Origin of the sequence: Winogradskyella flava (assembly GCF_014243395.1) — a bacterium.
In the GTDB taxonomy this organism is placed as follows: Bacteria; Bacteroidota; Bacteroidia; order Flavobacteriales; family Flavobacteriaceae; genus Winogradskyella; species Winogradskyella flava.
Window position 1 is genome coordinate 230,687 of record NZ_JACLCP010000004.1, and the last position, 57,671, is coordinate 288,357.

Here is a 57,671-nt window from a genome sequence, read left to right on the forward strand (position 1 = left end):
AATTAGTCGGGATTATGAATGCAGATAATTTATTGAACTTTCCTGATTTTAGAGCACATGAGCGCAGTTATCAATTGATGGCTCAGGTATCAGGTCGAGCAGGACGAACCGATATAAGAGGAAAGGTTTTGATCCAGACCTATAATCCGCATCATAATATTTTGCAGCAAGTGTCTACAAATTCCTTTAAAGAGATGTATTCCGAGCAGATGAATGATCGTTACAACTATAAATATCCACCAATTTACAGATTAATTAAAATCACATTCAAGCATAAGGATTACAATAGAGTTAATTTGGCAGCAGACTGGTACGCCAAATCATTACGGCAGGTTTTTAAGGCGAATGTGTTAGGTCCAGAATTTCCGGCAATTTCGAGAATTCGTAATTTATATAACAAAAATATCTTAGTAAAAATTCCACAGAAGCAATCTTTAGCAAAAACAAAAGAAGCTATAAAAAAGATTGATAATAGCTTTAATGCAGTTAAAGACTTCAGGTCTGTGAGAGTGATAATCAATGTAGATAATTACTAGCAACGCATAAATTTAGTCAGATGTCAGTTCGAGTGGTTTTCGAAGAAAATTGTATCGAGAACTTTTTTTGAGTTTTAGTCTGACTTCTCTGAACAAAATTTTATTCTTTAATTACGAAAAAAATCACTCAAAGTGACTAATACTTAGAACAAAAAAAATCCCGAGCATTTCTGCTCAGGATTCTAATGATCTATAATGTAATGCTTTAAATGAAAAACTAATATTTTACATATTATTCAAAGCATCAACCAATTGTGTCTTTTTATTTCGACTCAATGGAATTTCGTAAGCGCCAACTTCAACATTTTTACTATTAAAGCGATCAATTTTATCTAAATTCACAATATAAGATTTATGAATTCTCAAAAATTTTCCTTCTGGCAATTCCTTTTCAAAAGCTTTCATAGTAGATAATACTACTAGGCTGTTTTCTTCTGTTACGACTTTCACATAATCGCCTAAAGCTTCAATCCACTTAATATCCTTAATATATACTTTACGTTTTTTAAGGTTACTCTTCACAAAAATGTGTTCACCATCCGTTTCGTTGAAATCTAGTTTCAATTTATGCTGCTCAATAGCTTTTTCTACGGCAGTATTAAAACGTTCTTTTGTGATTGGTTTTTGAAGATAGTCGGTAGCATCGTAATTAAATGCTTTAAAAGCATATTCGGTTTTACCGGTAACAAAAATAATTTGGGGTTTGTTGTTGAGTACATCTAAGAGTTCAAAACCGTTTAATACAGGCATCTCTATATCTAAGAAGATAAGATCTACTTTATGTGTATTAAGACCGTTTTTTGTTTCTAACGCACTGCTATACTCCGCAATAAGGTTAAGTGAAGAATGATTCTCAATTAACTTTACAATGGAGAGGCGCTGAATCGCAGAATCATCAACAACTACACAGTTTAAAGTCATAACATTAATATTTTATTAGGTTAAGATATCGACAATAGTACAATAATTTCGGTTAAAAAACAAATTTTACCGACAAAGTGTAATAGCAAACCTGATTTTTAAAGACTAATTTCTTTGCAATTTTAGGCTATAAAACGTTGCCAGAATTAGAAATAATGCTTATTTTTGCAGCCGTTTTAACAATAAACAAATAAATTTTTATGAATCGTTACGAAACTGTTTTCATCTTAAATCCCGTTTTATCTGAAGATCAGATAAAGGAGACAGTAAAGAAATATGAGGATTACCTCGTTTCTAAAGGAGCAAAGATGATCGCCAAAGAAGATTGGGGCTTAAAGAAGTTAGCTTATCCGATCCAAAACAAAAAAAGTGGTTTTTATCACTTATTTGATTACAATGTTGCTGGAGAAGCCATTGAACAATTAGAAGTAGAGTTTAGACGTGATGAACGTTTTATGCGTTACTTAACTGTAAAATTAGACAAGCACGCTGCTGCCTGGGCTGATAAGAGAAGAGATAGAAACAAACAAAAAGCGTAATTATGTCATCTATAGAACAACAAGCAAAAGGAAAAAAGGACGGAGAAATTAGATATCTAACGCCTTTAAACATAGAGACTACTAAGCAAAAGAAATATTGTCGCTTTAAAAAGTCTGGTATAAAGTATGTGGATTATAAAGATTCAGATTTCTTAATGAGTTTCGTAAACGAACAAGGTAAATTATTGCCAAGACGTTTAACAGGAACATCTTTAAAGTACCAAAGAAAAGTATCTGTAGCGGTAAAAAGAGCTAGACACTTAGCTTTAATGCCATATGTCGCAGATTTATTAAAATAAAATATCATAACAATGGAACTTATATTAAAACAAGACGTTGAAAATTTAGGATTTAAAGACGATATTGTAACAGTTAAGAACGGTTATGGTAGAAATTTTTTAATTCCTCAAGGACAGGCTGTAATGGCTACGGCTTCTGCAAAAAAAGTATTGGCAGAAACATTAAAGCAAAGAGCTTATAAGGAAAAATCAATAATTGCTGAAGCACAGAAAACTGCTGATGCCCTTGCCGAATTAGAAGTTAAGATAGCTTCTAAGGTGGGTACAGGCGATAAGCTTTTTGGATCTGTAAATAATATAGATCTAGCTGCAGCTTTACAAAAATCAGGTCATGAAGTTGATAAGAAATATATCAATGTAATTGGTGGTAATGTAAAGCGTTTAGGTATGTATAATGCGGTTATCAGATTACATAGAGAGGTTACTGTGGACTTACCATTTGAGGTAGTTGCGGAGAAATAACCTTTATCTTTAAAATAGTATAAAACCGTTTAGTTCTCTAAGCGGTTTTTTTATTGAAATTTATATGATGAATAAATTTATATATGTTATCCTTCTTGTTGGTTTTTTAGGGTGTAAAAACTCTAAAACTGCCGAAGATATTACCGAAACAACAACATCCAAGCTTATTGAAGTTTTTAAGGCTTCAAACTCGGGTTATCCAAATATTAGCGTGCATCGAGGCGGTAAAGGACTTAAAAAATATCCCGAAAATTGTCTAGAAACCCTTCAATATATTAATGATAGTATCTCAGCTATTTACGAGATCGACGTAGCACAGACTAAAGATGGGCAGTTAATCTTAATGCACGATAATTCCATAGACAGAACAACTAACGGAAGTGGTTCGGTAAAAAACAAGACCTATAACGAACTTAAGAACTATCATCTTATTGATGATTACGGTAATCCAACTAATTTTAAGATTCCTCTCTTTTCAGAAGTTTTGGCATGGTGTAAGGCGAAAGATGTTGTTCTAACGGTCGATATAAAGCGAAGTGTCAATCAAAAAGAGGTTATAGAAGCCATAAGAAAGGCAAATGCAGAAGACATAAGTATTATTATTACTTACGATGTCGCACAAGCACAATCAGCGTATAATGAAGCTCCAGAGTTGTTACTGTCAGTCTCAGCTAGAAATCACAAGGAGTTCGATCGATTACTACAAACCGATATTCCAGTAGAAAATATGTTGGCCTTTACAGGAACGCGATTATCTAATGCATCACTGTATGAGCGATTACATAAAAACGATATTGTCTGCATTTTGGGAACACTTGGCAACTTGGATAGACAGGCCGAAGCTAGGGGAGACGAGCTTTATGCACAATGGAAGAATAAAGGCATTGATGTCATAGCAACAGATAGGCCTTTTAAGGCTTATAAAGCAATAAATAATTAATTAAAATGAGAGGTCTCGCTCCTAGTGCGAGGTGGAAAATCGAAGTTTTTCATGAAATACGCAAGACTAACAAAAGAACAATTTGAAGAGCTGCACCAAGAATTCATTAATTTTTTGGCAACTCAATCCATTACAGCTGACGAATGGGAGGGCATTAAAAAAAACAAACCTGAAGCTGCAGAGCAAGAACTAGATGTCTTTAGTGACTTGGTTTGGTATGGTGTGTTAAGCAAAGTCGAATATTTAGAGCATATTTCTCCAAATCACATCCATCTTTTTAAATGTAAAGAAAAAGATATGCATCTTATAGCGCTAAAACTAAAAGTAGATCACATTGATTTAACTACAAAAGCAGGTTTTCAGTGGCTTCGTGATAATCTATTATCTGATAGTATTGAATTTTTTAATGCGAAAAAAGATTATACAGATGATAAGTATTTAGATATTTTTAAGTTGATTCAGCAAGGTGCTAATATCACTAAAGGTGAATTATTTCAATATTTTGAGAAACTAATTCGTCAGTAAAATCAACGGTATTTATTAAAATCTTGAAACTCCTGATGTCTTTCTTTGATACGTTCTACAGGGTCACTATTTTCCCGGAATTTTCTACGAAAAGGGTCAGGCTGCTCGTATTCTTTATCCACGTCATCCAAAAAAATATTTCTAATGTAATTTTTAATATAGATAAAAACCGTTTTCATTTACTCATATCTCAAAGATTCTATCGGATCTAATCTTGCAGCTTTTGTTGCGGGATAAAGCCCTGAAATTACAGCGACTATAAAGGCAATACTCGTAGCCCAAATCATAGCTACCCATGGTGTTGAGAATTCTAATTTAAAACCTTTGGAAACGCCCCAGCCAATTAAAATACCAAGCAATATTCCAAGAATCCCGCCAAGCTGACCAATAATAACGGTTTCCATAAAGAACTGAAAAGCAATGGTTCTACGTTTAGCGCCTAAAGCTTTTCTTACGCCTATTTCACGGGTACGTTCACTTACCGAAACGAGCATTATATTCATTAAGGCGATGGTGGATCCAAAGATGGTAATGATGCTAATAATCCAAGCAGCTATGTAAAGTGTACTTGTGTTTTCTGCAACTCGATTTATTAAATCTTCGCTACGTTCAATACCAAAATCATTATCCTCAATAGGGTTAAGACCTCTAACATTTCTAAACGTTAAAATAGCATCCTCTTGAGCACCTTCTAACATATCATTTTTTTCAACTTTAACGCTTAGCGTGTAATCAATGTTAGGGTTTGTAAAAATAGAACGCGCTTTTTGTATAGGCATAATAACCCTTAAATCTTGATTATTACCAAACGTCGAACCTTTTTCCTTTAAAACGCCGACAACTTTAAACTTAGAGCCTCTGATACTTATGGTTTTATCAATAGGATTTTCCTCAGGAAAAAGCGCTTTCTGTAAATCGCTACCAATAACGCAAACTGCGTTGCTGTTTTCTACATCAAAAAAGTTGAGTGAACGTCCATTTTCAATTTCTAGACCAGAATTCTCAATAAAGTACTCATTGGAACCAAGTACAGAAACTTCAGGATCGGTTTTTGCGTTTTCGTATTTTACTTCTGCAGCCCGAGTTCCTGTAAAGGATACCGCTACTTTAGTAAAGGGGTAATCATAATTGTCTATGAATTCTTTAACGTTTCTATAATTTATTACTGGGTTTATTTTTTGTCGTTCTCTGCTGCTTTGGCGTCGGTTGGTAAACTCATAACGTTGAAAGTTAAATGTATTGGCGCCCATAGATGAGAAATTACTCGATATGGTATTTTCTAAAGCCGAAACACCACTCAGAATACCTACAAGAGCCATAATGCCAATAGCAATAATCAAAACCGTTAAAATTGTTCGAAGTAACTGACTTTTAATTGAGCCAAACGCAATTTTAATATTCTCTTTAGCGAGTGAAAACATAGTTTTTCAAAAGGTTAGTTAAGCTGTTTAAAAGTATAAGACTACTTAAACACTATAAAGTTACTATAAAATCAAAATATCTTGGGTTTGCCTCTAAAAATTATAATATTTTTGTGACAAATGAAATTACTTTACATCAATTTCATTTATCACACTGAGCCTGTCGAAGTGTTTGATTGTCTAAACAAGCACTAAGTCTTTTTAGATGAGATTTCTCGACTACGCTCGAAATGACAGCGTATTAAATTATAAGTTTCACTAAAAGAGATTCCCGTTTTCACGAGAAGTAAGCATGGCACAAAAACCAAGTATTCCTAAAGGTACCAGAGATTTTAATGCAGAAGAGGTTGCGAAACGTTCCTATATCATGGAAACAATTAAGAGACAGTTTCAATTGTACGGCTTTCAACCTATTGAAACACCAAGTTTTGAAAATTCAGAGACCTTAATGGGTAAGTATGGTGATGAAGGCGATCGTTTGATTTTTAAGATTTTGAATTCTGGTGAATATTTGAGAAAGGTTTCGGATGAGGATTTAATTGCAAAAAATGAAGCTAATATTGCATTAAAAATTTCTGAAAAAGCACTTCGTTACGATCTTACCGTACCCTTTGCACGTTATGTGGTACAACACCAAAACGAAATAGAGTTTCCATTTAAGCGTTATCAAATACAGCCTGTTTGGCGCGCAGACCGTCCACAAAAAGGCCGTTTTAGGGAGTTTTACCAATGTGATGCGGATGTGGTAGGTTCAAAATCCTTGTTTCAAGAGGTGGAGTTTATACAATTGTATGATGCCGTATTTACGTCTTTAAAATTAGAAGGCGTCACCATAAAAATCAATAACCGTAAAATTCTTTCGGGTATTGCGGAAGTGATTGATGCGCATGATAAACTCATTGATTTCACCGTGGCTTTAGATAAGCTGGACAAAATAGGCGAGGAGAAAGTCAAAGATGAAATGCGTAGTAAAGGTATTTCTGAGGATGGCATTTCTAAACTTCAGCCTTTATTTTCGTTACAAGGTGATTTTGGTGATCAGGTAGGAAGTTTAAAGTCTATTCTAAATGCTTCTGAGGTTGGCTTAAAAGGTATTGAAGAATTGGAGTTCATTAATACGGCTATTTCAAACTTAGGATTGAAAACGGCCAAATTGCAACTCGATGTCACTTTGGCTAGAGGACTTAACTATTATACAGGTGCTATTTTTGAAGTGTCTGCTCCAGAGGATGTAAAAATGGGTTCTATTGGAGGAGGAGGTCGCTATGATGATCTTACCAGTATTTTCGGTAAACCAGACACCAGTGGTGTAGGCATAAGCTTTGGGTTAGACCGCATTTATTTAGTTTTAGAAGAATTAGGACTATTTCCGGAAACAATTACAGAAGCGACTAAAGTATTGTTTTTAAGCTTTGGTAGTGAAGAAGCTATGGCTTCCTTAGAAGCTGTATCTAAGTTAAGAGAATCTGGAGTAAAAGCCGAAATATATCCTGATGCGATTACTTCTGGTAAACAAATGAAAAAGCAAATGACCTATGCCAACAGACGTCATATTCCTTTTGTGGTATTAGTTGGCGAGGAAGAATTAAAGTCTGGAATGTTTGCACTTAAAAATATGGAGACTGGCGCTCAGGAAAAGTTAGGTCTTCAAGAACTTCTCAGTACATTACAGTAAACACTCAATTTTATATAAATAAAAAGCCCTGAATAATTCAGGGCTTTTTGTAGGTTAAGAATTTAGATAGATTTGGGGCAAATCACTTTACTAGAACTTTTTCAGTTACCACTGAACCGCTTACAGTATATAACTTAATAATGTAAGTTCCGGTGAATAAATTCCTAACATCATATTCAGAGTAACCGCGCTCTGAAATATTCTTATTTTTATAAATCGATTACCCTAATATATTATATAGTTCAATCGATTGAATAGCTACTTGATTTGGATGTATTAGAACAAATTGTTCTGGCACCTTGATCTGTAAGGTCAGGCTTAATCCATCCCATCATAGTAATCTAGGACCAGTTGCTTATGACTTTAGCTTGGGACTCAATTACAGAGCAAATATACATTTTACTCTATGAAATGCAAATAAAAACGATGAAATACATAAAATTTATATTTTTACTACATTTTTTATGACGGATTTCAAGCGCTTCTATATAAGCGGTTATACGGTTTTGTATTACATCTCTAGGTTTGATTTGTTATTCTCTTCTATGTCAAAGCACATACAACAGCACAAAAAAGCCATTACGTTATAAGTAATGGCTTCGTTTTAATTTGTGTAAATCACTTAGTTTTTCATCCCAGGTAATTTTTCAGGCCGTTTGGTTTGCCAATTAAACTTATCGGCTTTCTTTTCTTCAGGAGCCAATTCATCCAATGTATTGGCGTCATATACAATTCCATTTTTAACTACATGAGTTAAGGTGTTTGTATGTCGCAGATTATCAAGAGGATTGTTTTCCATGATTAAAATATCGGCAATTTTACCAACTTCTATCGTACCTAAATCTTTATCCAAACCTAGTGCTTCACAACCTTTAATAGTTGCCAGTCGCAGGGCATCGTAATTACTCATTCCTCCACTTGCGACAGCCCAAAGTTCCCAGTGGTAGCCTAAACCTTGTAATTGACCATGACTTCCTATACCTCCTATACCGTCGGCTTCAATAAGGTCTTTCATAAACTCGGCATGTTTTTTAAAGACATGTTCGTCGTCCCTAAACCAACCTGGTCTGCGTCTTGATTTTTGTGCTAACTCTGCATAAGGTGTAAAGTATTGCATTTTAGCATCATCGTATGGGTTCTCTCTTGAATAGAAGTAATTTTCTGCCCAAGGACCACCATAACTCACCAATAAAGTTGGAGTAATTGCCATTTGGGATTCTGCCGCTACTGTAATAACATCATCATATAATGGGTATATAGGGAACGAATGCTCATGACCTGGATTACCATCAATCATGTTTACCATATTTTGTTTAAAATCAAGACCACCCTCTGTAGTTGGCATTAATTTCAATTCTTTGGCAGCCATGATTAACCATTGTCTTTGCTGGCGGTTACCGACGATATAACTTTTTATACTTTTCGTGTTATAATACTCGCTATACTGTTTTAAAATATCTTTCGCGTGGTCTAGACTTTGAATATTATAAGCCCAAAAGCCTACGCCTGGACCTGTACTATAAACTCTTGGACCATGAATCATACCAGCATCTACCATATCTGCATAAGTAAGAACATCTGTTGTAGCTGTTTGAGGATCTCTTGTCGTTGTCACGCCATAGGCCAAATTAGCGGAGTAAATCCACACTTGATTTTTATGAATTCCCCAATTGGGCCACATATGAGCATGCGTATCTACAAAACCAGGAGTTATTGTTTTTCCTGAAACATCAATTACTTTGGTGTTTTTCGGGACATCAAAACTTCCAGAAGCACCTATATTCTTAATACGATTGTTTTCAATTAAAACATCGCCATTTTCAATGACTTGCTTACCATTCATGGTGATTATACGTCCACCTTTCAATAACGTAGAGCCTTTTGGAATAGCGCGTTTATATGTTACTTTTACTTTGTACTCTTCAGCTTTGAATTGAGGCTTATCTTTTTTCTTTTCCTTTTTATCTTCGGTTTTGGTGGAATCTGATTTTTTTTCAGCAGCTTTCAATTCTTTTTCTTGTTTTTTAGCTAGGGCTAAACTATCCTTAAACGCTTTACCTTTTGCTAAATCGTAGGCAAAATGACTTGCGCCTAATGACCAATGCACTTTCTTGCTGTCAGAAGACCAAGAAGGAAATTCACCGCCAATTATGGTCAGTTTATTTGCTGGAAATGCTGCATTTTCAGCTTTTGATAAGTTAATTGAAGGCGTTGTGCCAATCATGGGAATAATAACGGAATATATGTCATTATTGATTTTAGCTAGGGCATGAGTGCCGTCTGGCGAAATTCTGATTTCACTTGGTCTAGATCCTTTATTGTTTTCTCTCCAACCTTCTTCATTTGTTGGCATTCCAGTTTCATGATCTTTTCCAAAGACGTCCGAAGAACCATAAGTTTTTATTCCTGTTAGTTTTAAATGTTCTTTTTCGTCACTACCATCCCAACGCATTGAAATTAAACCTTTGTTACCATGATTAAGATAGATTCTATCGTTAATTTTGGTGAAGTGAGGTGTCGTTCTGCCTTTGGTTTTGTCAATTACAGTGATGTTTCCGCCATCACTAGAAACCCAAGCTAATTCCTCATAAACACGACCGTTAAATGGGTCAATGGCATCATCATAAGTTTGAGCTGCACCTTTGGTAAAGGCGATGCGATTACTTTGGTAAGACCAAGCAGGGTTAGTATATATACCTCTTTCTTTTGTCAATTGTGTCGGATTTCCTTTGCCTGAGGCGTTGACTTTATATAAATGACCACCATTAGACTTCCATGTGGTAAAGACGATTTGCTTGCCATCTGGAGACCAGTCTGGCATGGCTTCAGTAAAATCATGCTTCGTTAATCGTTTAGGCGTGCCATTGGGTAAGCTCATAACATAGAGTCTGTTAAGAGCGGTAAATGCTATATGCTTTCCGTCAGGAGATGGTTTAGCGTCTCTAATTTGCGTTACTAAAGCTTCTGGAGAATCATCGATTGGATATTTAAATGATACCATTGGACCCAAATCTAAGTCTACATCTACTGAAAAAGGAACTTCCTTAGCGGAGTTATCACTAATGCTTATACTATATAATTTACCGCCATAAGAAGCAATGAGATTTTTACTATCTGGAGTAAATGCCATACCTGGTAAAACACCGAGTGGCGCAATGGATTCTTGATCGTCGCGCTGCACAGGATATGCTAACCAGCGCTCTTCACCAGTTTTTAAATTACGAAGTACTAAGCCTGTATGTTCTTCAAATCTACTGCCATAGACCATCCAATTTCCATCATCAGAAAGGGTAGGTGTAAAAGCTGATCCATATCTGGAAGTCACCATTTCCGTATCAGCATCTTCGCGATCAAAACTCATGATCTGGTATTGTGGCAGTTGCGCATTATAGTTCCAAGCACCTCTACGAGTTGAAAAATAAATATGTTTTCCATCTGCGCTAAAAGCAGGATCTATGTATTTGATAGCTTTCTGTTTTGCTAATAAGTTAGCACCAGAACCACCATCTTTGTGAACTATAAATGGTTTAATGTTTCTTCTGCCACGTGTTCCGACAATGTACTCACCATCAGGACTCCAATCTGCAGAAACATGATACTTATCTTTATCCTTTGTTAATTGTTTCTGTTCTTTAGTGGCCAAATCCATCGTCCATAGGTTATCCCCACCACTTTTATCAGAAATAAATAGAATACTTTTCCCATCAGGACTATATCTTGGATGTACATCATACGGCATACCTTCGGTAATCCTAATTGCTTTTCCTCCAGAGACTGGGATGGTATATAAATCTCCCATCATATCAAAGATGATGGTTTTTCCATCGGGACTTACATCTACGGACATCCAAGTGCCTTTTTCAGTAGTGAATTTGACATTTCGCGTGGGCTCCAAGGGCAATTCCTTTGTTGCTTTTTTGGTGGAGTCTTTAACTTTTTCTGACTCTTGGGCTACAGAAATATTGAAAGCGAAAAGTAGGAGCAGAGCGATGCCTGAATACATATATTTTTTCATGTATGGTTGGTTAATGGATTAAGTGTTTAAAAATAAGGAAATTAATGATATAGGAATGTTAAATTGAGGTAAGAATGATTTCGTAACCAAGACTTTATAATAACCAAACAAAAAAGCCTGATGTATATCATCAAGCTTTTAATATTGTAGCGAGATCGAGATTTATATAATCTTTTTTGATGGCCTTGACAATAGTAAAAGCAAATGCTTCGCATTTTTGATTTTTATACTTATGCTTCATAAAGCAAGCTTTACAGCAGCGTATAAAAAAAGTCCAATACTTCCGTATTAGACTTTTACTGCTGTAGCGAGATCGAGATTTGAACTCGAGACCTCCGGGTTATGAATCCGACGCTCTAACCAACTGAGCTACCTCGCCATTATTGCGGCTGCAAATATAAAAACAAATTCAACGACAACAAACATAAGATTCTAAAAAAATAATTTTAGTTTAAAGTTTTTAATTGTACCAAATTGTATATATTGAGCAAATAATACAATGCTTATATGGACGATAAAGAAAAATATGAAATGGAGTTTGTAATACAAGCGTCTCCTTCACTTATATACCAGTATATATCCACACCTTCTGGCTTATCCGAATGGTTTGCTGATAACGTGAATTCTCGAGGAGAGTTGTTTACTTTTATTTGGGATGGTTCAGAGGAACAAGCTAAATTATTAACAAAGAAAAGTGGTGAACGGGTTAAATTTCGCTGGTTGAGCGATGATGAAGATGGAGCCTCATATTATTTCGAAATCCGCATTCAAGTTGATGAAATCACCAAGGACGTATCGCTTATGATCACTGATTTTGCAGAAGAAGATGAAATTGATGAAGGTAAAATGCTTTGGGATAATCAAATCTCTAGTCTCAAACAAGTTTTAGGCTCAAGGTAACTCGTAACTAATTCAACTATTATATCTTTGTCCCGATTTAATTTTTTATAAATCGGGACTTTTTTTATGGTAAATTTCAATGGTAATTTGGTTGATGTATCTGATCCAATATTAACTCAAGAAAACAGAGGTTATAAGTATGGTGATGCACTTTTTGAAACTCTTAAAGTTGTAAATGGTAAAATTTTCTTCTGGGAAGATCACTATTTCAGATTGATGGCCTCAATGCGAATTCTGAGGATGGATATTCCTATGAATTTCACCATGGAGTTTTTAGAGACTGAAATTTTAAAAACTGTTGAAGCTAATCAGTTGATTGATTCATCAGCTAGAGTGCGGTTTAATGTAGATAGGGGAAATGGAGGTAAGTATTTACCAAATGAAAACTCAAGAGTTAATTTTAATATTGTTGCAGAGCCTAAGCACGATCCCTTTTACAGTATTAACTCTGATGCTATCTACACAGTAGATCTCTATAAAGACTTCTTTATGGCACCTGGATTGTTATCTGGATTAAAGTCTAATAATAAAGCGATTCAAGTTATTGGGAGTATTTATGCCCAGGAAAATGATTTTGATAACTGTTTAATTTTAAACACTAAAAAAAATGTTATTGAAGCTCTAAATGGAAATTTATTCTTGGTAAAAGGCGATAAAATAAAAACGCCACCATTAGAAGACGGTTGCTTAAAGGGTGTTATGCGCAAACAGGTTTTGCAGATTTTATCTAAGGACGTTAATCTTTTCGTTGAAGAAACATCCATTAGCCCTTTTGAACTTCAAAAAGCAGACGAATTATTTATTACTAATGTTATAAAAGGTATTGTACCAATTACAAAGTATCGTAAAAAGATTTATGGTAGTGAATTTGCCCAAAAATTAGTGATAAAATTAAATACCAAGTTGAGGTTGAACCCTTAGTTGTAGCTTGGGTTTTCAGGCGCATTGGACCAAATACTATAATCGCCTCCAAGCTCTAACATTTTTTCACGCCAAAAGGTATTGCACGATTTTGCAATAATGTCGTTGTTGTAGATATTTTCAGAAACCAGCCACGCATTGGATTCAAGTTCGCTATCCAATTGTTCTTCTGCCCAACCAGAGTAACCCAAAAAGAAACGAATATCGTCCTGTGAGATTTTATTATCATTGATAAGATCCAAGACTACGCTAAAATCACCACCCCAAAAAATACCATTTGAGATTTCTATACTATTTGGAATCAAATCAGGAGACTTGTGTATAAAATAAAGATTATCTTGTTCTACTGGACCACCATTATAGACTGTAAATTCAGACTCTGTACCATCAATGAGATCTTTGAGATTATAGTCTAAAGGTTTGTTTAATATAAAGCCTACAGATCCCAGTGCATTATGATCTGCAAGAAGAATCACTGCACGATTAAAAGAGATGTCTCCAATTATCGATGGTTCTGCAATTAGTAAACTACCTTTTTCTGGCTTACTCATCCTTATATCTGCTTTGTGCTTACTAAAACTATGGCATTTTTACCAATTAAACAACTTAAATCTCTTAAAATTAGAGCAAAAAAAAGCCTACTCACTGAGTAGGCTCTGTATTTTTTAAGAAAAATGTCTTAGTTTACAGCGTTGCTTAAGTCAGAACCTGCCTTAAATTTCACTACATTTTTAGCTTTAATCTTAATAGTCTTTCCAGTTTGTGGATTTCTTCCATCTCTTGCAGCTCTTCTAGAAACTGACCAAGAACCAAATCCTACTAAAGAAACTCTGTTTCCTTTTTGTAAAGATCCTTCGATGTCAATTAACATAGAATCTAATGCTTTTTTTGCAGCTGCTTTTGTAATTCCAGCATTCTCTGCCATACCATTGATTAAATCTGTTTTGTTCATAAATTTTAAATTTAAATTGTTAAAAATTCGGTTTTTAATTAGTGATTCTTAAAAATCCGTAGACAAAATTATGAGGAATATTAAGCTACGCAAGTAATAGCAAGGGAAATAGGCGATTTTGTTGATAAGTCATAGCATTTGTTAATAAAGGAATGCATTTTGTCGGATTTTTTACAAGGTCAATAGCTGTAAGGGTTTACAGCATTTTAGCGATTTTAGAAAATTCAAAACCATTTAAGAGAGATTTTACATCCATTTTCCGCTTTCCAGGAAGTTGAATCTCATTCATTTTTATAAAGCCATCTTTGCAAGCTACTTTCAATTCGTCTTTATTGGTAAAGACAGACCCTATTTCATGACTGTGTTTTTCTCTTTCCTTTGCAACATCATATAATTTAATGGCGATTGGTTCTTTTTCGCCATTATCTAAGTAGCACCATGCTGTTGGAAAAGGATTCAACCCACGTATCTTATTGTAAATTGTGTCTAGGTCTGCATTCCAATCGATCTTACAGTTGTCGCGATTAAGTTTATAAGCCGTTTTTAAATCTTCAGATTTTGGTTGAATAGCAGTAGTCACTTCTCCTTTTTCGATTAATTGTACCGTCTCTACAACTAATTTACTTCCAATAGTCATTAACTCATCATGAAGTTCGCCAACAGTAGTGTCCTTTCCTATACTGGTTTTGTCACTAAGAATTATAGCTCCAGTGTCAATCTTTTCATCAATAAAAAACGTAGTGACTCCAGTTTCTGTTTCACCATTAATTATTGCCCAATGAATTGGAGCAGCACCTCTATATTGTGGTAGTAAAGATGCATGAAGATTAAAAGTACCATACTCTGGCATCTGCCAAACTACTTTTGGCAGCATCCTAAAGGCAACAATGATTTGTAGATTGGCATTTAAAGCTTTTAATTCTTCAACGAAAGGTTCGGCTTTTAAATTAGTGGGCTGAAGAATATTTAAATCATGTTTCAAAGCAAACTCTTTAACAGCTGAAGCCCTTAATTTTTGTCCACGACCTGCCTTACGATCTGGAGCTGTTATGACACCTACAACATTATAACCATTATCTATAAGTGCTTTTAATGTAGCAACTGCAAAATCTGGAGTGCCCATAAAAACTATTCTTAAGTCGCGTTTTTCTTTCATATTAGGGTGTAGGTGTTTGCTTGGGTTATTTTTATTTGTTTAATTTCGATGAGTTCAGAGAGACTTTGTAAAAGTTCTTTCTCGGTACAATTGATGGCTTTCAACAACTGTCGCGAAGATAAATCTTCTGTCCGTAATGCTTTTAGAAGTTGATTGGAAATATCAATTCTTGGTTGCTCTTTTCTGTTTGAAACTTTTTCCACACAAACTGAGCATTGGCCACATACTTTCTTTGCCTTTTCACCAAAGTAGGAGAGTAGCTGTTGATTTTTACAAACGGAATCATTCTTCCCATAATTAAGAACAGCTTCCACTTGTTTGTGTTTTAGTTGATGTTGCTGTTTTATGGTTTTTGCAATAGGGTTAATTGTAACATCATCCTCTCGTGGTTTTAAAAATGTAATTTCAGAATCTGTATTTGCCATTTGAAGACTTATAATCTCGTCCTTTTCTAACTGCTTTAATTGTGCAACGACTTTAGGTTCTGAAAGGTTGGCTTTTTGGATGACCAAATTTAAATTCACCTTAGTTTCATAGTCAAAAATTCCCCCATAGGTTCTCAGTAACACTTTAACTAAAGTATTTAAGTCCAAGTGTTTCTCTAAATATTGAAACAACATGGTATTCGTCGTTAGAAATTGAATCTTTGTTCTAAAGTTAAAATGCTGGGTTAAGGTTATAATCGAATTCCTGTCTAGTATTAGTAAGGCATTGTAGGTTAGACTTGGATTTAAGTTGTAAGCCGTACAAAAGGATTTAAAATCAAACTGATGCGTACCGTTTTCTCCCTCACCATAGGCCACTTGAAAATAGTTGCAAAGTTTGATATAAACTTTTTTCACAAAGTCAACTGATGGCAAAGCACTTAAAAATTGACTGCGCAAGCGGTCTTCATCTATATGTTGCTTTAAGATAATTGCATGAGCCAATTTGCCATCACGCCCAACTCTTCCAGCTTCTTGATAATAACTTTCTAGACTTTCAGGTAAATTGAAATGAATTACTGTTTTTACATCAGCCTTATCAATTCCCATTCCAAAAGCTGTTGTTGCTACCATAATTTCTTTTAGACCATTTAGCCACTGCTGCAACCGCTCTTGTTTTTCCTTATTGGTAATACCACCGTGATAAAAGGTAGAGGAGAAGCCTTTTGCTTCTAGATAGTTATGGATATCATTTGTGGCACGTCTGTTTCTCACATATATGATAGAAGATCCTTTGTATCTATTTAATATATGCTCCAGCTGAAATAATTTATCATCCGTGTGAATAACTTGATAGGAAATATTAGACCTTTCAAACGAGGCTTTAAATATTTTTGGATTAACAAAATCAAGATTTTCAACAATATCATTGATGACATTGTGTTTTGCTGTAGCCGTTAATGCAATGCAAGTAACTTGTGGATGCAGTTGTCGTAAAGTTGAAATATGCTTGTAAGCGGGTCTAAAGTCATTTCCCCATTGACTAATACAATGGGCTTCATCAACAGCAATGAGATTCACTTTCATTTGCTGAATGCGTTCTTGCACAATAGATTGCTGTAGTCGTTCAGGTGATAGGTACAAAAATTTGTAATTGCCGTAAATACAATTGTCTAATTGTGTATCTAAATCGCTATAAGACATTCCTGATGTAAGTGCTATGGCCTTAATCCCTTTTTGCTTTAAGGTGTTTACTTGGTCTTTCATTAAGGCAATTAATGGAGATACTACAATACAAATTCCGTCTTTTATTAATGCAGGAATTTGAAAACATATGGATTTTCCTCCGCCTGTAGGTAACAAGGCAAAAGTGTCCTCATTCTCTAAAACCGAAGTGATAATATCTTCTTGTAGCGGTCTAAAAGAGGTGTAATTCCAGTAACGCTCTAAAACTTCTATGGGATGCATTGTTACAAATTTAACACCTCTAAAACAAAATCTGAACGTTTTTCAATAGATTCAAAAGGTACATCAATGAGTTGGTAACCAAAACGCATATAGGTTTTCATTAAATGATGATGAATTTCTATGGCTTGTTCAAAGTTCTCGTAACGTTCACTATCACTTGTGAATATTTCTTGCCAAGGTGCTAAAACAAAAACAAAATCGTATTTGTGGTTTTTACTAGCCTCTATAAAATGTTTGGGATATTCATCTCCAATATAATCCATGTAGGCCAAAATGTCAGGTATGCCTCTGTCCAAGAAAACAATATTCTTTGGTTCTTTGGAGGCATCATTATATTGTTTGGTTCGACCTTCCAAAAGTTTTTCACTAAACAATAAAGGTTTGGACAAAAACAGTTGTTCTATGCCATCCTTTCTTGCCTGTAAGGTAATCTCTCGTGATATTTCATCATAGCATAGAAAGCCTCTAGATTTTAAGTGGTCAATAATTGAGGATTTTCCAGTTCCTGGTCCACCAGTGATAACGATTTTCTTTGGATTCAAATTGGCAATGTTTTTGCAGTAAAATTCGTGATAAAAAATTAGAACGGAAAATGTAAAGTTAAATGTATCTTTGCATCTGAAAAAATACGGAATGGATAATTCAAAAAAGACGGAAGAATTTTATGTAAAGTTAAAGGCACAACTGCAAGACACCACACTTTGGCCTAGCGAATATTTATATAAATTCATTGTTATATCGGAAACTGCTAAAATCGACGAAATTAAAACCCTGTTTAATCATTTAGGAGCTGTCATACAAACACGTCCATCAAAGAATGGAAAATATACCAGTGTTTCTATAAATGTTCGAATGAAAAACCCTGACGCCGTTATATTAAAGTATAAAGAAGTCGCAAAAAATGTAGAGGGTGTAATTTCCCTTTAAAAACCTTTTAAACTTCTTATTTTTTTGTACTTTGCAGCAAAACCTAGAGACTTCGGGTTTTCAATTTATTTACTACACATTTTACAATTTTGATTGACGATTTAGAATACAACACAGAACGCGAGCATTTAATTATACCAGAGTATGGACGTCATTTGCAGAAAATGATTAATCATGCTAAATCTCGAGAAACCAAGGAAGAACGAAATAAGTTAGCGAAAGCAATAATTTCCGTAATGGGCAATCTACAACCACATTTACGAGATGTGGCAGATTTTCAACATAAGTTATGGGATCAGCTATTTATCATGTCAGATTTTGAATTGGATGCAGATTCTCCTTTTGAGAAGCCATCCAAAGAAGAACTTACAGCAAGACCAGAGCCTTTAAAGTATCCACAGAATCATCCCAAATATCGTTTTTATGGAAACAATATTAAGACAATGATTGATGTGGCAGTAAGCTGGGAAGATGGCGAATTAAAAGAAGCACTTGTCTATACTATAGCAAATCATATGAAAAAGTGTTTCCTTAATTGGAATAAAGATACTGTGGAGGATGATGTTATTTTTGATCATCTGTTTGAACTTTCCAATGGTAAAATAAACCTTAAAAACAGTGAGGAGGACCTAACTGATTCTTCTAGTTTGATGCGTACAAAATCTAAGTACAGCAATAAAAACAATCCAAAAAAATCTAAGAAAAAATATTCCAATAACAGAAAACGTTACTAAGAACGTATGGGAACATTTAAAATTGAAGGAGGGCACCAACTCAGGGGAAGAATCCAACCACAAGGTGCAAAAAACGAAGCTTTACAAATCTTATGTGCAGTACTCTTAACTGCTGAAGAAGTAATTATAAATAACATACCAGATATTATTGATGTCAATAAGCTTATCGCTTTGCTTAAAAAGCTTGGTGTTAAGGTTAAAAAACTAGATAAGGGGTCCTATAGTTTTCAGGCTGATGACGTTGATCTAAAATATTTAGAGTCTGCCGAATTTAAAGAAGACGGTAAAGGTCTAAGAGGGTCCATAATGATTGTTGGACCATTATTGGGGAGATTTGGAAAAGGTTACATCCCTAAACCAGGAGGTGACAAAATAGGAAGACGACGATTAGATACGCATTTCGAAGGTTTTATAAATCTAGGTGCGAAATTCCGTTACAACAGAGATGATTTGTTCTATGGCGTAGAAGCAAAGAAACTTAAGGGTACTTATATGCTTCTAGATGAAGCTTCTGTTACGGGAACGGCCAACATTGTTATGGCTGCTGTATTAGCTGAAGGCATCACAACAATATATAATGCAGCCTGTGAGCCTTACTTGCAACAACTCTGTAAGATGTTGAATCGTATGGGGGCGAAAATTTCAGGTGTTGGTTCTAACTTATTAACTATCGAAGGCGTTGATAAACTTGGAGGTACAGAACATAGAATGCTACCAGATATGATCGAAATAGGTAGTTGGATTGGTTTAGCAGCAATGACAAAAAGCGAATTAACTATTACCAATGTAAGTTGGGACGATTTAGGCGTGATTCCAAGTGTGTTTAGAAAAACAGGAATTAATATTGAGCGTCAAGGAGATGATATCCATATTCCGGCGCACATCAATGGTTATGAAGTACAAAATTATATAGACGGTTCAATCTTAACTATCTCTGATGCACCGTGGCCAGGTTTTACGCCAGATTTATTGAGTATCATTTTAACTGTTTTGACCCAAGCCAGAGGAAGTGCTGTAGTGCATCAAAAGATGTTTGAAAGCCGATTATTCTTCGTGGATAAGTTAATAGATATGGGCGCGAAGATTATTCTTTGTGATCCACATAGAGCTACTGTAATTGGACACGATTTTAAGTCCACCTTAAAAGCAACAACGATGACGTCTCCGGATATCAGAGCTGGTGTCTCATTATTGATTGCGGCTTTATCTGCTAAAGGCACATCAATCATTCATAATATTGAACAAATCGATCGTGGTTATGAAAATATAGATGAGCGTTTAAGAGCTATTGGTGCTAAGATTGAACGCTTAGATGGGAATTAGTAATAGTATTATGGTTAAAATTAAAAAGCTTCAAGATTATCTTGAAGCTTTTTAATTTGCATCAATGGTTTTTATTATTCCATAGAATAAAAGTATTGCTCACTGGCAATTTTACCATCTTTTACTTCATATACGCAAACCTCTTCCATTTGTTGTCTTCCCCTGTCTTTGAAAGTACAATCAAATCCCATTTTAGCTGTAAAGAAATTACCTGCTACTAGTGGTTCACTTATACTACTTGAATGAAAATCCTCCACATTTTCTAACCATTCTTTACTTTTATTCCATACGTTTTGTTTTCCAGATATTTGTTCGCCTGGCATTCCTGGCATTTCTTTGCTTACTATGTTTTCAGCATAAAGTTCATTGATGCACTCTAGGTTTTTTCCTTGTTCGCACATTTCTTTCCATTTTTTGGCAACGTCCCAAGTATTCATATTGTTTGATTTTTAATTAGTGCCTTAAATTTAATTAAAATATAACCGACATATCTTAAAAGAATGTTAGGATTATAACCTATACACTTATAACAAGTAAAAGCTCTGATGGTTAGTCAGAGCTTTTTTAAAATTGTTTATTGAAATGGTTATTTCGGTTAAGACGTTACACGTCTTATGTTTTTAACGTTGTGTTTTTTGGATTATTGCATTAAGACTAATAAAAATTAATTCAATGCCGATTTGTAGGTTGCAAGGCAACGCTCACGAGCTTCTTTATGATCCACTATGGGTTGAGGGTAAGTTAACTCTTGATAATCTGGCACCCATTTTTGTATATACTTATGTTCCTTATCAAATTTTTGAATTTGTGATGTCGGATTAAAGATTCTAAAATAAGGAGCTGCATCTACACCAGAACCTGCGACCCATTGCCAATTACCAACATTGCTTGCCATTTCATAATCATGTAGCTTTTCTGCAAAATAGGCTTCTCCCCAACGCCAATCGATTAATAGATGTTTACATAAAAAACTGCCCACCAACATACGAACACGATTGTGCATAAAGCCGGTTTTATTGAGTTCTCGCATACCTGCATCAACTAATGGATATCCTGTTTTGCCTTGACACCATAGCTTGAATTCTTCTTCATTGTTTCGCCATTCAATCCTATCGTATTTAGATTTGAAAGCCTTGTCTTTGGTATGTGGAAAATGCCATAATATTTGCATAAAGAACTCTCGCCAAATCAATTCTTGCCAAAAGATTTCATTCTTTTCGGCAATGGCTTTTTTCATCATTTTACGAACACTAACAGTACCAAAGCGTAAATGTGGACCTAATCGTGATGTCGCATCTTTTGCAGGAAAATTTCGTGTTCCCTCATATTCTTGAATCAAGATTGGTGTAACTTCATATGGAGCAATCTCCTGTGAGGATTTTTCAAAACCTATATCAGACAAGCTTAAGTTGGGCAATCTGGAATGTTCTATAAGATTAGATAAATAACTGTTGGTATAGAAAATCTCTAAATCAATAGTCTTGAATTTTTCTTTCCAGGTTCGCATATAGGGCGTGTAGACTACATATGGATCTCCATCTTTTTTTACAACTTCATCTTTTTCAAATATTACTTGATCCTTATAAGTTTGAAATGTTATGTCATTGTCATTTAACAACTTTTCAATGGAGTCATCTCGCTCCTTTGCATAAGGCTCATAATCACGATTGGTATACACGGTGTCTATATGGTAATCCTCCATAAGTTGCTTGTATATTTCAAATGGCTTGCCGTGATGCATGGCAATACTACTGCCATGTTCCTCTTGAAAGGTTTTTCTCATTTCTTGGAGCGTTTCATGAATAAACGTTACACGCGCGTCATCTTTAGGCAGTTTATCTAATATTTCAGAATCGAAAATAAAAATTGGCAAAACAGGATGGTCTCCTTTTAGTGCTTCATAAAAACCGACATTGTCATCTATTCTTAAGTCTCTGCGAAACCAAAAGATATTCACTTTTTCACTCATGTTTAATGGATTAGTTGTATTTGAAAAGATAAATAGAATTTATAGATGTTAGTAATCCAAAAGAATTACATTTTAATATTTTCCGAAAAGTTCCTCTAATTTTTTTGTTCTATAATCAAAGATTTGTTCCAACTTTGGTTTTACCAAAAATGGATGTACCAACTGACCTAAAATACCAAATGGTACTTTGTAATCTATTATATCTTCCATTTCTACACCACCCTCAATTTCATGCACAAAATGTTTATGATGCCAAAACGCATATGGCCCGTATAGTTGATCATCTACAAAATACTTTTTGTCTTCGTATTGTGTAATCTCACTGACCCACTTAGTTTTAAAACCGGGCAATGGCGTAACGCTGTATTGCAATACTTGACCTGCAAACATTGGTCTATCCGCACCAGAAACAATAGCCATATTCATTTCTGAAGGTGTTAATTTTGAAAGATTTGACGGATCACATAAAAATGACCACGCCTCATCTAGCGTAATCGGTAATTTTTGGCACTTATGTAAAGTATAAATTTTCAAATTTGATTGACTTAATTATTAAATAATATATATCCGTTTAAAGACGTCGCAATACATAGCCAGATGAGGTATGGAACTAAAAGGTACTTAAGCCATTTCAACCTGTCATGTCTAAATGTAATGAAGAAGTAGAGAATAGTAAGCGTTAAGGCTATTAAAACAAAAAGTCCTATGTTAGTCATATTTTGGTTAAAGAAAAACCAATTCCAGCTTACATTTAGTAGCCAAGCTAATAAAAACACTAACCAAAGCGTAGGTTTTTCGCGTTCAATGAATAGTTCAGCTAAGTAATATGAAAAACATAGCATTATTGCAGTCCAAGCAAAACCAAACACCCATCCAGGAGGTGTCCAAGGTGCTTTATTTAGACTAGAATACCATTCTCCTGTAACTGCGTCTCCCATGAACCAATTACCAATGGCAAGTCCTCCAAAATTGATAATCAGAAATATAATTATATAAGATGCTTTTTTCAATGCCTATGGTTTAATGGCTTCAATACGCTCTAGGACTTTCTGTGCTTCGGCATATTTTTTATCACTTTCAGCTCTATTTGTAGTCGATAGTTTATGCCAGTCCGCCATCAATTTTTCGTATTGCTTTTGAAGCTTATCGATTTCTGAAGTTTTTTTGAATAGTCCGAACATTACTTTAAGTATTTTGTGATTCTAGAGTTTGTAGGTTTAGTAATAGAGTAGAAGTAATCCAAAAATTCTCCGTTTTTATCAACAAGATACTTCTGAAAATTCCATTTTACGGTAGAATTTTGTTTACCATTAATGGCTTTTGTGGTCAGCCACTGGAATAAAGGATGTTGATTAGGACCTTTGACATCTATTTTTTCTGTTATTAGAAAAGAGACCCCATAATTCACTTCACAAAATTCTTGAATTTCGTCCGAACTACCTGGCTCTTGTTTCCCAAATTGATTACAAGGTAAACCTATAATGACTAACTTGTCTTTATAAGATGCATGTAGTTCTTGTAGCTCTCTATACTGCGATGTGAATCCACATTTTGAAGCAACGTTTACAAGCAATATTTTTTTTCCTTTAAATTCAGACAAATCAATGGGTTTTCCTTGTAGACTATTTATCTCTAAGTCATAAATGGACTGAGAAGCTTTTTGTACTACATTTTTATCTGTAGTTGATAATGTACCAACAAATGCTTTTAATGGATTCATATAATTATATTTTAAAACTTACGATACCACAGTCCATTTCAAAGATTTGTCCAGATAAGGACGCAGCTTTATCCGATAATAGAAATGTTGCCATATCTGCAACTTCTTGTGGCTGTAAGTATTTTTTAAGTGGATGACGCTCATTCATATTTTCTATCATCCTGTCGTTTCGTAGTAATTTGGATGCCAAATCGGTATCAGTGACGGTTGGTGCAATTGCATTTACTCTGACTGTTGGAGCCAACTCAGCACCAAGAGATTTAGTTAAACCTTCTACGGCAGATTTTGATGCTGCCACACTTGCGTGAAAAGGCATACCCAATTTGGAAGCAACAGTACTGAACAAAAGTATTGCTGGTTTGTTCCCGTTCTTCAAAATAGTAAGGTACTTTTGAACAGATTTTACTGCACCGAGTACATTGATTTCAAAATCGTTTTTAAAATCATCGATACTCAGTCTGTTGATGGGCTTTAAATTGATGCTTCCAGGACAATAGACTAAACCATCAGCTGATTCAATATCTGGTAGATCGTCAGTTATCACATCACAATCGTGATGTGTTAAATTGTCATGAGACTGCTCAGGTGCTGTTCTACTGAGGTTTATGACTTTATGCGAAGAAAGCAAAGATGAGACGATTGCATTGCCTATACCTTTGCTTCCTCCAACTACTATAATAGTTTTCATATGTTGTTTATGCTGCTGTTAATGGACGACCTTTAAGACGTTTTTCGATTTTTTGTTTTATCACTGTTAAACGCTTCATCAGTTCCATTAATTTAGCATCTTTCTTTTGTTTGTAAATTTCATTTACACCAAGAATTATTTCCTTAGCTTCTCTTGCGGCTAAGATTCTGTCACTAGTCGTTTTGAACGAAAACTTTCTATTTTCAAATTCAACTGCTTTTTGTAATATATCCATAGCTTAATTATTTAAATAGTTTTGTAATTCTGCAATTTTTGCTGGTGTATTAAATTCACCACCATAATATGTCGTCACCGTTGCGGACGTATCATCTTTTACACCTCTAGAGGAGACACATAAATGCTTAGCATCTATAATTACCGCAACATCTTCTGTGTCTAAGACCGTCTTAAGTTCATTTGCTATCTGATTCGTCAAACGTTCTTGCACCTGCGGGCGCTTTGCGTAATACTGAACAATACGATTTAATTTTGAAAGACCAATCACCTTTCCTGATGACTTATAGGCAATGTGCGCTTTACCAATAATTGGCACAAAATGATGCTCGCAATTAGAATAGAACGTAATATTCTTTTCTACTAACATTTGATTGTACTGATATTTATTGTCGAACAGTGCGATCTTCGGCTTGTTTTCTGGATCTAAGCCTGAAAATATCTCTTCAACATACATTTTTGCTACACGATCTGGCGTGCCTTGTAAGGAATCGTCTGTTAAATCCAAACCTAAAACATCCATTATTTCTGAAAATAAAATAGAAATTCGTTGCTTCTTTTCGTCATTAGACATCTCGAAAGCGTTAGGCTTCATCGGTGTGTCTAGACTTGTAAATAAGTGGTCATCCCCTATATCCTCTGCACTAAATCCATTGAGGTGATGTCCGTTTTTTTGGGAAATTGTTTCTGTGTTCATAGAATCTTTTTAATGTGCTGTCTCTAAGTACTCCAGGCTTAAATCAAAGCACGTGTTAACGTTTTGAAATAGAGTTGTTTGTTATTGTTCTTTGACGCGAACACTTAAATCTGCCCTTGTCAAACGTTCTTTTTTTACTATGTTTCGTGGCTCTACCTTGCACACGTTCTCTCCACATTCTGAAGCTACTTGGCTTCATTTCTTTTCGCATTAAGTTTATGACTTCTTGTTCTTTTAAACCGAACTGAAACGTAATAGCTTCAAATGGCGTCCTATCTTCCCATGCCATTTCTATAATGCGATCAATATCTCTTACTTCTAAATTCATAAACTATAGGGCATTGCAAATTGCATGTCGTATTTTACTTTTTCATTTAGAAGTTTGTCAAAGAATTTTTTATTCTCCTTAAATGTCTTACTATTTCTAAAATGAATAAATCTACCCTGTGCATGCAAGCTCGATCCATTAACTTTATAAATTACAAGCTGGTAGTAGGGAATGATCCATGTAAAGTTCTTTAACCCTTGATTGATCATGACCAATATACCCTTAGGTCGTAATTCAATATTGGCGTAATTAATATCGGATACAACATTCATCATACTCTGCATATTAGGACTGACTTCGTCAATAATCATACGTTTAGAACCCACTCCTTTCATTTTCAATTTTTGTACCAAACTAAAAGAACTGCCAATTAAGTCAGCAATTATTTGCTTGTGCTCGGAGTTATAATGTGTCGTATTTAATATCATTACAATGTAAAGATACAAAATGTTTAACCTTTTAAATTAAAAGTTAAACAAAAATTAACACAGAATTAAGAATGTAAGAAAATTAGTTGTTTATTCGTTTCGAAGCATACGTTCTCTATCACTTATAGTATGTCGTTTAAGAATCCTAAAACTTTCACGTAATACCTCAGGATCTTTCTTCATATTCCAAAGAATATCGCTTGCACGTTTTCGGTTTTCCTTAATATTTACTATAGGATAAGGATAATCTTCGCCCAGCTTAAAATTGTAGAGCGCCTGTTCCATTTCAGTTATTAAATAAGGCTCATGTACAAATACTGTATCTAGATGTGCTAATTCGGGTACCCATTTTCTAATGAACGAGGCGTCAGGATCATGTTTATGGCCATTTATGGTCGGATTGTAAATTCTTAGGTTATTAATCCCTGTCTCACCGGCCTGCATTTGTAATTGTGGAAAATGAATACCTGGTTCAAAATCCAAAAACTGTTGTGAAAGGTGTGTGGTAGCAGATTGCCAAGGTTGCCAAAGGATATGCGTAAAAAAAGAAGCAAGCATGGCACGCATTCTAAAATTCACATAACCTGTTTCAATCAGGCAGCGCATACTTGCATCAACGAGAGGGAAACCTGTTTGTCCCTCGCGCCAGGCTTTTTGATAGTCTTCTGAAATGCTCTTTTTTAATTTATGATAACCCTTATTTACACTTGCGTTTTCCATGGTATGTTCCATTTCGAACTTTTGAATAAAATGTGCCTGCCATCTTAGTCGAGATAAAAATGCGCCAATATGACGTTTGTCTTCAGAGTTTTCTTTTATCACATTGCCTTTTTGGAATACTTGTCGTATGGACAGGTTTCCCCAAGCGATATACGGTGAAAGTCTGCTACAGCTCGTTCTTGATGCCTCTGGTTTTGATATGTTGAACATATAGTCGCTATGACGACCGTCAAAAAATGAATTGGCATATTTCCAAGCCATGGAACTTCCACCTTTTTGAAATTTTGTATCTGCTGGTGTCTCTAAATCCGCAATCGTAAACACTTTTTCTAGTGATTCAATAAGATCTAGTGACAAAAGTTGATTTTCCTTAGGTCGAAAGACTTCTAGCTCTCTATGCATATAGGCTTCCCAATTTTCAAACCAATGATCTCTATTTAATAAACCACGCTCAACGCCATTATTTTTACTTTCTTCCCATTTGATGAAGTTATTTCTACAATAGCGTGTAAATTCTTTATCTCTATTGTAAGTGACTAATAAACCGGTTTCGACATGCGAATAGATGGTGTCGACCTTGTAGAATTCCTGAATAAGATTAAAGACACTTTGTATGTCACTAGTAACAGTTAAAATTTTTGTGTTGTAGGTTTGTAATTGGCTGTTAAGGTCTCTAAGTGATTCTTTAATGAAGTTAAAATGGCGTTCACTATAGTGTTCGTCATTTAATAGCAAATGCTCAAAAACATAGAGCAGAAGAGTGGTTTTACTAGATTTTAAGGCATTAGCGATAGCCTCGTTATCCTCGAGTCTTAAGTCGCGCTTTAGCCATACTACGTTGATATGTTCTTTAGAATTATTCATCCAAGCTTTTCAAAAATTTTTCTGCGTTATTGAAATGGTTCTCCAAAGTTTCTTTTTTCATTCTATCCAAATTACCCAAGAGCATTCCTAACCTAGGATTTCCTGAAAAGAAATCACGGTGTTTATCCATAAATGTCCAAAATAATCCATCCCAAGTGTCCTGCCAATCGCCTTTTGAGTAATTGCTCATTTTCATAATATAGTTGCTGCTGCTGATATATGGTTTTGTAGACATTAAGCCGCCATCAGCATACAGGCTCATACCATAAACATTGGGTACCATAACCCAATCATAAGCATCGATGAACAATTCCATAAACCATTTATAAACCTCGTCTGGATCGAACTCACACAATACCATGAAGTTGCCCAGTATCATGAGGCGTTCTATATGATGTGCATAACCCGTTTTAATTATTTTTTTTATCACATCGTCAATAGGTTTAATACCCGTGGTGCCATTGTAGAATGATGCTGGTATTTTTCGGTTAAAGTTCCAAAAATTCTTAGTGCGTTCTTCAGTACCTTTTACTTCGTAAACACCGCGAATAAACTCTCGCCATCCGAGTATTTGACGAACAAATCCCTCTGTTGAATTGATTAGAACGTTATTCGATTTTGCATAATCTATAGCGCTTTCAATGACGTCTGATGGATTGAGTAATCCAACATTAATAAGTGGCGATAGGATGCTGTGATTTAGAAAATGCTCTTCTTTGACAATAGCATCTTCGTAGGGTCCGAATTCGTGAAAGCGTTGTTTGAAAAATTGCTGTAACCAATCTTCAGCAGATTCAAAATCTATAGGGTAAATAGTGAATTCGGTAAGCTGCCCATAATGATTACTAAAATTTGAACGCACATAATCTTCTGCTTCCTTGTGATACGATGTTTGATCTGGAAATTGAATGTTTGGCGGTGTCTTATCTTTCGGGTATTTCTTTCGGTTATCACCATCATAAGTCCATTTCCCGCCCTCAGGTTCATCCGAAACCATTAAGATATTTCGCTCTTTACGCTGGTCTTTATAGAATGATGTTTGAAAGAATTTCTTTTTAGAGGGTTTAAAGAACGAACTGAGTTCTTTTTTGCTATTAATGAAAAGGGGATTCCCATACCATTCTACACTAATATCTTTTGAAACGCAATTAATGTGCTTTTCTAGCCAATTGTCTGTTGGATCTATGATATGAAGTTTTTCAACCCCTTTATTAATAAGATGTGGAATCAATTCCCTAGCATCGCACAAATTTGAAGTCGCTTCAATATAGTTTACTATTTTGTTCTTGTCCTGTAAATATTCCTCATAAGCTTTCATTGAAGCCCTGTGAAATGCGATCTTTTGTTTATGGAATTTATAATGTTTGAAGAATAAAAATTCTTCTATGAGATATATATCAGCATCGATCTCAAGAATTGGTGAATTCTTGAAAAGTTGATGTGGGAATATGAGTATGGCTTCTTTCAATTTTTTTGTTTAAGTTGTTTTTTCTCTTTTACACCCCTAAAGTCCCCTCAAGGGGACAACAGTTTCTATGTTTGTTTTTAAAGAATGTTCTCTTGTGGGGACTTCAGGGGTGTTCTTAAAACAAACTCGGTTGCAACCACAGATTTCTAAACTTACCATTGGCATCGTAACGTTCTGCCTGTAGTTGTACATTAAATTTTCTATCTCTTGGGTCATTGCCAACACCAGCAACATACATCCAATTGCCATAATTACTATGTACATCATAATCTAGTAATAGTGATTCAAAATAAGATGCACCAATACGCCAATCTAATTCTAATTCTTTCGCGAAATATGACGCTACATTTTGGCGACCTCTATTGCTCATCCAACCTGTTTCTTTAAGCTCAATCATATTGGCATTAACAAAGTCAGACTGTGTCTCGCCGTTGATCCATTTTTCAATTTGTATTTTGTTTGATGACCACTCGTAATCTTTTTTAAGAATGCCCTCTAGCTTAAAGATTTGGTTGCCATGTTTCAAGGATACATATTTAAAATAGTCGCGCCAAATCAGTTCAAAAATGAGCCAATAGGTCGATTGATTCTTATAATGCTCTTTTTCAAATTGTTTGACATTCCAGTAAATTATTCCGGCAGAAATACTACCATTCGCTAGCCAAGACGAAAACTTTGAGCTATAATCTACACCCACTAAACCATTTCTTGTTTTCTTGTAAAACCCTAACTTTTTAGTGTTAAAGAAATAGTCATTCAAGCGTTTTATGGCTTCAGTCATCCCACCTTTAAAGGGAAATGCCGAATGTGGATGTCTTTGGAAATCTTCAAAACCTAAATCACCCAATGTTGGAATGGTAGTATTGTTATCTATCCTTAAGTTTTCTGTTTGCTTTTCAATTTTCAATTCTTCCCGTATCTCTACATATTTCTCTAATTTCTTTCTAAATACTGTAAATACTTGTGGTGTCTTGTAAATGTTGAAATTGATATCATCAGGATGAAATAAAAATTGATTGTAAATGGGATGCCATGTCACGTCTTCGATTTTAGACTTTACCAAATTCTCGGTATCCACTTCCTCCTGTGTCCATTCGTTTTGCAGAAAAATGTCAGTAACCTGATGTGATTCGCAAATTTTTGGAATTACGACTTCAGGTAAATCGTGGTAAACCAATAAATCAATATTGAGCCTGTGGAGTTGTTCCTTAAGGTCTTGTAGTGTTTCTATTAAAAATTGAGCTCTGAATTTTGCAGTTTTTTTGAATCCAAATGGATTGACCTCAAAATGTTTTGGGTCAAAACAATAGACGCCAAGGACTTCATTGCCATCTTTACAAGCTTCATGCAGAACAGCGTTATCTATAGTCCTTAGATCATTCCTGAACCAAACTAAATGTCTTTTTTCTGCCTTCTGCATTTTTCGCTACAATATTTTACGTTTCCCCAGTCTTTTTCCCATTTCTTTCGCCATGAAAATGGACGCTCGCAAACGGGACATATTTTTTCTGGTAAATGTTGTTTTTTTATGGCTTTCGGCATTTTTAGTTTTAGACCTGCTAGGTATTATAAACCTTCAAGGTCTTTTCATTTTGGTTCTACTAAAGCGTTGATCATCCCTTTAAAAACAAAGGCGTGAAATGGTAGTACCATATACCAATACAATCTTCCCCAGACCCCTTTTGGCCTGAATACAGCGCGTTGATATAACTTGTCTTTAACTATTTTAAATTCTAACCAAGCTTCACCTGGTAGTTTCATTTCAGCAAATAATAACAATCGCTTTTCTTTTTTGTCAGCAAATAAAACGCGCCAAAAGTCTAAAGGATCTCCTGCTTCTAAATAGGTGTCGTGCGTTCGTCCTCTGCGCAAGCCAACACCGCCAAAAAGCTTATCTACATAACCTCTAAGTTTCCAGAGACCGTTAAAACTATACCAACCGTTACGTCCACCAATGCCCCAAATTTGATTGATGGTAAATTCCTCATCTTTTATAGCTCTGGATCGCACATCCTTAAAACAACCGTATTGTGGTAACTCGATATGTTTTGATAATTGATCTTTAAAACGACCACTACTTACAGCATCTTTCCAACTGGATATGACACTATTTTGCTCAATGCGCTGAAACGCTAAATCCACAGCAGTTTTATAAGCCATTGGTTCTATATCGATATGGTTATTGATATCGCTAGGTCTGCCTATAACTTCGACTTTCATGCTATCAACTAAAGCTTGTGCCAACTGAAAGGATGTAGACGTTACAAAGTATAACCAGTAAGAGGACAATTTTGGTGTAAGTACAGGTAAGGTGTAGATGTAACGTTTAAGACCACGTACTTCAGCAAATTGTAACAACATTTCTTTGTATGTCAGTATTTCTGGTCCGAAGATGTCATACGAATTATTATAAAGTTCTTTTTTGCCTAGAGCACCAGACAAATAGGTGAGAACATCCCTAATACCTAAGGGTTGCGTTTTTGTATTCAACCATTTGGGCGTAATCATTACAGGAAGTTTCTCAACAATATCTCTTATGATTTCAAAAGAGGCACTTCCGCTACCAACAATGATTCCTGCTCTAAAGGTTGTTAAGGCGTAATCATCAGATTTTAAAGTTTCTTCAACTTGTAATCTCGATTTTAGATGTTTAGAAAGTGAATCATCATTTACAATACCACTGAGGTAAATAACCTGTTTACAGTTCGTAGCATTAACTAAATTTTTGAAATTAAGCGCGCATTGACGCTCTAAACTTTCAAAATCATCCGCATCTGTTGCCATGGAATGTATGAGGTAATAGGCAACATCAATATCCTTTGGAATTTTATTGGGCTCTGGACTTAAGAAATCCATTTTAATAAAAGAACAGAGTGGGTGTTCTTCAATTTCATCCGGAATACGATTCATATCACGAACACAACAAACAAGCTCGTGCTCAGCTTCTAATAGCTGAAGTGCTAGTCTTTTGGCAATATAGCCTGTTGTGCCTGTAATTAAAATGCGCATTAGCCATTGGTGTTTGCAAACTCTGGTTTTGGACGCTGATATTCTAAACGTGTCTTTAGCTCTGGTACTGCATAACCGTCCAAACCATTTATAGTCGCTACGTTTCCTTTGGATAAGTTGATAAAACCATCTTTTTCTAGTAAGTCATCTGGAACATAGAGCTTTTCAATTTTACCAATTAACAAGATGGTATTGTTGGCTTTTATTGGATATTCTTCTACATAGCTCATTGCCAATTGTATTGGGCATCCCTTTACAAATGGCGCTATAAAGTCATCCTTATATTCTTCTTCTAAAGCCGTAACGTCAAATTCTGAAATAGCAGAATCGTACTTGGCTGATGTGTGGTGAGCATCTTCTAGGATGCCATTATGAATATGGTTCAGCGTATACTTTCCAGAAGTTTTAATATTGTCATAAGTATTTCTTATGACTGTAGTTGGTCTTAAGAAAAAACCGAGTAAACCTGGATTAGATCCTAAATGCGTCACAGAACTAAACACGGCGACATTACAGGTTCCAGTGTCGTCTTTTGTACCAATAAGATTTGCAGATTTATAGCCAGAGCAACTATTTATTAAGTTGATACGATATAAGTGATGCATCTTGTTAATATCATCTAAACTGAATTCTGCCATCTTATAGATTTACAAAATTATTGATTTTTACTTTTTCAGCTTTTAAATCAAACATCAGGTTATATAGTCCAAAGAATGTTCTATTGATGTAAATAAAATGCTTAGAACCTCTGTTGCCATTCATGTTTCTTAACTCTGTACTTTTAGAGTATTTCTGTCCCATTTCTGCCACCTGATTGAAAAATGACGGATTGGAGAAATCAAAAATTTCATTTTGAAAAGGCTGAGTAAATAAGCTCAAAAGTTCATGGAACATGGCCGAGAAAAAAGTGATTTCTTCTTCGGTGTCGTCTGTTCTTAAGATTTCTAATTCATATAATTTTTCCGTAAAAGCCTCAGGATTATCGATGCACTCTTTCTTAGCTAATTCAAAATAAGGTACATAAAAACTATCAGGAATTTCTTTCATGCAGCCAAAGTCCAGAGCAATTAAATCAGCGTCTTCAGAAATTAGGAAATTACCAGGATGTGGATCTGCATGAACTTTTTTCAATTTGTGAATTTGAAACATGTAAAAATCCCATAGCGCCTGTCCAAGCTGATTTGATTTTTCTTGGCTTGTATTATGCGCTACGAATTCCGAAAGATGTTCACCTTTCATATAATCCATAGTTATGATACGTTCAGAAGAAAATTCTTCGTAATACTTTGGAAATTTTAGATTTGGAATATGCTTACAGGCTTCGACAACTGCTTTACTTTGTTCGATTTCTAAAATGTAATTCGTTTCTTCGACAAGTTTATTTTCGACTTCCTTAAAATATTTATCAGAATCTTTTCCTTTGATATTAAACATTTTAATAGCTATTGGCTTAACTAAGGCCAAATCAGATGCGATACTCTCCGCAACTCCAGGATATTGGATTTTCACAGCAAATTTTTTCCCATCCTTTTCTGCAATATGGACTTGTCCAATGCTTGCAGCATTGACTGAAGTTGCGTTGAAAGTATCAAATAGTTCTTCGGGATGTTTTCCGAAATATTTTTTAAATGATTTTATGACTAATGGCGGCGATAATGGAGGCACAGAAAACTGAGACAATGAAAATTTCTCAACATAAGCTTGTGGTAATATGCTTTTTTCCATGCTCAACATTTGAGCCACTTTCAAGGCACTCCCTTTAAGTTTCTTGAGACTGTCATATATATCTTCTGCATTATTTTGGTTGAGACGTTCTTTGGCTTCTTCTTTGGAATTTACCATTTTGTCTCCATAATATTTCAGATAGTTGACGCCAACTTTAGCCCCTGTTGATACAAGTTTGCTGGCTCTAGATATTTTGGTAATTGGTATACTGTCTATGGTCTTCATTTATGCTGAATTTATTTCAGTATTAATTCATATGCATTTTCTCCTTGTACAAAAATTTACCTAGATCAATAAGGCTCTTGTAGGGTGTCGTGTCTATTAAATCGAAACTAGCTCTGACAGACTTTTCTATAAACAAATCCGTTTTCTCAAAACCTGTAGAGGTATCCTCCATCCAAAATTTCATGGTGACGAGTAGTTGTAACCAAGCCGTTTCCTTAAGACTTCTATTCTGAATCTTGGATAATTGTTCTTGTTTTAAATCAATTGTTTTAATATTGAGATGCTCAATGTAATTTGTAAATCTTCTCTTGAGTTGAGATAGTGTTCTAAGTGACTTTAGCGAATTTTTATCACCGCCTAAAGCATGCATAACGTAACTTCTATTGGCTGTTAAGATTTCAAAAAATGTGTAATAAAAACTGAGTAGCTTATTACGTGCATCAAATGTTAAATAATCTTCACTTTTCTCTAAGACTGAATGAGCATTGTCAAAAAAGATTTTAAATATGGACTTTTCTAGCGAGTCGAAAGACGTGAAGAACTCATAGAACTTTTGTTCTTCCATATTATTTGACTTAGCAAACGCATATACAGACTTAGGTTGCTCATCGTGTGTCAATACATAATCCATGTAAGCACTAATGATATCGTTTTGTGAAAATGATTTCTTCTTTGCCATTATAATTGATTTATAATGTAAAGATACGGTTTGTTCAACTATTTTTTAATATGATTGAACAAAATTTAACAAGAATATAGCAATTGGATCCTAATGGATATTAACAGTCATCATCGCAGCAGTTGTCATCTTTAACTAATTTACAACTACTAACGGCCAATAAAGCGCCAATAAAAGGTGCTGTAATATACAGCCATAAATGCTGTAGATTCCCAGAAACTATGGCGGGTGCTATAGACCTAGCAGGATTCATAGAGGCTTTTGTCATTGGGCCAGCAAACATAGCCTCGAGAAGAATAACGGCACCTACCGCAATAGCGGCCATTGTGCCAATTTCTTTACTTCCTGTAGATACATTGATAATAACAACCATTAAAAAGAATGTTAATAATAATTCAAAAATAAAGGCTTTATAAGGCGCAAATCCTTCTGCAGGATAGGTGTGTCCATAGCTGTTACTTTCGGGAAATAAAATCCATAAAATAGCAATTGCTAGAAATGCTCCGGCCGTTTGAAACAAAATATATTTTGGTACATTCTTCCATTCGAATTTTTTAGCAAATGCGAATGCCACGGTTACGGCAGGATTAAAATGTGCACCAGAAATCTCACCAAAGGCATATATCATAGCCATTACTACAAGTCCCCAAGTTGTGGCGACACCGACGTGTGTAATACTTCCTCCCGTAATTTCATTAATGGTCATGGCGCCACAACCGCAAAATACCATGGTAAATGTGCCGATTAACTCTGCTATTTCTTTTCTCATCTTAAATATTTCTTTATTAGGAACTGGATTCTTGTAGTATGCACAGGAATAACAAGCATTAGTCCTTAATCATTGAAAACACATATTTCAATTCCGTTGCAATTTGAAGACTACGTTCTCTATATTTTTCAGCTTGTTGAGGTGTGTTATCAAAGGCTTTGGGGTCTTCAAAAGTCATGGGAATACGTCGCTCTGCTCCAGCAATAAATGGACAACCTTTATCTGCGCTAGAACAGGTCATAATTGCCGCAAACTCTTTAGCGGGATTAAAATCTGCATCAAAAGTCTTTGAAAATCCAATCACGGGATGGGCCGTTTCAGAATATGTAATGGCATACACTGGATTAGCTTCATTGGAAAGCTTTTCGATTTTAAATCCAGAACTTATCAATGCTTCGGCGGCAGATGGAAATAAGGCAGTGGCCTCAGTTCCACCAGAATAGCAAAATACATTGTTAATCTCAAAATAATGCGCTATAGTTTGTGCCCACACTTGCGATAAATGGCTGCGACGTGAGTTATGCGTGCAAATAAAGTTGAGGTTTATGATTGAATCAGTGTTTACCTTATTTTGAATAAAGTCAATCAGCGGTAGTAACAGCTCTTTTCTTGCTGTAGAAATCGAAGAAGTATCTAAGTCTTCAATTTGGATTTTAATAGTTGGGTATGGCATTGTTTCTTTAAATAGGGTCTCCACTAGCCTTGACCTAGCAGAATGAATTAATAATTAGCAGCAACCAGAATCTGGTGAGCAACAAGAGGATTGTTTTTGTAAATCTGAAAGCCTCACTTTTGGTTTTTCACTTGGAATTCCACAGTTGTCTTTTGCCAAACAATCTGTTTGTTTTGTGGTTAAAAGGAAGTTCCTACCATCAAAGTCTAAACCAAATTTACCTATGGTATCGCCTTGATATTCTACTTCAATATCTAAATCGGCAATATTCAATACCTTTTCAGAGAGTTTTATGATGCTTAATAGTTTTTCAGGATGTAATCTGTGATCATAATCATTGGCTTCCCAAAGTTGAAAATTAACAACTTCTTCGTGTCTTAAAGTACCACCACAATCAATAAAGTCTTTAGTGATTTTACCAACTTCCGTGACATGAAAATGATTAGGGACTAATTCTCCATTTGGCAATTGAAACGCAATGGTATCTAGCGTTTTTAATTCTGATTTTATTTCTGATAGTTTCATGATTTTTGGTTTAGCAGCAAGTCATTCTTAATCGATTTATATTCCAGAGTTTTTTTCCAAAGTCCAATGTTAAAAGTAGATGAACAATTCCTAGAATAATAGCACCTGGCAGTATGTTTACAGCAATGAGCTGGACAGTTTCAAAACTAGGATACGTCATAAAATCTGTAGTGTAGGCGATGCTGTTACCTTCAATTTTAATTCGTGCTGCGATTATCAATACAATAGCCGCAAAATGAAAACTATTCGCGAATAGGTGTAGTATATATTCCCATTTTGGTAAACCATTCATAAAGCTTCGGCTTTCTTTTTCAGAATAAGCATCTAGGCCAAGAACAATTAAATCTATGATAACAAAAGCTAAACCGATGCAAAATCCGACTACGCTAGTATCTATGAACAATAACCATACTATTAAAGGGAATAGAATAGCTCTAGCGGTATGTGTTTTATGCTCAAACAAGCTTTCCGATCGATTAAATAATTCATACTTCCATAAATGCAGATATGCACCGTCATAGGTTGCTAAAAGCATAAAAACAATTAAACATGTAACAGACAAAAAGAATAGGATTTCCATAAATATTACTATTTAAAATGCTGCTGGTTTTAACAGCAGTTTATGTTGTTTAAATCTTGATTAAAAAATGCAGTTAATAATTGTTTCATCTTTGACCATTTTTCTTGATTTATGCAATAGCAAACACTTGTGCCTTCAATTTTGCCTCTAATAAGCCCCAAGCTTTTCAGTTCTTTGAGATGTTGTGAGATAGTGGCTTGTGCCAATCCGATTTCATCAACTAGATCACCACAAATACAAGCATTAGCCTTAAAAATTTGTTGTAAGATGGCTACTCTTGCAGGATGTGCAAAGGCTTTTGCTAGAGTTGCAATTTGATTCTGGGTATCGGTGAAAATTTCGCTTTTAGTTAACCCCATAATATTATTTAATTATAATATTGCAATATTACGATTAATAAAGATATGGTCAAAGAATTTATGTCATAAAAATTTACAGGAACGTCCTTTTAAGGATTTCTTAACATATAGGCCTTTAGTTAAGCAGTAACTTTATAGCACTAATAAATAAAACACTTAACACTAGACAAAATGAAGAAATTAGTACTATTTGCATTTGCGTTAACATTAATGTTTTCGGTAAATGCGCAAATTGAAACACCACAACCAAGTCCTTTTTCAAAGATGGAGCAAAAGGTTGGTTTGACTGACGTTACTTTGGAATATTCGCGTCCAAGTATGAAAGGAAGAACAATATTTGGCGATTTAGTGCCATATGGTAAAATGTGGAGAGCAGGAGCTAACAAGAACACTATGGTTACTTTCAGTGATGATGTTACTGTTGGTGGTAGTGAATTGAAAGCTGGTTCTTATGCTATTTTTATTACGCCTGCTGAGAAATCCTGGGAGGTTGTTTTTTATTCAGATACGAATAATTGGGGAACGCCAAGAGAATGGGACGACTCTAAAGTTGCTGCCAAGGTAACAGCTGAAGTTTATGATCTGCCAATGCCGATTGAAACGTATACGATTTCTTTTGATGATCTTACAAGTAGTTCAGGAGTTATAGGTATGATGTGGGAAAAGGCATATGTAGGCGTCAAGTTTGAAGTTCCTACAGATAAAAAAGTGTCTGCTTCTATAGATAAAACTATGGCTGGACCTTCTGCTAATGATTATTACGCCGCAGCGGTTTATAATCTTTCTGAAGGTAAGGATTTAGACAAAGCGAAGATGTGGATGGATAAGGCGATGTCAATGCTTGAGAATCCTGGTTTCTGGCAGTTAAGACAACAATCTTTGTTGTATGCTAAAATGGGTGATAAGAAAAATGCAATTGCTACTGCTAAAAAATCACTTGCTGGTGCTGAAAAAGCTGAAAACGCAGATTACATAAAGATGAACAAAGCATCCTTAAAAGAATGGGGAGCAATGTAATTTTTAGATTATGAAGTTATAAAAGCGCAACTCATTGAGTTGTGCTTTTTATTTGTACTTAAGATTAATATTTCGTCTTACCTTATCTAAACTGGAAATAAGCTCCAGACTGCGCTCAAATGTCATGATGTCACTTTCTGTTTTGCCATCTCTTAGCAATTGATTGAAATGCTCAATTTCATAGCTATAACCAATAGTCTTATAATCAAAAGTCTTAAGTTTGGAATTACCAAGTTGGTCAATTAACTTGACAGTACTTGGCTGATGAAATTGACCATTAATTTTAATTGTACCATATTCGCAATAAAAGATAGCTTCAGTTTTAGTTTCCTCGAGTAATGTACTTTTTAGAATGGCCTCTGAATTGGGATAACTAAAAACGATATCACATTTTGAATCTGCTCCGGTTGGGAAGTAAACCGCTTTAGCCTCAATTGTGGTTGGTATGCCCATAGTAGAAAGTGCCGCAAATATGGGATAAATACCAATATCCAACAAGCTTCCTCCACCAACAGATTTATCAAATAGCCTTGATGACTCTTCATAATGAGGATGGAATCCAAAGTCTGCTTCTAACTTTAATATTTTACCGAAATGCGCTTCTTGCAATAGTTCTAAAACATATTGGAAGTGTGGTAAAAAAGCAGTCCACATGGCTTCCATAAGTAAGATGTTTTTTTGTTTTGAAAGCCTGATCATATCCTCAACTTCTTGAAGATTCATGGCAAAAGGCTTTTCGCATAATACAGACTTATTATGATTTAGGCAAAGTAAGGTGTGGGCTTTATGAAAACTATGAGGAGTCGCTATGTATATCGCATCGATATTGTCATCAGCAGCTAAGTCCTCATAATTTCCAAAAGCCTTTTCTGCTTTATACTGTGATTTGAAAGCTTCGGCCTTTTGTAAATGTCTTGAGGCAATACCATAAAGTTTGCAATTATGGATTGAATTTAAATCCTCAGCAAATTTTGAAGCGATTTTTCCCGCTCCGATAATTCCCCAATGAATTACTTTAGGCTTCATTAGTTGATTTTGGTAATATGGTTTGTAATAGGTGAGCAACAAGAATAACTACCACACACCCAATTAAATTAAGCCATAAGTAAGGCATATTAATGATGTCTGCGTTATCTAAAAAGTAAAGGGCAATTATGACTAGTTGTGTTATAAGAGCACCAATAAACACTGCATTACCTTTGATGTGCTTGAAGAAAAATGCCAATAGGAAAATGCCCAATACATTACCGTAAAAAATGGAGCCAATAATATTTACAAGTTGAATTAAATTTTCGGCAAGATTAGCAAAACAAGCAATAATTATGGCTATAATTCCCCATCCAAAAGTAAACCACTTAGTCATATTAACCATATGTGTTTCACCTTTATCTTCCTTGAGATTTCTACCGTATAAATCTATAGCAGTAATTGTTGCCAGTGCATTTATTTCTGAAGCTGTTGAGGACATGGCTGCGGACAAGATTACGGCAAGAAGTAGACCTATAAGACCTGTAGGCAAATGGTTCAGTATAAAACGAATGAACATATAATCCCTATCGTTGGTCTGTGTATCCTTGGCCGAATCTTTATATAAGTTTTTTAGTGCTTCAGATTTCTCTTTATATTCGGTACTTTCAGTATTACTGCTTAGTGTAGCAACTTCATTTTTAAGTGTGTTGTATTCCGAAGTATATTCGGGATCAATGGCTTTTTTAATTAAAAATTTAGACTCCAGTCTATAAGATTTTTCAATACTGTCAATGGTAAAAAGTTGCTGCTTTGTAGCCGGATTTTCATTTTTAGAATACTCTAAACTTAATCTTTGTTTCATGTCGAAAAGCTCAGCTTGCTTCGCTTGAAGTGCTTTATAATCATTACCATATTCCGATGCTAATACGGTCTGTGTTGACGCATCAATAAAATTTAAAGGTGATGGATTAAATTGGTAAAACACAAATACCATAACACCAACTAAGAGAATAAAGAATTGCATTGGCACTTTCAGTAAACCGTTAAAAAGTAGTCCCATTTGCATTTCTCTCATCGATTTACCGGAAAGGTAGCGTTGTACCTGACTTTGATCTGTCCCGAAATAAGAAAGCATTAAAAAGGTACCTCCAATAAGTCCGGTCCAAACCGTGTATCTGTTTTCTAAATCAAACGAAAAGTCTAAAACTTCCATTTTTCCAGTAGCACCAGCAATATCTATGGCATCTGCAAAAGAAACTTCATCGGGAATAAGATTAATAATGATTAACAGAGCAGCAATCATACCGGCAAAAATCACGAACATCTGTTGTTTCTGGGTAACAGTAACTGCCTTTGTGCCACCAGAAACCGTATATATGATTACTAAAACTCCAATTACAATATTAAGGGTAACAATATTCCATCCCAATACGACAGATAGGATTATTGCAGGAGCAAAAATTGTAATGCCAGCTGCTAAGCCACGTTGTATTAAAAATAGAATGGCCGTGAGGCTTCTGGTTTTTAAATCGAATCGATTCTCGAGGAATTCGTAGGCTGTATAAACTTTAAGGCGATGGTATAGTGGAATAAACACCAAACAAATAATGACCATAGCGATTGGCAAACCGAAGTAAAATTGCACAAAACCCATGCCATCGGAAAAGGCTTGACCTGTTGTAGATAAGAATGTTATTGCGCTAGCTTGAGTGGCCATTACAGACAGACCAATGGTCCACCATTTTGAGGTATTACCGCCTCTTACATAATCCTGAACATTTTTACTTCCTCTGGTCTTCCAGGTGCCATAGCCAACAATCGTAGCCAAGGTGGTAATAAGAACCGTCCAATCAATCCAATCTAAAGTCTGCTGCATAAATTTAAGCGAATGATGCTGTTATAAAGTAAAAAAGTACAATGTATATGGCGTTGGCGATTAATACAATCGTGTACAATTTATCCCATTTCTGTTTTTGCTGCGGTTGGTCATTCATTTAGTTGTCGGTTTTAGTTTTTGAGTGTTGTTTTATCCTCTTTTCCTGCCGAAAGCATATTGGCAAAAAGGCGATAAGCTCCAGAAACACCGGCGGGGAATTCCCTGAAAAAACTCAACCCAGTGTAGATGTAATTACCTTTCCCATATTTGGCTACTAGTAGGCTACCTTGCTTAGAATCTTCACCTTTATCATTCATTGCTAATAGTGGTGTAAAGTCTTCTGACCATTGGTTAGGGAAGTACAAACCACGTTCTTGCACCCAGCCTTCAAAATCTTGAGTAGTTATTTTATTTGGGAAATTAAGAAGAGGATGATTGGGGTCTAAAATGCTCACGTCAGCACTTTCATCCGTCACTCGATCTCTTGATAATTGTAGGGTGTATGGTGCGATGTTGTCCGTTTTAATGCGTCTACTAGTATTGTATTGTACAATCATGTTACCACCTTCTTTAACATAGTCTAACAAGAATTTTTGTTTGAATTTTAATTCATCCAAAATATTATAAGCTCTAATACCAACAACAACAGCATCAAAATTTACTAGATTTTCTGCTGAAATTTGTTCTGGTTCAATAACAGTGACATTATAGCCTATTTGACGTAAACTTTCAGGAACCACATCACCTGCACCTTCGATGTAACCGATGTTATTTCCTCGCTTTTCAATATCTAATCTTACGACCTTACTTACACTTGGCATCAACACGCTTTGGTAAGGAATGTGCGCATAATCGATCTCTATCAATTCATCAGTGTAAAACTCGTCATTAAAGTTTACCATTGGTGTAATTAAACCCTCACTTTGATTTTTTGGTGGAATAACTGTAAATACTAATTTTTGAATATCACCCTTATTGGCAATTTCAATTTTTTGCTTTTGTGGATAGACGCTCCAATCATTCGGATATGCCATTTCAACATAGCCCTCAACAGCATCTCTACTTGCTCTAACAATAACTTCAATATCCTTTTGCTGATCGTTTTCAAAAATAAACACTTTGTCTGCTAAGCTTGCTGACACTGGCGGAACAATCTCAAAGGGTCTGTACAGTTCACCTTTGTCAGGCTTCGAATAGCGATAGACCACAGGCTTCGTTATCGTAATTGGTGTTCCTTGAATATTAAGGTTGAAGTCTACAAACACGGCTCTTGGTGTTTCAGGAAGCCCTATCCACTCAGGATTGTCAACATGATACATGCCTAAGGTGCTTTTTTTGTTAAGCCAATAAGGTGTGGTGTAGTTTATATCTTTTGGAATATTGATACCTTCGTCAAAGTTTAAACGTTGATTCTTCGACATTTCCATATTCTTTGAGATGCCCGTGTTTAAAGTCGATAAATTGAAGGATAACAGATCGATTTTTGCATCACTTCTATTTAGTGCTTCAATACGCAAGCCTACTGTAGACTCTGGTGACGCTTGAGGCGTATCAGCGGAAACTTCTATGTATAAACCAGCGCAAGCTTCAATAATACTTTTTAGTTCTTTGGTCTTAATGATCTTCCAGTGTCCGTCTTTCACATTTAGTAGCAGTTTATAAGCTTCTAAAAGTTGAGGTAGGTGAGAGGCAGGATTCACGAAATTAAAGTTGGATTCAATGGTATTGAGAATATTGCCAATAGCTTGCCCATCTTTAATTCTATTCCAAGAGGTGTCGATACCAGCAAATACATCATTGCTGTCATCTAAAGGGTCGCCTTTAAGAAATTCAATGTACTCGTCTTGTGTGCCACGAGTCGTAAGTCGACCAAAACCTTGACATAGATGTTGACTACTCGCTAGGGATGCTACCTCGTTATTAGATAAACCTTTTGACGGGTAGTACACGCCAATATCAAAACTTAGCATATTGCTTTTATCAATTTTATCGAATGCTTCTCTACTCCCATAACGCCACCAAGAGGTGTTGTAAAATAAACGTTTGGGCTGCCAAGTTTCTGTTCTTTCTAATTGTGAAGTATATTTTGTTGGATCATTTGCGAGATCAAATGCTTCCATACTTAACATGGCAGAGCTTGTATGGTGACCGTGTGTTTGGCCTGCGCGTCTATGATCGAATCGGTTAATGATAATATCTGGTTTAAACTCGCGAATGGCCCAAACCACATCGGAAAGTACGTCGTCCTTATTCCAGATCTCCAAGGTTTCATCTGGGTGTTTGGAATAGCCAAAATCGTTGGCTCTGGTAAAGCGTTGTTCCCCACCATCGACACGTCTAGCGGCTAGGAGTTCTTGGGTTCTAATCACACCAAGGAGCTCCCTGATTTCAGGTCCAATAAGATTCTGTCCACCATCACCACGTGTTAATGACAAATAGGCTGTACGTGCCTTAACATGGTTGGACATGTACGAAATTAAGCGTGTATTTTCATCATCTGGATGTGCTGCGATATATAATACCGAGCCTAAAACATTGAGTTTTTGGATGGCTTCGTAAATCTCTGAGGAATTTAGTTTTTTTGGTTGTTGTGCTGGTAAAGAAACTATAGTGCCTAGGAGTAGTAAAAGGCAAAGTTTGATGTGGCGCATTGTATGTGTTAGTTAGTTGCTTCCCAAATATATAAAAGTCAACGTTTTTGACCTTAGTTTTAGGTTTTGTTTAACGGTTATCGTTTTATTCAACGTAGCCACTTTTTCCGCTTAAAATAAAACAACAATCCAACAAACATTAAGAGCATGACACCAAGCAGTACAAAATAGCCATAACGATATTCTAGTTCGGGAATGTATTTAAAATTCATACCGTAGAGTCCTGCGAGAAAGGTGAGTGGTATAAAAATAGAAGACATTATGGTTAGAACTTTCATGACCTCGTTCATCTTGTTACTAATGGTGGTCATGTACATATCCATTAAACTCCAGATCATTTCACGATAAATATCTATATTTTCTGACACTTGAATTAAATGATCATAAACATCTCTGTAATAAGTGATTGTGCGCTTATAAATTAAACGATGCTCACCTTTTTCAATACGACTTATAATTTCACGTAATGGAAAGATCGCACGACGTACTTTTAGAATTTCACGTTTTAACTGTTGCACTTCCACATTGATATCTTCACGAGCATTTCCTGTGAATAATTCTGTCTCCAAATCCTCAATCTTATTGCCCAAGGTTTCGATGATGCTGAAGTAATTATCTACAACCGCATCAATAAGTGCATACATTAAGTAATCGGATTTTAAACCTCGAATTCTACCATTTGCATAACGCAATCGATCTCTAATGTGTCCAAATACATCACCTTCGGATTCTTGAAAAGTCAATACATAATTTTTACCCAAAACCAAACACACTTGTTCTATAACAATATTTTCTTTATCATCGTAATAGAGCATTTTTAATACCACAAAGAGGTAATCATCGTAAATGTCAATTTTTGGTCTTTGAGTGGTGTTTACGATATCCTCAAGCACCAAAGGATGCAAGTCGTATTGTTTGCCAATCGCTTCAATTTTATCAGTGTGCTTTAAGCCATCGACATTAATCCAGGTGACAGAATCGGTATCTTTATAATTAATGACATCTTCAATATTTAAAAGAATTGATTCTTCAATATTTTCCTTGGTATAATCGAAGCATTCTAAATGAAAGTCTTTATCGGATTTTTTACCAGTATAGACCAGAGTGCCTGGTACTTGTCCTATATGTTTTTTGTACTCTTCGGTACGTTTCTTTTTAGCGCTTTTTCTAACCATATTTAAAGAATACTGCTATCATCTAGTGCGTCTTTCTCCATTAAAGTTACTGCTTTTTGAAGAATAAGATTATTGGGATAGGTAACCAGATCGCCATTATCTTCTCTTAAGATAAGCTGAAACGCTCTTATGTCCTCAATGATAGCTTCTACTGGATAGTCTTTGTCATGGATTTTAATTTTGTCGCCTACTTTATAAGGAAACGAAAAGAACATGATTACACCAGAAGTAACGTTGCTGAGAATAGACCATATAGCGAAGAGTGCAATACCAATAACAGCAAAAACAGATGAAAACACCAAGGTGATATCATTGGTGTCGGCACCAAGGATAAAAGCTTCAATAAGCAGGCCTATTAAAAATATAGTGACGGTTGCATAGCGCCCAATTAAATTGGCTCTTGCTTCCGTAGTACCGCTTTTCTTTCCTATTTTCTTTACGGTAATAACAATAATTGCCCTAATCACTAGAAGGACAATGAGCAGAAATGCTGTATAAATAATTTCCGTTCTATAACTGTTAAAGACATCTGACATGCTAAAGCGAATTTGGCTCTAACAAATATAACTTTAATTTATTGCAATTTTAGTGTTACTCTAAGGTCTTCATCTGCATTACTATTTTTACTCCAATAGGGAGAAGTAATAGATTCTAACTTAGTTGCTTTCGTTTTTAGGGTCTGTGCAGATGAACCATAACCACTTACTGATATCTCTTCCCAACCGTTTATTTCAAACGGAAACTGGGGATTGAATTGAATTTTTAACGTCCTATTTAGATCAGGATATGATAAAGTGTAAGTCCCATTGTCTAAACTTGCAATCGCTTTGTAGGCTTTAATAGCTTTATGCCTTAATCTGGTATATTCTAATGATGGAATAATATCTATTTCTCCTGTAGGCAAACTTTTTGGGTCGATACGCAATTTTGTCCATAGCTCATTTTCTGTCCAAGTCTTCTCAATGTTGAAATTTTGATCTGCTTCATTTTGAAAGTAGGAGTGAGACATGATTTCAAAATCCCTGCGATTATTCAGCTGTGTATAAACATGTCCGCACCATTCTTGTATCGAAGCTGAAACTTTTATAGCATGTTCATTATTGACCACAGGATAAAATGTGCTTTGCATAATGGAATATGGATAAATACCAGTGTTAAAATTTTTGGTAGCGTTCAATTTTAAAACAGGTGTATTTTTCTTACTATAAGTATCTGCTTTGACTTGTTCTCCTGGAAGAAAATCCTCTGTCACAAAAACCATTACAGCTGTACCATCTCGCATTTCGCCATAACGCGCTTGTTCTAATTTGTAGGATGTGATTTCAGCTTCACCATTGTACCAATAGTCTTTAAACTCCTTTGAGAGCATAGTTTTTGGAAGAATAGTTTCTGCTTTGGTTTCAGATATGGCTAGAGTTTCTGAAGTTTCGGATTTACTTTCTTTGCAGGAATTTATAATAAGGAATGATAAGCATAATAAAAAAGATAGCTTCTTCATAGTATGATATATTTAGATTCTGAAAATAGCTCAGAATGACAAATTCTTTAATATTGCAAAGTTACTATCCTACTTACCGTCTGCAATGATATTTAACGTTTCGTAAAGTAAATGTGTTGGTAGTCCGACTACGTTGTTATAAGAGCCTTCGATTTTTATAATTCCAATGGCACCAATCCATTCTTGTATGCCATAAGCACCAGCTTTGTCAAAGGGCTTACAGGTGTTGATGTAATACCAAATTTCATCATCTGTTAGTGCCTTAAACGTCACTTCAGTGGTTGTGTTCACTAGCTTTTGAGAGGAACTTTGAGTAAAGCATATTGAGGTCATCACGTCGTGTGTTTTGTCACTCAACGACGTAATCATTCTAAAAGCATCGTCGGCATCCTTTGGCTTTTCAATAGCCTTGCCATTCAACCAAACGATAGTATCACTTGTTATCAAAATGTCTTTAGGTTGAAGCTCATCCATAAAAGCTTCGGCTTTTAATTTTGCCAAATAGTCGGTAATTTCCGTGCCCTTTAAATGCTTTGGGTAGCGTTCTTCAATAGGTTTCAGTCTTATTTCAAAGTCGATATTCATGGATTGTAAAAACGCATGACGTCTAGGTGAGGCAGAAGCTAAGATGATATTAAATCCTTTGAGTTTTTGGTTCAGCATATTACTTTAAGATATAAGCATAGAGAAGCATCGAAAGCATTCCAGTGAGCATGACCAACTTCAATAGTAGGCTTACATGCTTGTAATGAGATTTTTGCTCTGCACTAAACAATTTTATGGTCACATAGATTAAAGGTGCTATAACGAAAACTAAAAAATATCCCACAAGTAATTGCTGTTTGAATAAATTAGCAATAACATAATACACCACAGCGCATAAAGGAATAAGCGATAGCACAAATACGATTTTATTGGTGCGTTCCCGACCTAATACAATCGGAAGCGTTTGTATACCTACCTTGTGGTCTCCATCAATATCCTCGATATCTTTGACCAATTCCCTAATAAAGTTAATCATAAAGGCAAAGATGGCATAGTCTAATATAATCTGGAAAAAGAAGATTTGAATCTCCCTGTTGGCGTCATTAATTACTGGCAGGAGTTCAAAAATACCAACCAATAGCATGCTTAAAGAAACCACCAATGACACAACAATATTGCCAACCAATAGTATCTGCTTTAAGTAAGATGAATAGATGTAAAGCAAGGCGGAAGCAATAAAGAAGATCACGAAAAAGCCTGATTTATTAATACCATTAGACAAGTAGAACCCAATACCTACACCAATAATATTAAGAGCAATAAAAAATCGAAGTGCTATTTTTTCAGGAATATGTTTGTTGATAATTACTTGGTTGGGTTTATTAATATGGTCTGCTTCGACATCATAGATATCATTGATCACATAACCACCAGCCGCAATACATATAGTGGCAAATACTAATAAGAAAAATGCCAAAGGGCTTAATGTGGTAATAACGCCATGACTTTCAAAAAAGGGGAGAAGTAGTGCGTATTTTATTAAGATTTGTACAAGAGCAATCATTAATAAGTTTTTCCAACGAATTAAATTTAGAAAATGAATCATTTTAGGATTACCGAGATATAATTTGATTGATTAAATAATAGGCTATGTAAGCAATAATGGCAAAAACAATAAGACTTACAATAGTGGTTCTTATAAACAGTTTTCGTTCTTGTTTTCTTATTTTATCTTTAATTTTTTTTTTATCTTCTTTAGTCAGGTCTTTATGCATAAACTCCATTTCGTAATGGAGGTGTGCTTCAAGATCCAACTTTTCCTTATACACAGAAAAGGGCGTACTCGTCTTTTGGTTAAAGGTTGCCTGATTGTTGCCAAAACCTATATAACCAAATCCTGTACTATGTCTTCTGGTTCTTCGTCCCATCTGTATTTAGTCATATTTGGCATTAAAGTTTCCATTCCATTTTCCTTGGACTTTAAGTACCTGTTCAATGACATCCCTAACGGCACCTTTGCCACCTTTTTTATGTGAAATATATTTTGAAATAGCCTTTATTTCTGGCACGGCATCCTGAGGGCAGCACGGTAAGCCCGATACCTTCATCACTGGATAATCAGGAATATCATCTCCCATATATAACATTTGAGTTGAGCCAATATTGTGCTTGCTCATATACGCGTTGAGTTGCTCTATTTTATTATGAGCACCTAAATAGATGTCCTTAATACCTAAACCAGTTAAACGCTTACGAACGCCTTCGTTTGAGCCACCAGAAATAATACAAACATTAAAGCCAGCATCAACAGCCGTTTTTAATGCAAACCCATCTTTGATGTTCATAGTGCGGAGCATTTCGCCATCAGTAGTTACTGTAATTGTACCATCGGTTAATACGCCATCGACATCAAAAACAAAGGTGGTAATGTCTGCTAGGTATTCTTTGTAGCTTTTATCGTCATTCATCTATTTATTTTTTTTGGTCATTGAGCGTATCGAAATACCATGTGCTTTTTTAATTGAAGCGGTTAAGAGGTCATAAATAGCTTTATGCTCGTCGGATTCTATTTGCTTTAGATGACGTTTAATCGTCTTTTTATCATTGCGTTTTGCAGGTCCAGTTTGTGCCGAGTAAGGCGACATATGCTGAACTTTCTTAGCGGTTTCTAGTATTAAAGGTTTCAAGATATCAAAATTAATGTTTTTGGCGTCACTAATTTCATGCGCAATACGATACAATTGATTGGTAAAGTTATTGACAAATACTGCTGAAAGATGCAAGGTTTGTCGCTGCTCAGTATTGATTTTATAGGGTTTGCAGCCCAGCGCTTCTGCCAAATCTTTCATAAAAGGCATGTTGGCTTTCTCGGTGACCTCAATACAGATAGGAATGTCACAAAAATCTAATTCGGCATCCTTGGAAAAGGTTTGCAGCGGATAAAATACTGCGCGCTGATTTTTTTTATCTAAATCATGAATGGACACACTTCCAGAGGTATGTGCTACTAGTCGATTCTCAAAAGGCAGTTCTTGGGATAATTTTGAAATGCTATCATCACTAACTGCCATAATATAGATATCAGCTTCTTTTAATGATTCTAATTGATCAATGGTGTCTACGTCATTGGCGAAAGATGAAATTGAGCTATACGTACGATTATACCATTGTATAACCGTAACAGCATTAGATGCCATAAAGGCCTTATATAAATGTGTGGCTACATTTCCTGCGCCGAGTAATACAACAGATATCATACTGTAAAAATAGTAAGATTATCTGTTTTGTGTAAACACTAAGATGATTAAAAACAATAACTTTGTTTGTATGGGAAAACCAGATATAAAAACAAGAGAAGACGTTTACCAGCTAGTATCTCAATTTTATGCGAAAGTCAGAGAGGATGAAGTCTTAGGCCCTTTTTTTAATAATACCATAAAGGATTGGGATGCACACTTGGAGCATTTAACTACATTTTGGGAATCTAGTTTATTCTTAAAAACTAAATACTACGGAAACCCATTAGAAATGCACGTAAAGGTTGATAAGTCCCATAATCATAGCATCACGGAATTGCATTTTGGCTTATGGTTAAACCTTTGGTATGAGACTATAGAAGCCCTTTTTGAGGGCGATTATGCCGAAAATGCCAAGCGTCGTGCTCGAAAAATGGGGACCTTTTTATATTTGAAAATTTTTGAGGCTAGGAACACACCATGAGTTCTCGATACATTCCGACGCTTGGCATCGGAACACTCGAACTGATATTCATTTCTACATCGTATTTTCAACTTCTATTGGGCTCTAAAAAATGAATTAATTTATTCTAGATTCATCTGAATTCGCGAATTTCGCATGTGTAATATCAACTAAATCATAAACAATGAAACTTCTAAGAGAATTTAAAGAATTTGCAGTAAAAGGTAATATGATGGATATGGCCATTGGTATTATTATTGGGGCAGCATTTAATAAGGTGATTGACGTACTTGCCAAGCAGGTGTTATTGCCACCATTATCCTTATTGTCTGATGGTGTTAATTTTCAGGATAAGAAAATCGTCCTAAGGGATGCCATTGCGGATGCTTCTGGTGCTATTACTACTAGCGAAGTTGCCATAGCTTATGGTGCTCTGTTCGAAGTGTTTTTAGACTTCTTCATCATCGGTTTTACAGTTTTTGTTGTGGTCAAAGGAATGAATAGACTGCGCAACAAAGCACAAGATACAAAGGATGAAACAGTCGTGACTCCAAAGGATATTGAGTTATTGTCTGATTTAAAAGAATTGATGGAAGAGCAGAATAGATTACTAAAAGCAAAAGTTTCAAATTAATTGAAAGATTATTAGAAAAATTTAACGCTTTTTCAAGGTTTAAACACGAAGTCTAAATCACCAAAAAGCCATATCTTTGCACGAGCTTAAAATAAGCCTTGTAGCTATGCAAAAGAAAATCGCTAATTTCCTATTTTCCACTAGACTTACTGCTGTTTTATTTATTGTTTTTGCTGTCGCCATGGCAACAGGAACATTATTAGACAGAAACATGGAAACCTCTCCAACACCTTATACAAGAACATTGATTTATAATGCGTGGTGGTTCGAGACTATTATGGTCATGTTTGTTATAAACTTTATTGGTAATATTGGTCGTTATAGGCTTTGGCGAAAAGAAAAGTGGTCAACACTAATTTTACATTTAGCTTGGATATTGATTATTGTAGGTGCAGGAGTAACAAGGTACATAGGTTATGAAGGTATGATGAGAATTAGAGAGGGTGACACTGAAAGCCAATTTCGTTCTCAAAAAACCTATATCAGCGGTCGAATTTTAGGAGCTTATGAGATTAATGGCCAGTTACAGCAAAGAAATATAATGGAAGAGGTAGATTTCTCGCCTCGACTAGATAATGATTTTGAGAAAACTTATCAATATGGTGATAAGGACATCAGTTTTAAGCTTAAAAAATTCATTAAAGGTGCAGAAAAGGATATTGTGCCTAACGACAATGGTGAGCGTTTTTTAAAAATTGTTGAAGCTGGTGATGGACAACCTCACAATCATTTTCTAAAGGAAGGTCAAGTCTCTAACTTACATAATGTTCTCATCTCCTTGAATAAAGAACAGGATGGCGCTATAAACATTTATGATACTAAAGACGGCCTCTTTATTAAATCGCCATACGAAGGTGAATTTATGACTATGGCCACTGGTACTAGAGGCAAATTGGTCAAGGATAGTCTTCAGCCCTTAGCACTGCGTTCGCGCTATATAATTGGAAATATGCAGTTGGTATTTCCAAAACCTGTCATAAAAGGCGTTTTTGATATTGTGAAGAAACCTACGATTCTTAAGGGGGATGAAAGTGGAATTGTTTTGGATGTTACAGCAAGTGGACAAACCACTAGTATTAATCTTATAGGTGGTCCTGGGACTTATAATCGTATTCAGGAAATCGAAGTTGGAGGTTTGGAAATCGCATTGCGTTATGGTTCTCGCTTGGAGCAGTTACCGTTTGAGGTCAAGCTTAATGATTTCATTGCTGAAAAATATCCTGGTACTGAAAAAGCCTACTCATCATACGAAAGTAAGGTCACTGTCGTAGATAAGGAGCAAGGTGATTTTGATTATCATATTTACATGAATCATATTTTAGATCACAGAGGCTATCGTTTTTTCCAGGCCAGTTTTGATCCTGATGAAAAAGGGACAGTCCTTTCTGTAAATCATGATATGTGGGGAACTTACATTACATATGCTGGTTACTTGTTATTGTATTTTGGTTTGATGGCGATTCTATTTGCAAAGCATACTCGTTTTGATGATTTAAGAAAGCGTCTCAATAAACTCAAAATAAAGAAAGCAAAACTGATGACTATGATTGTTTTGCTACTAAGTTTCTCAGGATTTGGGCAAGAACATTCTGAAGGTGATGGTCATAATCATTCGAAAAGACCAGGAAAGGAGCAAATAGATTCTATTCTTAGAGTGTATATTACACCCAAGGAACATGCCGCTGTATTTTCTAAAATGGTAATCCAAGATTATAGCGGTCGTATGATGCCAATGCATACTTACGCCTCTGAGATGTTACGAAAAATCAGCAAGAGTAACGTTTATGAAGAGTTTGACGCCAATCAGATATTTTTATCCATCCAAGAAAGTCCTATGCTATGGTACAATGTGCCAATCATATACTTAAAGCCGAAAAAAGCTGATTCTATCAGAACTATAATTGGGGTTGATAAGTCTGTAAAGCATGCGAGCTTGCTTGATTTTTTTACCGAAGATGGGCGTAATAAGCTTGGCCCTTATATTGAAGAATCCTTTAAAGCGCAGGTGCCTAATGGATATCAAATGCAAATAAAAGAAACCTATAATCGTCTTAGTCTTTTATCTGATGCTATTGAAGGGCGGAATATTAAAATTTTTCCTGTTCCTAATGATGACAATAATACATGGATTTCTTCTATGGAATTTAGGGATGAAGGTTATAGAGAAAAAATAAAGGATACACTATACGGCAACTTTATTAATAATGGTTTTACTGCGTATTTGGTGACCTTAAATAATGCCAAACAAACCGGAGATTATTCTAAAGCTGAAAACTTACTATCAGGTATAAAAAAAACACAAGAGAAATTTGGTAGTGCGGTTATGTTATCTGATGAAGAGATAAATGCTGAAATTCTCTATAACGATTACGATATTTTTAATCGATTATTTCTGTGGTATTTACTTGCTGGTGGTTCGTTGTTTGTTCTTTTAATAGTTCAGATTTTTAAATATAAAAGTAAATGGCTTAAAATAATAATTAATATACTAATAGGTATCCTAGTAGTATTGTTCTTACTACATATAGGAGGGTTGGCGTTACGTTGGTATTTATCTGGTCATGCACCTTGGAGTAATACATATGAATCGATGATTTATGTGGCTTGGTCTGTAATGCTATTCGGATTACTGTTGGGAAGAAAAAGTAATCTTACAGTTGCGGCTTCAGCATTTGTTTGTTCCATGATATTAATGGTGGCACATTGGAGTTGGTTGGATCCTGCAATAGGAAATCTGGAACCTGTTTTACAAGGCTATTGGTTAATGATCCATGTATCCGTTATTGTTGCCAGTTACGGACCTTTTGCTATCGGAATGATTTTAGGTGTGGTTGCTCTATTGCTTATGATTCTTACGAATAAGAACAATAAGAAGCGTATGGATATCAATATTAAAGAACTCACCGTAATCAATGAATTGGCCCTTACTGTTGGGTTAGTTATGCTAACTATTGGGAACTTTTTAGGTGGTATGTGGGCCAACGAAAGTTGGGGACGATATTGGGGCTGGGATCCAAAGGAAACTTGGGCCTTGATAAGTATTATGGTTTATGCATTTGTTATTCACATGCGATTGATACCAGGTTTAAGAGGGCGTTGGTTATTTAATTTTATATCTATAATAGCTTTTGCGAGTATAATGATGACTTATTTTGGTGTTAATTTCTATTTAGCCGGTCTACATTCTTATGCTAGTGGCGATCAGATACTGAGTTTTCAGTTTATAGCGATTACATTAGCCGTCATTGCAATATTGGCGTTCTTGGCATTTAGGAAATATAAGACTTATTATAAATAAGGCCTAATTTCTAATAGAGCTCATTTTACTTAATAATTTTTTATAACTTGAAGTTTTTAATCAACTAACCTCAAATGGATTACTTCAAAAAATTAGGAACTGCAAGTTTGTTTATGCTTATTCTCTGCGCAGTTATAATTATTGTTGCTGAATACTTATTTCTAACTGGAGATCAAATGCATGGTTTATTTATTGGGCTATGGGCACCAACACTTCTCGGTGTCATGATTTACTTAAAACTTGTAGATCATGGAGGCAAATGATATTGTATTTTGGTTTTCAATCATAGTTGCGTTTCTCGTGGCGCTATGGGCTATTCTCATGATTCGAGCTTACAATAGAGCTGGAAAGAATGATTAAGACGTAACGCTTGTCTTAATTAAGGTTCTTCGGATATTACGCACTCTATTACTATTGGCTTGAGCAGTAAGAAAATATGTTAGTATGACTTTAGATTTAGCACGTTTAATTATTGACGCAGGTTTTGTGGTTCTAATTTGGGCCGTGCAGTTAGTAATATATCCAAGTTTCGGATATTACTCTAGGACTGATCTACATTTTTGGCATAAGAGTTATACAACACGAGTAACATTCATAGTCTTACCATTAATGTTCAGTCAGTTGATTTTAGGAATCGTGCAATTATGGCAAAGTCAGAATTGGTATACCATTACCAGTATAATAATAATTGCTTCACTATGGTTTATAACGTTTCTGGTTTTTGTGCCATTGCATCGAACTATTGATGCTAATAAACCAATAGAAAATGTCTGTTCTATATTAGTTCTAAAAAATTGGATACGGACCATATTGTGGACAGTCCTATTCGCAATTACACTTATTAATTTTCTTTATTTTTAAAAATAATGTGCATATTTGTATCATTATGATTGCATAATAAACCTATCTCGGAAAAAATTATCACTTCTTCTTGTGATGTCAATCGTCAGGTATATTCTACTTGGCATCATTTTATATTCAATTTTTTAAGTTATGCAATCCAACAAAATTTCAATCCGACAGTTTTTCAAATATTTAAAAATCGCGATTTCTGGCAAGGAACAAGATTTTACATCAGGAAGTATTCGTAGAGCGGTTTTTATGTTATCTATTCCTATGATTTTGGAGATGCTCATGGAATCGATTTTTGCTATTGTAGATATTTTTTATGTATCTAGAGTTAGCGTAAATGCCGTGGCAACCATAGGTCTTACCGAATCTGTAATTACACTTGTTTATGCCGTAGCCATTGGTCTTAGTATGGCAGCGACTGCAATCGTGGCTAGACGTATTGGAGAACAGGACCGAGAAGGGGCTTCCCAAGCCGCAGTACAGGTTATAGGTTTGGGCGTTTTAGTTGCTGCAGCAATTAGCGCAATAGGAATTTTCTACCCAAAAGAGATTTTACAATTAATGGGAGGTGAGCCAGAGCTAGTTGCAGAAGGCTATGGTTATACTCAGGTACTCTTAGGCGGAAATGTAACTATTATGTTACTGTTCTTAATCAATGCTATATTTAGAGGAGCAGGTGATGCTTCAATTGCTATGTGGGCTTTAGTATTATCTAATGGTCTTAATATTATTTTAGACCCTATGTTTATTTTTGGTTTTGGACCTATTCCTGCCTATGGTGTCGAAGGTGCGGCTATTGCAACTACAATTGGCAGAGGAACGGCAGTTATCTTTCAATTATTAGTGTTGTTTTATGGCTGGAGTAAGATAAAGGTACGATTTAAAGATTTAGTGCTTCGAGTCGCCGTCATGCTAAATCTCATTAAGGTATCCCTTGGAGGTATTGGACAATTTTTAATTGGGACATCATCTTGGGTGTTTTTAATGCGCATCATGAGTGAGTTTGGAAGTGAAGTATTGGCAGGTTATACCATCGCCATTCGTGTAATGATGTTTACGTTAATGCCAGCTTGGGGAATGAGTAATGCAGCGGCAACATTAGTTGGTCAGAATTTAGGTGCGAAAAAACCACAACGTGCAGAAGATTCTGTATGGAAAACAGGAAAGTATAGTGCCATTTTTATGGGATTGGTATCTATAATCTACCTGATATTTGCTCCAGAAATTATTTCTTGGTTTACACAAGAAGCTGAGGTTATTTCAAACGGTGCGTTATGTTTAAGAATCATTGCCGCAGGCTATGTCTTCTATGGTTACGGTATGGTCATCATCAATGCTTTCAATGGTGCGGGAGATACTAAAACACCTACATGGATAAACTTTGTTTGTTTTTGGCTATTTCAACTTCCTTTTGCCTATTTAATGGCACTCACGTTTGACTTTGGACCAATTGGTGTTTTTACAGCAATAACTTTGGCTGAAGTATTAATCACCATCATTGGTGTTTTGTGGTTTAAGAAAGGTTTTTGGAAAGCTACTGAAGTCTAATGGCTAAGAGTATTTCCTTATATAAAAAAGAATTTGCGCTGCCTGGAACTTTCCAAACAGCGCAAAAACTTATTAACTAATAACTCTTATAGTTAAGCTTCTTCTGGTGCAGTTTTTAAAGATGAAGCAGCAACAGCTAGACCATATATCACTAGACCAAAGCCAATTTTGTTTACAGCATCACCGATATTGTAAATAACATCCATATTTAGGCCTAATCCCGCTAAACCATCATACCAACCAGGTGTACCTGCCATATAGCCCAATGGATATATTGCCCATCCTACCAAGACAAACCAGCATAATGTTTTGTGAGCACTTAATACAGCTCCTCCTGCTTGTTCTGCTAATTTTTTGGCTTCTCCGAACCAGATCATGTAAACAATGATAAAGTATGCAATACCAGAAATTAAACCCCAAAGCCAAGCTTGATCTCTGTATACAGCTTCTCCGAAATAGCCTGTAACTAGCATTATTACTGAAAAGAAAATGAGTTTCCACATTAAAGACTTTTTAGCACCTGCCACTTTGAGAATTAAATAGAACTCAACACACATCAATGGCACTGTAAGAATCCAATCGACATATCTGAAGAAAGTTGGTGATTCCGAAAATGCGGCCCAGTAATCTCTCATATACCAATAGTGAACAGCTGCAATAAAAGTGATTAA

At 35.3% G+C, this 57,671-nt stretch carries 63 protein-coding genes and 1 tRNA gene (2 of these 64 running past the window's edge); 19 read left to right on the plus strand and 45 right to left on the minus strand.

The window, feature by feature from the left end; all coding sequences use genetic code 11:
- Positions 1–536, plus strand: partial view of a replication restart helicase PriA gene (gene priA, locus H7F21_RS13735; RefSeq protein ID WP_185789873.1) — the end only. 1,918 nt of this gene lie to the left of the window's left edge; only the last 536 of its 2,454 coding nucleotides appear in the window; its start codon lies beyond the left edge, outside the window; the stop codon is at positions 534–536.
- A gap of 225 nt (positions 537–761) precedes the next feature.
- On the opposite strand, the gene H7F21_RS13740 is transcribed toward priA, so the two are convergent.
- The gene (locus H7F21_RS13740; RefSeq protein WP_076620930.1) at positions 762–1,457 is read right to left on the minus strand and encodes a LytR/AlgR family response regulator transcription factor; all 696 of its coding nucleotides are present in this window, start codon (positions 1,455–1,457) and stop codon (positions 762–764) included.
- Positions 1,458–1,657: 200 nt separating this feature from the next.
- On the opposite strand from H7F21_RS13740, the gene rpsF reads away from it, so the two are divergent.
- From rpsF to H7F21_RS13765, 5 genes are all read left to right on the plus strand, one after another.
- Positions 1,658–1,996: a 30S ribosomal protein S6 gene (gene rpsF, locus H7F21_RS13745; RefSeq protein WP_185789874.1), complete on the plus strand. Its 339-nt coding sequence runs from the start codon at positions 1,658–1,660 to the stop codon at positions 1,994–1,996.
- Positions 1,996–2,295, plus strand: coding sequence for a 30S ribosomal protein S18 (gene rpsR, locus H7F21_RS13750; RefSeq protein WP_185789986.1), 300 nt, complete (start codon positions 1,996–1,998; stop codon positions 2,293–2,295). Before rpsF ends, rpsR begins: the two co-directional genes overlap by 1 nt.
- A gap of 12 nt (positions 2,296–2,307) precedes the next feature.
- A complete protein-coding gene (gene rplI, locus H7F21_RS13755; RefSeq protein ID WP_185789875.1) occupies positions 2,308–2,757 on the plus strand; it encodes a 50S ribosomal protein L9 in 450 nt (149 codons plus the stop codon).
- Positions 2,758–2,821: 64 nt separating this feature from the next.
- Entirely contained in the window at positions 2,822–3,697 is an 876-nt protein-coding gene (locus H7F21_RS13760; RefSeq protein ID WP_246431488.1) for a glycerophosphodiester phosphodiesterase family protein, read from the plus strand.
- A 51-nt stretch (positions 3,698–3,748) separates the two neighbouring features.
- Positions 3,749–4,222, plus strand: coding sequence for a DUF6495 family protein (locus H7F21_RS13765; RefSeq protein WP_185789876.1), 474 nt, complete (start codon positions 3,749–3,751; stop codon positions 4,220–4,222).
- A 179-nt stretch (positions 4,223–4,401) separates the two neighbouring features.
- Here the strand turns inward: H7F21_RS13765 and H7F21_RS13770 are convergent, their stop codons facing one another.
- Positions 4,402–5,643: an ABC transporter permease gene (locus H7F21_RS13770; protein WP_185789877.1), complete on the minus strand. Its 1,242-nt coding sequence runs from the start codon at positions 5,641–5,643 to the stop codon at positions 4,402–4,404.
- A 292-nt stretch (positions 5,644–5,935) separates the two neighbouring features.
- Between H7F21_RS13770 and hisS the strand changes: the two genes are divergently transcribed.
- Positions 5,936–7,318 carry a histidine--tRNA ligase gene (gene hisS / locus H7F21_RS13775; protein WP_185789878.1) on the plus strand — a complete coding sequence of 461 codons (1,383 nt, stop codon included), beginning with the start codon at positions 5,936–5,938 and terminating at the stop codon, positions 7,316–7,318.
- Positions 7,319–7,940: 622 nt separating this feature from the next.
- On the opposite strand, the gene H7F21_RS13780 is transcribed toward hisS, so the two are convergent.
- Together H7F21_RS13780 and H7F21_RS13785 are read right to left on the minus strand one after the other, a co-directional pair.
- Positions 7,941–11,333, minus strand: a complete 3,393-nt coding sequence (locus H7F21_RS13780; RefSeq protein ID WP_185789879.1) for an amidohydrolase family protein — start codon at positions 11,331–11,333, stop codon at positions 7,941–7,943.
- Between the two features lie 305 nt (positions 11,334–11,638).
- Positions 11,639–11,712 (minus strand) — tRNA-Met (locus H7F21_RS13785).
- A gap of 128 nt (positions 11,713–11,840) precedes the next feature.
- Here H7F21_RS13785 and H7F21_RS13790 point away from each other — a divergent pair.
- Together H7F21_RS13790 and H7F21_RS13795 are read left to right on the plus strand one after the other, a co-directional pair.
- Positions 11,841–12,233 (plus strand): START-like domain-containing protein, encoded by a 393-nt coding sequence (locus H7F21_RS13790; RefSeq protein ID WP_185789880.1) that lies wholly within the window; start codon positions 11,841–11,843, stop codon positions 12,231–12,233.
- A 66-nt stretch (positions 12,234–12,299) separates the two neighbouring features.
- Positions 12,300–13,154, plus strand: coding sequence for an aminotransferase class IV (locus H7F21_RS13795; protein ID WP_185789881.1), 855 nt, complete (start codon positions 12,300–12,302; stop codon positions 13,152–13,154).
- Here the strand turns inward: H7F21_RS13795 and H7F21_RS13800 are convergent.
- From H7F21_RS13800 to H7F21_RS13820, 5 genes are all read right to left on the minus strand, one after another.
- Positions 13,151–13,705, minus strand: a complete 555-nt coding sequence (locus H7F21_RS13800) for a YqgE/AlgH family protein (RefSeq protein WP_221892482.1) — start codon at positions 13,703–13,705, stop codon at positions 13,151–13,153. The two genes, H7F21_RS13795 and H7F21_RS13800, sit on opposite strands and share 4 nt — an antisense overlap.
- A gap of 128 nt (positions 13,706–13,833) precedes the next feature.
- Positions 13,834–14,106 carry an HU family DNA-binding protein gene (locus tag H7F21_RS13805; RefSeq protein ID WP_185789882.1) on the minus strand — a complete coding sequence of 91 codons (273 nt, stop codon included), beginning with the start codon at positions 14,104–14,106 and terminating at the stop codon, positions 13,834–13,836.
- A gap of 196 nt (positions 14,107–14,302) precedes the next feature.
- Positions 14,303–15,262 (minus strand): methionyl-tRNA formyltransferase, encoded by a 960-nt coding sequence (fmt, locus tag H7F21_RS13810; protein WP_185789883.1) that lies wholly within the window; start codon positions 15,260–15,262, stop codon positions 14,303–14,305.
- Positions 15,259–17,154, minus strand: a complete 1,896-nt coding sequence (locus tag H7F21_RS13815) for a RecQ family ATP-dependent DNA helicase (RefSeq protein WP_185789884.1) — start codon at positions 17,152–17,154, stop codon at positions 15,259–15,261. The genes fmt and H7F21_RS13815 overlap by 4 nt, the downstream gene beginning before the upstream one ends.
- Before the next feature lie 2 nt (positions 17,155–17,156).
- A complete protein-coding gene (locus tag H7F21_RS13820; protein ID WP_185789885.1) occupies positions 17,157–17,696 on the minus strand; it encodes an AAA family ATPase in 540 nt (179 codons plus the stop codon).
- A gap of 91 nt (positions 17,697–17,787) precedes the next feature.
- Here H7F21_RS13820 and H7F21_RS13825 point away from each other — a divergent pair, with 91 nt between their 5' ends.
- The 3 genes from H7F21_RS13825 to murA all read left to right on the plus strand — a co-directional run bounded on the left by H7F21_RS13825 (position 17,788) and on the right by murA (position 20,138).
- A complete protein-coding gene (locus tag H7F21_RS13825; RefSeq protein WP_185789886.1) occupies positions 17,788–18,081 on the plus strand; it encodes a DUF493 family protein in 294 nt (97 codons plus the stop codon).
- Between the two features lie 89 nt (positions 18,082–18,170).
- Complete coding sequence (locus tag H7F21_RS13830) at positions 18,171–18,815, plus strand: DUF4290 domain-containing protein (protein WP_185789887.1); 645 nt, start codon at positions 18,171–18,173, stop codon at positions 18,813–18,815.
- Positions 18,816–18,821: 6 nt separating this feature from the next.
- The gene (gene murA / locus H7F21_RS13835) at positions 18,822–20,138 is read left to right on the plus strand and encodes a UDP-N-acetylglucosamine 1-carboxyvinyltransferase (RefSeq protein ID WP_185789888.1); all 1,317 of its coding nucleotides are present in this window, start codon (positions 18,822–18,824) and stop codon (positions 20,136–20,138) included.
- Positions 20,139–20,212: 74 nt separating this feature from the next.
- Here murA and H7F21_RS13840 read toward each other — a convergent pair whose 3' ends face one another.
- The 24 genes from H7F21_RS13840 to H7F21_RS13955 form a co-directional block, all read right to left on the minus strand.
- A complete protein-coding gene (locus H7F21_RS13840; protein WP_185789889.1) occupies positions 20,213–20,575 on the minus strand; it encodes a nuclear transport factor 2 family protein in 363 nt (120 codons plus the stop codon).
- Positions 20,576–20,802: 227 nt separating this feature from the next.
- Positions 20,803–22,107 carry a cryptochrome/photolyase family protein gene (locus tag H7F21_RS13845; protein WP_185789890.1) on the minus strand — a complete coding sequence of 435 codons (1,305 nt, stop codon included), beginning with the start codon at positions 22,105–22,107 and terminating at the stop codon, positions 20,803–20,805.
- 72 nt (positions 22,108–22,179) lie between these two features.
- Entirely contained in the window at positions 22,180–22,641 is a 462-nt protein-coding gene (locus H7F21_RS13850; protein ID WP_185789891.1) for an SRPBCC family protein, read from the minus strand.
- Between the two features lie 11 nt (positions 22,642–22,652).
- Positions 22,653–23,117, minus strand: coding sequence for a TspO/MBR family protein (locus tag H7F21_RS13855; RefSeq protein WP_185789892.1), 465 nt, complete (start codon positions 23,115–23,117; stop codon positions 22,653–22,655).
- Between the two features lie 3 nt (positions 23,118–23,120).
- Positions 23,121–23,288 carry a Lacal_2735 family protein gene (locus H7F21_RS13860; protein WP_185789893.1) on the minus strand — a complete coding sequence of 56 codons (168 nt, stop codon included), beginning with the start codon at positions 23,286–23,288 and terminating at the stop codon, positions 23,121–23,123.
- A complete protein-coding gene (locus H7F21_RS13865) occupies positions 23,288–23,827 on the minus strand; it encodes a glutathione peroxidase (RefSeq protein ID WP_185789894.1) in 540 nt (179 codons plus the stop codon). Before H7F21_RS13865 ends, H7F21_RS13860 begins: the two co-directional genes overlap by 1 nt.
- 4 nt (positions 23,828–23,831) lie before the next feature.
- Positions 23,832–24,515: an SDR family NAD(P)-dependent oxidoreductase gene (locus tag H7F21_RS13870; protein WP_185789895.1), complete on the minus strand. Its 684-nt coding sequence runs from the start codon at positions 24,513–24,515 to the stop codon at positions 23,832–23,834.
- 7 nt (positions 24,516–24,522) lie between these two features.
- Positions 24,523–24,750 carry a hypothetical protein gene (locus H7F21_RS13875; RefSeq protein WP_185789896.1) on the minus strand — a complete coding sequence of 76 codons (228 nt, stop codon included), beginning with the start codon at positions 24,748–24,750 and terminating at the stop codon, positions 24,523–24,525.
- A 3-nt stretch (positions 24,751–24,753) separates the two neighbouring features.
- Complete coding sequence (gene folE, locus H7F21_RS13880; RefSeq protein ID WP_185789897.1) at positions 24,754–25,446, minus strand: GTP cyclohydrolase I FolE; 693 nt, start codon at positions 25,444–25,446, stop codon at positions 24,754–24,756.
- Positions 25,447–25,501: 55 nt separating this feature from the next.
- The gene (locus tag H7F21_RS13885) at positions 25,502–25,774 is read right to left on the minus strand and encodes a TIGR03643 family protein (RefSeq protein ID WP_185789898.1); all 273 of its coding nucleotides are present in this window, start codon (positions 25,772–25,774) and stop codon (positions 25,502–25,504) included.
- Positions 25,771–26,202, minus strand: coding sequence for a hypothetical protein (locus tag H7F21_RS13890; protein ID WP_185789899.1), 432 nt, complete (start codon positions 26,200–26,202; stop codon positions 25,771–25,773). Before H7F21_RS13890 ends, H7F21_RS13885 begins: the two co-directional genes overlap by 4 nt.
- Before the next feature lie 90 nt (positions 26,203–26,292).
- Positions 26,293–27,786, minus strand: a complete 1,494-nt coding sequence (locus tag H7F21_RS13895; protein WP_185789900.1) for a cryptochrome/deoxyribodipyrimidine photo-lyase family protein — start codon at positions 27,784–27,786, stop codon at positions 26,293–26,295.
- Positions 27,779–29,254: a cryptochrome/photolyase family protein gene (locus tag H7F21_RS13900; protein ID WP_185789901.1), complete on the minus strand. Its 1,476-nt coding sequence runs from the start codon at positions 29,252–29,254 to the stop codon at positions 27,779–27,781. The genes H7F21_RS13895 and H7F21_RS13900 overlap by 8 nt, the downstream gene beginning before the upstream one ends.
- Positions 29,255–29,369: 115 nt before the next feature.
- On the minus strand, positions 29,370–30,674 hold the full coding sequence (locus tag H7F21_RS13905) for a DASH family cryptochrome (RefSeq protein ID WP_185789902.1): 1,305 nt from the start codon (positions 30,672–30,674) through the stop codon (positions 29,370–29,372).
- On the minus strand, positions 30,647–30,784 hold the full coding sequence (locus tag H7F21_RS13910; RefSeq protein ID WP_282043539.1) for a DUF2256 domain-containing protein: 138 nt from the start codon (positions 30,782–30,784) through the stop codon (positions 30,647–30,649). The genes H7F21_RS13905 and H7F21_RS13910 overlap by 28 nt, the downstream gene beginning before the upstream one ends.
- A 57-nt stretch (positions 30,785–30,841) precedes the next feature.
- Complete coding sequence (locus H7F21_RS13915) at positions 30,842–32,263, minus strand: SDR family oxidoreductase (protein ID WP_185789904.1); 1,422 nt, start codon at positions 32,261–32,263, stop codon at positions 30,842–30,844.
- Positions 32,263–32,901, minus strand: coding sequence for a flavin reductase family protein (locus H7F21_RS13920; RefSeq protein WP_185789905.1), 639 nt, complete (start codon positions 32,899–32,901; stop codon positions 32,263–32,265). Before H7F21_RS13920 ends, H7F21_RS13915 begins: the two co-directional genes overlap by 1 nt.
- A 1-nt stretch (position 32,902) precedes the next feature.
- Positions 32,903–34,213 (minus strand): ABC1 kinase family protein, encoded by a 1,311-nt coding sequence (locus tag H7F21_RS13925; protein ID WP_185789906.1) that lies wholly within the window; start codon positions 34,211–34,213, stop codon positions 32,903–32,905.
- Between the two features lie 22 nt (positions 34,214–34,235).
- A complete protein-coding gene (locus H7F21_RS13930) occupies positions 34,236–34,892 on the minus strand; it encodes a TetR family transcriptional regulator C-terminal domain-containing protein (RefSeq protein ID WP_185789907.1) in 657 nt (218 codons plus the stop codon).
- Positions 34,893–34,992: 100 nt separating this feature from the next.
- Positions 34,993–35,661, minus strand: a complete 669-nt coding sequence (locus tag H7F21_RS13935; RefSeq protein WP_185789908.1) for an MIP/aquaporin family protein — start codon at positions 35,659–35,661, stop codon at positions 34,993–34,995.
- Between the two features lie 58 nt (positions 35,662–35,719).
- A complete protein-coding gene (locus H7F21_RS13940) occupies positions 35,720–36,334 on the minus strand; it encodes an arsenate-mycothiol transferase ArsC (RefSeq protein ID WP_185789909.1) in 615 nt (204 codons plus the stop codon).
- 54 nt (positions 36,335–36,388) lie between these two features.
- Positions 36,389–36,859 carry a DUF6428 family protein gene (locus H7F21_RS13945; RefSeq protein ID WP_185789910.1) on the minus strand — a complete coding sequence of 157 codons (471 nt, stop codon included), beginning with the start codon at positions 36,857–36,859 and terminating at the stop codon, positions 36,389–36,391.
- 10 nt (positions 36,860–36,869) lie between these two features.
- Positions 36,870–37,439 carry a hypothetical protein gene (locus tag H7F21_RS13950; protein WP_185789911.1) on the minus strand — a complete coding sequence of 190 codons (570 nt, stop codon included), beginning with the start codon at positions 37,437–37,439 and terminating at the stop codon, positions 36,870–36,872.
- A 29-nt stretch (positions 37,440–37,468) separates the two neighbouring features.
- Complete coding sequence (locus tag H7F21_RS13955) at positions 37,469–37,798, minus strand: ArsR/SmtB family transcription factor (RefSeq protein ID WP_185789912.1); 330 nt, start codon at positions 37,796–37,798, stop codon at positions 37,469–37,471.
- A gap of 171 nt (positions 37,799–37,969) precedes the next feature.
- On the opposite strand from H7F21_RS13955, the gene H7F21_RS13960 reads away from it, so the two are divergent.
- Positions 37,970–38,815 (plus strand): DUF2911 domain-containing protein, encoded by an 846-nt coding sequence (locus H7F21_RS13960; protein ID WP_185789913.1) that lies wholly within the window; start codon positions 37,970–37,972, stop codon positions 38,813–38,815.
- 48 nt (positions 38,816–38,863) lie between these two features.
- On the opposite strand, the gene H7F21_RS13965 is transcribed toward H7F21_RS13960, so the two are convergent.
- From H7F21_RS13965 to H7F21_RS14015, 11 genes are all read right to left on the minus strand, one after another.
- Positions 38,864–39,841, minus strand: coding sequence for a Gfo/Idh/MocA family protein (locus tag H7F21_RS13965; RefSeq protein ID WP_185789914.1), 978 nt, complete (start codon positions 39,839–39,841; stop codon positions 38,864–38,866).
- Positions 39,831–41,660: a sodium:solute symporter family protein gene (locus H7F21_RS13970; RefSeq protein WP_185789915.1), complete on the minus strand. Its 1,830-nt coding sequence runs from the start codon at positions 41,658–41,660 to the stop codon at positions 39,831–39,833. Before H7F21_RS13970 ends, H7F21_RS13965 begins: the two co-directional genes overlap by 11 nt.
- Before the next feature lie 131 nt (positions 41,661–41,791).
- On the minus strand, positions 41,792–44,311 hold the full coding sequence (locus H7F21_RS13975) for a PIG-L family deacetylase (RefSeq protein WP_185789916.1): 2,520 nt from the start codon (positions 44,309–44,311) through the stop codon (positions 41,792–41,794).
- 89 nt (positions 44,312–44,400) lie between these two features.
- Positions 44,401–45,486, minus strand: a complete 1,086-nt coding sequence (corA, locus tag H7F21_RS13980; RefSeq protein ID WP_185789917.1) for a magnesium/cobalt transporter CorA — start codon at positions 45,484–45,486, stop codon at positions 44,401–44,403.
- Between the two features lie 2 nt (positions 45,487–45,488).
- Positions 45,489–46,022 (minus strand): mechanosensitive ion channel domain-containing protein, encoded by a 534-nt coding sequence (locus H7F21_RS13985; RefSeq protein ID WP_185789918.1) that lies wholly within the window; start codon positions 46,020–46,022, stop codon positions 45,489–45,491.
- Between the two features lie 38 nt (positions 46,023–46,060).
- Complete coding sequence (locus H7F21_RS13990; protein ID WP_185789919.1) at positions 46,061–46,984, minus strand: septum formation inhibitor Maf; 924 nt, start codon at positions 46,982–46,984, stop codon at positions 46,061–46,063.
- A 69-nt stretch (positions 46,985–47,053) separates the two neighbouring features.
- On the minus strand, positions 47,054–47,647 hold the full coding sequence (locus H7F21_RS13995; protein ID WP_185789920.1) for a Maf-like protein: 594 nt from the start codon (positions 47,645–47,647) through the stop codon (positions 47,054–47,056).
- A gap of 1 nt (position 47,648) precedes the next feature.
- Positions 47,649–48,575, minus strand: coding sequence for a geranylgeranylglycerol-phosphate geranylgeranyltransferase (locus H7F21_RS14000; protein WP_185789921.1), 927 nt, complete (start codon positions 48,573–48,575; stop codon positions 47,649–47,651).
- A 7-nt stretch (positions 48,576–48,582) separates the two neighbouring features.
- Positions 48,583–48,897, minus strand: coding sequence for a hypothetical protein (locus H7F21_RS14005; RefSeq protein ID WP_185789922.1), 315 nt, complete (start codon positions 48,895–48,897; stop codon positions 48,583–48,585).
- Between the two features lie 6 nt (positions 48,898–48,903).
- Entirely contained in the window at positions 48,904–49,437 is a 534-nt protein-coding gene (locus H7F21_RS14010) for a KdsC family phosphatase (protein WP_185789923.1), read from the minus strand.
- Positions 49,438–50,226 carry a Rossmann-like and DUF2520 domain-containing protein gene (locus H7F21_RS14015; RefSeq protein WP_185789924.1) on the minus strand — a complete coding sequence of 263 codons (789 nt, stop codon included), beginning with the start codon at positions 50,224–50,226 and terminating at the stop codon, positions 49,438–49,440.
- Between the two features lie 70 nt (positions 50,227–50,296).
- Here H7F21_RS14015 and H7F21_RS14020 point away from each other — a divergent pair, with 70 nt between their 5' ends.
- The 6 genes from H7F21_RS14020 to H7F21_RS14045 all read left to right on the plus strand — a co-directional run bounded on the left by H7F21_RS14020 (position 50,297) and on the right by H7F21_RS14045 (position 57,000).
- Complete coding sequence (locus H7F21_RS14020) at positions 50,297–50,689, plus strand: group III truncated hemoglobin (protein WP_185789925.1); 393 nt, start codon at positions 50,297–50,299, stop codon at positions 50,687–50,689.
- A 163-nt stretch (positions 50,690–50,852) separates the two neighbouring features.
- A complete protein-coding gene (gene mscL / locus H7F21_RS14025; protein ID WP_185789926.1) occupies positions 50,853–51,302 on the plus strand; it encodes a large conductance mechanosensitive channel protein MscL in 450 nt (149 codons plus the stop codon).
- Positions 51,303–51,408: 106 nt separating this feature from the next.
- The gene (locus tag H7F21_RS14030; RefSeq protein WP_185789927.1) at positions 51,409–54,600 is read left to right on the plus strand and encodes a cytochrome c biogenesis protein CcsA; all 3,192 of its coding nucleotides are present in this window, start codon (positions 51,409–51,411) and stop codon (positions 54,598–54,600) included.
- A gap of 74 nt (positions 54,601–54,674) precedes the next feature.
- Entirely contained in the window at positions 54,675–54,863 is a 189-nt protein-coding gene (locus tag H7F21_RS14035) for a hypothetical protein (RefSeq protein WP_185789928.1), read from the plus strand.
- Positions 54,864–55,044: 181 nt separating this feature from the next.
- Positions 55,045–55,461 (plus strand): hypothetical protein, encoded by a 417-nt coding sequence (locus H7F21_RS14040; RefSeq protein WP_185789929.1) that lies wholly within the window; start codon positions 55,045–55,047, stop codon positions 55,459–55,461.
- Between the two features lie 132 nt (positions 55,462–55,593).
- Positions 55,594–57,000: an MATE family efflux transporter gene (locus tag H7F21_RS14045; RefSeq protein WP_185789930.1), complete on the plus strand. Its 1,407-nt coding sequence runs from the start codon at positions 55,594–55,596 to the stop codon at positions 56,998–57,000.
- A 92-nt stretch (positions 57,001–57,092) separates the two neighbouring features.
- Here the strand turns inward: H7F21_RS14045 and H7F21_RS14050 are convergent, their stop codons facing one another.
- Positions 57,093–57,671, minus strand: partial view of a bacteriorhodopsin-like gene (locus H7F21_RS14050; protein WP_185789931.1) — the 3' portion only. Its footprint extends 171 nt past the window's final position; the window shows 579 of its 750 coding nt (coding positions 172–750); the start codon falls outside the window, past its right edge — the gene reads right to left on this strand; its stop codon occupies positions 57,093–57,095.

Excerpts from the sequence above, each read along its gene's own strand:
- H7F21_RS13740 (WP_076620930.1), bottom strand. The coding sequence starts at position 1,457 with ATGACTTTAAACTGTGTAGTTGTTGATGATTCTGCGATTCAGCGCCTC.
- rpsF (WP_185789874.1), top strand. The coding sequence starts at position 1,658 with ATGAATCGTTACGAAACTGTTTTCATCTTAAATCCCGTTTTATCTGAA.
- rplI (WP_185789875.1), top strand. The coding sequence starts at position 2,308 with ATGGAACTTATATTAAAACAAGACGTTGAAAATTTAGGATTTAAAGAC.
- H7F21_RS13760 (WP_246431488.1), top strand. The coding sequence starts at position 2,822 with ATGATGAATAAATTTATATATGTTATCCTTCTTGTTGGTTTTTTAGGG.
- H7F21_RS13765 (WP_185789876.1), top strand. The coding sequence starts at position 3,749 with ATGAAATACGCAAGACTAACAAAAGAACAATTTGAAGAGCTGCACCAA.
- H7F21_RS13770 (WP_185789877.1), bottom strand. The coding sequence starts at position 5,643 with ATGTTTTCACTCGCTAAAGAGAATATTAAAATTGCGTTTGGCTCAATT.
- hisS (WP_185789878.1), top strand. The coding sequence starts at position 5,936 with ATGGCACAAAAACCAAGTATTCCTAAAGGTACCAGAGATTTTAATGCA.
- H7F21_RS13780 (WP_185789879.1), bottom strand. The coding sequence starts at position 11,333 with ATGAAAAAATATATGTATTCAGGCATCGCTCTGCTCCTACTTTTCGCT.
- H7F21_RS13790 (WP_185789880.1), top strand. The coding sequence starts at position 11,841 with ATGGACGATAAAGAAAAATATGAAATGGAGTTTGTAATACAAGCGTCT.
- H7F21_RS13795 (WP_185789881.1), top strand. The coding sequence starts at position 12,300 with ATGGTAAATTTCAATGGTAATTTGGTTGATGTATCTGATCCAATATTA.
- H7F21_RS13800 (WP_221892482.1), bottom strand. The coding sequence starts at position 13,705 with ATGAGTAAGCCAGAAAAAGGTAGTTTACTAATTGCAGAACCATCGATA.
- H7F21_RS13805 (WP_185789882.1), bottom strand. The coding sequence starts at position 14,106 with ATGAACAAAACAGATTTAATCAATGGTATGGCAGAGAATGCTGGAATT.
- fmt (WP_185789883.1), bottom strand. The coding sequence starts at position 15,262 with ATGAAAGAAAAACGCGACTTAAGAATAGTTTTTATGGGCACTCCAGAT.
- H7F21_RS13815 (WP_185789884.1), bottom strand. The coding sequence starts at position 17,154 with ATGCATCCCATAGAAGTTTTAGAGCGTTACTGGAATTACACCTCTTTT.
- H7F21_RS13825 (WP_185789886.1), top strand. The coding sequence starts at position 17,788 with ATGGATAATTCAAAAAAGACGGAAGAATTTTATGTAAAGTTAAAGGCA.
- murA (WP_185789888.1), top strand. The coding sequence starts at position 18,822 with ATGGGAACATTTAAAATTGAAGGAGGGCACCAACTCAGGGGAAGAATC.
- H7F21_RS13840 (WP_185789889.1), bottom strand. The coding sequence starts at position 20,575 with ATGAATACTTGGGACGTTGCCAAAAAATGGAAAGAAATGTGCGAACAA.
- H7F21_RS13845 (WP_185789890.1), bottom strand. The coding sequence starts at position 22,107 with ATGAGTGAAAAAGTGAATATCTTTTGGTTTCGCAGAGACTTAAGAATA.
- H7F21_RS13860 (WP_185789893.1), bottom strand. The coding sequence starts at position 23,288 with ATGTTCGGACTATTCAAAAAAACTTCAGAAATCGATAAGCTTCAAAAG.
- H7F21_RS13865 (WP_185789894.1), bottom strand. The coding sequence starts at position 23,827 with ATGAATCCATTAAAAGCATTTGTTGGTACATTATCAACTACAGATAAA.
- H7F21_RS13870 (WP_185789895.1), bottom strand. The coding sequence starts at position 24,515 with ATGAAAACTATTATAGTAGTTGGAGGAAGCAAAGGTATAGGCAATGCA.
- H7F21_RS13875 (WP_185789896.1), bottom strand. The coding sequence starts at position 24,750 with ATGGATATATTACAAAAAGCAGTTGAATTTGAAAATAGAAAGTTTTCG.
- folE (WP_185789897.1), bottom strand. The coding sequence starts at position 25,446 with ATGAACACAGAAACAATTTCCCAAAAAAACGGACATCACCTCAATGGA.
- H7F21_RS13885 (WP_185789898.1), bottom strand. The coding sequence starts at position 25,774 with ATGAATTTAGAAGTAAGAGATATTGATCGCATTATAGAAATGGCATGG.
- H7F21_RS13890 (WP_185789899.1), bottom strand. The coding sequence starts at position 26,202 with ATGATATTAAATACGACACATTATAACTCCGAGCACAAGCAAATAATT.
- H7F21_RS13895 (WP_185789900.1), bottom strand. The coding sequence starts at position 27,786 with ATGAATAATTCTAAAGAACATATCAACGTAGTATGGCTAAAGCGCGAC.
- H7F21_RS13905 (WP_185789902.1), bottom strand. The coding sequence starts at position 30,674 with ATGCAGAAGGCAGAAAAAAGACATTTAGTTTGGTTCAGGAATGATCTA.
- H7F21_RS13915 (WP_185789904.1), bottom strand. The coding sequence starts at position 32,263 with ATGCGCATTTTAATTACAGGCACAACAGGCTATATTGCCAAAAGACTA.
- H7F21_RS13920 (WP_185789905.1), bottom strand. The coding sequence starts at position 32,901 with ATGGCAGAATTCAGTTTAGATGATATTAACAAGATGCATCACTTATAT.
- H7F21_RS13925 (WP_185789906.1), bottom strand. The coding sequence starts at position 34,213 with ATGAAGACCATAGACAGTATACCAATTACCAAAATATCTAGAGCCAGC.
- H7F21_RS13930 (WP_185789907.1), bottom strand. The coding sequence starts at position 34,892 with ATGGCAAAGAAGAAATCATTTTCACAAAACGATATCATTAGTGCTTAC.
- H7F21_RS13935 (WP_185789908.1), bottom strand. The coding sequence starts at position 35,661 with ATGAGAAAAGAAATAGCAGAGTTAATCGGCACATTTACCATGGTATTT.
- H7F21_RS13940 (WP_185789909.1), bottom strand. The coding sequence starts at position 36,334 with ATGCCATACCCAACTATTAAAATCCAAATTGAAGACTTAGATACTTCT.
- H7F21_RS13945 (WP_185789910.1), bottom strand. The coding sequence starts at position 36,859 with ATGAAACTATCAGAAATAAAATCAGAATTAAAAACGCTAGATACCATT.
- H7F21_RS13950 (WP_185789911.1), bottom strand. The coding sequence starts at position 37,439 with ATGGAAATCCTATTCTTTTTGTCTGTTACATGTTTAATTGTTTTTATG.
- H7F21_RS13955 (WP_185789912.1), bottom strand. The coding sequence starts at position 37,798 with ATGGGGTTAACTAAAAGCGAAATTTTCACCGATACCCAGAATCAAATT.
- H7F21_RS13960 (WP_185789913.1), top strand. The coding sequence starts at position 37,970 with ATGAAGAAATTAGTACTATTTGCATTTGCGTTAACATTAATGTTTTCG.
- H7F21_RS13965 (WP_185789914.1), bottom strand. The coding sequence starts at position 39,841 with ATGAAGCCTAAAGTAATTCATTGGGGAATTATCGGAGCGGGAAAAATC.
- H7F21_RS13970 (WP_185789915.1), bottom strand. The coding sequence starts at position 41,660 with ATGCAGCAGACTTTAGATTGGATTGATTGGACGGTTCTTATTACCACC.
- H7F21_RS13975 (WP_185789916.1), bottom strand. The coding sequence starts at position 44,311 with ATGCGCCACATCAAACTTTGCCTTTTACTACTCCTAGGCACTATAGTT.
- corA (WP_185789917.1), bottom strand. The coding sequence starts at position 45,486 with ATGGTTAGAAAAAGCGCTAAAAAGAAACGTACCGAAGAGTACAAAAAA.
- H7F21_RS13985 (WP_185789918.1), bottom strand. The coding sequence starts at position 46,022 with ATGTCAGATGTCTTTAACAGTTATAGAACGGAAATTATTTATACAGCA.
- H7F21_RS13990 (WP_185789919.1), bottom strand. The coding sequence starts at position 46,984 with ATGAAGAAGCTATCTTTTTTATTATGCTTATCATTCCTTATTATAAAT.
- H7F21_RS13995 (WP_185789920.1), bottom strand. The coding sequence starts at position 47,647 with ATGCTGAACCAAAAACTCAAAGGATTTAATATCATCTTAGCTTCTGCC.
- H7F21_RS14000 (WP_185789921.1), bottom strand. The coding sequence starts at position 48,575 with ATGATTCATTTTCTAAATTTAATTCGTTGGAAAAACTTATTAATGATT.
- H7F21_RS14005 (WP_185789922.1), bottom strand. The coding sequence starts at position 48,897 with ATGGGACGAAGAACCAGAAGACATAGTACAGGATTTGGTTATATAGGT.
- H7F21_RS14010 (WP_185789923.1), bottom strand. The coding sequence starts at position 49,437 with ATGAATGACGATAAAAGCTACAAAGAATACCTAGCAGACATTACCACC.
- H7F21_RS14015 (WP_185789924.1), bottom strand. The coding sequence starts at position 50,226 with ATGATATCTGTTGTATTACTCGGCGCAGGAAATGTAGCCACACATTTA.
- H7F21_RS14020 (WP_185789925.1), top strand. The coding sequence starts at position 50,297 with ATGGGAAAACCAGATATAAAAACAAGAGAAGACGTTTACCAGCTAGTA.
- mscL (WP_185789926.1), top strand. The coding sequence starts at position 50,853 with ATGAAACTTCTAAGAGAATTTAAAGAATTTGCAGTAAAAGGTAATATG.
- H7F21_RS14030 (WP_185789927.1), top strand. The coding sequence starts at position 51,409 with ATGCAAAAGAAAATCGCTAATTTCCTATTTTCCACTAGACTTACTGCT.
- H7F21_RS14035 (WP_185789928.1), top strand. The coding sequence starts at position 54,675 with ATGGATTACTTCAAAAAATTAGGAACTGCAAGTTTGTTTATGCTTATT.
- H7F21_RS14040 (WP_185789929.1), top strand. The coding sequence starts at position 55,045 with ATGACTTTAGATTTAGCACGTTTAATTATTGACGCAGGTTTTGTGGTT.
- H7F21_RS14045 (WP_185789930.1), top strand. The coding sequence starts at position 55,594 with ATGCAATCCAACAAAATTTCAATCCGACAGTTTTTCAAATATTTAAAA.